Annotated in this window: 48 protein-coding genes and 1 tRNA gene (2 of these 49 running past the window's edge); 21 read left to right on the forward strand and 28 right to left on the reverse strand. The window is 72.7% G+C overall.

Annotation, left to right across the window (positions count from 1 at the left end; translation table 11 throughout):
* Together tig and AAC134_RS04170 are read right to left on the reverse strand one after the other, a co-directional pair.
* A protein-coding gene (gene tig, locus AAC134_RS04165; RefSeq protein ID WP_339947796.1) for a trigger factor crosses the window boundary here: on the reverse strand, positions 1-744 show its 5' portion. 606 nt of this gene lie to the left of the window's left edge; the window shows 744 of its 1,350 coding nt (coding positions 1-744); the start codon lies at positions 742-744; its stop codon lies beyond the left edge, outside the window.
* A gap of 43 nt (positions 745-787) precedes the next feature.
* A tRNA-Leu gene (locus tag AAC134_RS04170) sits at positions 788-872 on the reverse strand.
* A gap of 376 nt (positions 873-1,248) precedes the next feature.
* On the opposite strand from AAC134_RS04170, the gene AAC134_RS04175 reads away from it, so the two are divergent.
* Positions 1,249-1,407 (forward strand): YqaE/Pmp3 family membrane protein, encoded by a 159-nt coding sequence (locus AAC134_RS04175; protein WP_339947797.1) that lies wholly within the window; start codon positions 1,249-1,251, stop codon positions 1,405-1,407.
* A gap of 85 nt (positions 1,408-1,492) precedes the next feature.
* The gene (locus AAC134_RS04180) at positions 1,493-1,999 is read left to right on the forward strand and encodes a DUF4112 domain-containing protein (protein WP_339947798.1); all 507 of its coding nucleotides are present in this window, start codon (positions 1,493-1,495) and stop codon (positions 1,997-1,999) included.
* Between the two features lie 165 nt (positions 2,000-2,164).
* Here AAC134_RS04180 and AAC134_RS04185 read toward each other — a convergent pair whose 3' ends face one another.
* Positions 2,165-3,829 carry an NAD(P)H-hydrate dehydratase gene (locus tag AAC134_RS04185; RefSeq protein ID WP_339947799.1) on the reverse strand — a complete coding sequence of 555 codons (1,665 nt, stop codon included), beginning with the start codon at positions 3,827-3,829 and terminating at the stop codon, positions 2,165-2,167.
* Positions 3,830-4,043: 214 nt separating this feature from the next.
* Here AAC134_RS04185 and AAC134_RS04190 point away from each other — a divergent pair, with 214 nt between their 5' ends.
* Both AAC134_RS04190 and glnA read left to right on the forward strand, forming a co-directional pair.
* Positions 4,044-4,382, forward strand: coding sequence for a P-II family nitrogen regulator (locus AAC134_RS04190; protein WP_092859189.1), 339 nt, complete (start codon positions 4,044-4,046; stop codon positions 4,380-4,382).
* Between the two features lie 139 nt (positions 4,383-4,521).
* Positions 4,522-5,931 carry a type I glutamate--ammonia ligase gene (gene glnA, locus AAC134_RS04195; protein ID WP_339947800.1) on the forward strand — a complete coding sequence of 470 codons (1,410 nt, stop codon included), beginning with the start codon at positions 4,522-4,524 and terminating at the stop codon, positions 5,929-5,931.
* A gap of 491 nt (positions 5,932-6,422) precedes the next feature.
* Here glnA and AAC134_RS04200 read toward each other — a convergent pair whose 3' ends face one another.
* Together AAC134_RS04200 and AAC134_RS04205 are read right to left on the reverse strand one after the other, a co-directional pair.
* Complete coding sequence (locus AAC134_RS04200; protein WP_339947801.1) at positions 6,423-7,349, reverse strand: DUF3445 domain-containing protein; 927 nt, start codon at positions 7,347-7,349, stop codon at positions 6,423-6,425.
* Entirely contained in the window at positions 7,346-8,572 is a 1,227-nt protein-coding gene (locus AAC134_RS04205; protein WP_339947802.1) for a class I SAM-dependent methyltransferase, read from the reverse strand. The genes AAC134_RS04200 and AAC134_RS04205 overlap by 4 nt, the downstream gene beginning before the upstream one ends.
* A gap of 161 nt (positions 8,573-8,733) precedes the next feature.
* Here AAC134_RS04205 and AAC134_RS04210 point away from each other — a divergent pair, with 161 nt between their 5' ends.
* Complete coding sequence (locus AAC134_RS04210; RefSeq protein ID WP_339947803.1) at positions 8,734-9,630, forward strand: alpha/beta fold hydrolase; 897 nt, start codon at positions 8,734-8,736, stop codon at positions 9,628-9,630.
* Between the two features lie 48 nt (positions 9,631-9,678).
* Here the strand turns inward: AAC134_RS04210 and AAC134_RS04215 are convergent, their stop codons facing one another.
* From AAC134_RS04215 to chvE, 12 genes are all read right to left on the reverse strand, one after another.
* Positions 9,679-10,527, reverse strand: coding sequence for an SMP-30/gluconolactonase/LRE family protein (locus tag AAC134_RS04215; protein ID WP_339947804.1), 849 nt, complete (start codon positions 10,525-10,527; stop codon positions 9,679-9,681).
* The gene (yjfF, locus tag AAC134_RS04220; RefSeq protein WP_339947805.1) at positions 10,524-11,492 is read right to left on the reverse strand and encodes a galactofuranose ABC transporter, permease protein YjfF; all 969 of its coding nucleotides are present in this window, start codon (positions 11,490-11,492) and stop codon (positions 10,524-10,526) included. The genes AAC134_RS04215 and yjfF overlap by 4 nt, the downstream gene beginning before the upstream one ends.
* On the reverse strand, positions 11,489-12,559 hold the full coding sequence (locus AAC134_RS04225; RefSeq protein WP_339947806.1) for an ABC transporter permease: 1,071 nt from the start codon (positions 12,557-12,559) through the stop codon (positions 11,489-11,491). Before AAC134_RS04225 ends, yjfF begins: the two co-directional genes overlap by 4 nt.
* Positions 12,559-14,103, reverse strand: coding sequence for a sugar ABC transporter ATP-binding protein (locus AAC134_RS04230; protein WP_339947807.1), 1,545 nt, complete (start codon positions 14,101-14,103; stop codon positions 12,559-12,561). Before AAC134_RS04230 ends, AAC134_RS04225 begins: the two co-directional genes overlap by 1 nt.
* Before the next feature lie 113 nt (positions 14,104-14,216).
* Positions 14,217-15,164 (reverse strand): galactofuranose ABC transporter, galactofuranose-binding protein YtfQ, encoded by a 948-nt coding sequence (ytfQ, locus tag AAC134_RS04235; RefSeq protein WP_339947808.1) that lies wholly within the window; start codon positions 15,162-15,164, stop codon positions 14,217-14,219.
* Positions 15,165-15,264: 100 nt separating this feature from the next.
* Complete coding sequence (locus tag AAC134_RS04240; RefSeq protein ID WP_339947809.1) at positions 15,265-16,791, reverse strand: aldehyde dehydrogenase (NADP(+)); 1,527 nt, start codon at positions 16,789-16,791, stop codon at positions 15,265-15,267.
* A 21-nt stretch (positions 16,792-16,812) separates the two neighbouring features.
* On the reverse strand, positions 16,813-17,790 hold the full coding sequence (locus AAC134_RS04245; RefSeq protein ID WP_339947810.1) for a Gfo/Idh/MocA family oxidoreductase: 978 nt from the start codon (positions 17,788-17,790) through the stop codon (positions 16,813-16,815).
* Positions 17,777-19,519, reverse strand: coding sequence for an L-arabinonate dehydratase (araD, locus tag AAC134_RS04250; RefSeq protein WP_339947811.1), 1,743 nt, complete (start codon positions 19,517-19,519; stop codon positions 17,777-17,779). The genes AAC134_RS04245 and araD overlap by 14 nt, the downstream gene beginning before the upstream one ends.
* A gap of 9 nt (positions 19,520-19,528) precedes the next feature.
* Positions 19,529-20,524: an AraD1 family protein gene (gene araD1, locus AAC134_RS04255; RefSeq protein ID WP_339947812.1), complete on the reverse strand. Its 996-nt coding sequence runs from the start codon at positions 20,522-20,524 to the stop codon at positions 19,529-19,531.
* A gap of 2 nt (positions 20,525-20,526) precedes the next feature.
* The gene (gene mmsB / locus AAC134_RS04260) at positions 20,527-21,690 is read right to left on the reverse strand and encodes a multiple monosaccharide ABC transporter permease (protein WP_339947904.1); all 1,164 of its coding nucleotides are present in this window, start codon (positions 21,688-21,690) and stop codon (positions 20,527-20,529) included.
* A 59-nt stretch (positions 21,691-21,749) separates the two neighbouring features.
* Positions 21,750-23,282: a multiple monosaccharide ABC transporter ATP-binding protein gene (mmsA, locus tag AAC134_RS04265; protein ID WP_339947813.1), complete on the reverse strand. Its 1,533-nt coding sequence runs from the start codon at positions 23,280-23,282 to the stop codon at positions 21,750-21,752.
* Between the two features lie 154 nt (positions 23,283-23,436).
* Positions 23,437-24,525, reverse strand: a complete 1,089-nt coding sequence (chvE, locus tag AAC134_RS04270) for a multiple monosaccharide ABC transporter substrate-binding protein (protein WP_339947814.1) — start codon at positions 24,523-24,525, stop codon at positions 23,437-23,439.
* Between the two features lie 190 nt (positions 24,526-24,715).
* Here chvE and AAC134_RS04275 point away from each other — a divergent pair, with 190 nt between their 5' ends.
* Complete coding sequence (locus tag AAC134_RS04275; protein WP_339947815.1) at positions 24,716-25,711, forward strand: LysR substrate-binding domain-containing protein; 996 nt, start codon at positions 24,716-24,718, stop codon at positions 25,709-25,711.
* A gap of 27 nt (positions 25,712-25,738) precedes the next feature.
* Here AAC134_RS04275 and AAC134_RS04280 read toward each other — a convergent pair whose 3' ends face one another.
* From AAC134_RS04280 to AAC134_RS04295, 4 genes are all read right to left on the reverse strand, one after another.
* Positions 25,739-26,464, reverse strand: coding sequence for a GntR family transcriptional regulator (locus AAC134_RS04280; RefSeq protein WP_339947816.1), 726 nt, complete (start codon positions 26,462-26,464; stop codon positions 25,739-25,741).
* A 20-nt stretch (positions 26,465-26,484) separates the two neighbouring features.
* Positions 26,485-27,765, reverse strand: coding sequence for a TRAP transporter large permease (locus AAC134_RS04285; protein ID WP_339947817.1), 1,281 nt, complete (start codon positions 27,763-27,765; stop codon positions 26,485-26,487).
* Positions 27,765-28,280 carry a TRAP transporter small permease subunit gene (locus AAC134_RS04290; protein ID WP_339947818.1) on the reverse strand — a complete coding sequence of 172 codons (516 nt, stop codon included), beginning with the start codon at positions 28,278-28,280 and terminating at the stop codon, positions 27,765-27,767. Before AAC134_RS04290 ends, AAC134_RS04285 begins: the two co-directional genes overlap by 1 nt.
* Before the next feature lie 72 nt (positions 28,281-28,352).
* Complete coding sequence (locus AAC134_RS04295; RefSeq protein ID WP_339947819.1) at positions 28,353-29,348, reverse strand: C4-dicarboxylate TRAP transporter substrate-binding protein; 996 nt, start codon at positions 29,346-29,348, stop codon at positions 28,353-28,355.
* Positions 29,349-29,472: 124 nt separating this feature from the next.
* Here AAC134_RS04295 and AAC134_RS04300 point away from each other — a divergent pair, with 124 nt between their 5' ends.
* Positions 29,473-30,417 (forward strand): SMP-30/gluconolactonase/LRE family protein, encoded by a 945-nt coding sequence (locus AAC134_RS04300; RefSeq protein ID WP_339947820.1) that lies wholly within the window; start codon positions 29,473-29,475, stop codon positions 30,415-30,417.
* 80 nt (positions 30,418-30,497) lie between these two features.
* Here AAC134_RS04300 and AAC134_RS04305 read toward each other — a convergent pair whose 3' ends face one another.
* Together AAC134_RS04305 and AAC134_RS04310 are read right to left on the reverse strand one after the other, a co-directional pair.
* Complete coding sequence (locus tag AAC134_RS04305) at positions 30,498-31,829, reverse strand: aminotransferase class III-fold pyridoxal phosphate-dependent enzyme (RefSeq protein ID WP_339947821.1); 1,332 nt, start codon at positions 31,827-31,829, stop codon at positions 30,498-30,500.
* Between the two features lie 491 nt (positions 31,830-32,320).
* Positions 32,321-33,214: a hypothetical protein gene (locus tag AAC134_RS04310; RefSeq protein WP_339947822.1), complete on the reverse strand. Its 894-nt coding sequence runs from the start codon at positions 33,212-33,214 to the stop codon at positions 32,321-32,323.
* A 450-nt stretch (positions 33,215-33,664) separates the two neighbouring features.
* Here AAC134_RS04310 and AAC134_RS04315 point away from each other — a divergent pair, with 450 nt between their 5' ends.
* The 4 genes from AAC134_RS04315 (at position 33,665) to trpE (ending at position 40,162) form a co-directional block, all read left to right on the forward strand.
* The gene (locus AAC134_RS04315) at positions 33,665-34,933 is read left to right on the forward strand and encodes an aminotransferase (RefSeq protein WP_339947823.1); all 1,269 of its coding nucleotides are present in this window, start codon (positions 33,665-33,667) and stop codon (positions 34,931-34,933) included.
* Complete coding sequence (locus AAC134_RS04320; protein ID WP_339947824.1) at positions 34,930-36,111, forward strand: DNA cytosine methyltransferase; 1,182 nt, start codon at positions 34,930-34,932, stop codon at positions 36,109-36,111. The genes AAC134_RS04315 and AAC134_RS04320 overlap by 4 nt, the downstream gene beginning before the upstream one ends.
* A gap of 545 nt (positions 36,112-36,656) precedes the next feature.
* Positions 36,657-38,534, forward strand: a complete 1,878-nt coding sequence (locus AAC134_RS04325; protein WP_339947825.1) for a SurA N-terminal domain-containing protein — start codon at positions 36,657-36,659, stop codon at positions 38,532-38,534.
* A 119-nt stretch (positions 38,535-38,653) separates the two neighbouring features.
* Positions 38,654-40,162, forward strand: coding sequence for an anthranilate synthase component I (gene trpE / locus AAC134_RS04330; protein WP_339947826.1), 1,509 nt, complete (start codon positions 38,654-38,656; stop codon positions 40,160-40,162).
* A gap of 366 nt (positions 40,163-40,528) precedes the next feature.
* On the opposite strand, the gene AAC134_RS04335 is transcribed toward trpE, so the two are convergent.
* Positions 40,529-41,974 (reverse strand): hypothetical protein, encoded by a 1,446-nt coding sequence (locus tag AAC134_RS04335; RefSeq protein ID WP_339947827.1) that lies wholly within the window; start codon positions 41,972-41,974, stop codon positions 40,529-40,531.
* A gap of 170 nt (positions 41,975-42,144) precedes the next feature.
* Positions 42,145-42,489, reverse strand: coding sequence for a hypothetical protein (locus tag AAC134_RS04340; protein ID WP_339947828.1), 345 nt, complete (start codon positions 42,487-42,489; stop codon positions 42,145-42,147).
* Positions 42,490-42,666: 177 nt separating this feature from the next.
* Here AAC134_RS04340 and AAC134_RS04345 point away from each other — a divergent pair, with 177 nt between their 5' ends.
* The 3 genes from AAC134_RS04345 to AAC134_RS04355 all read left to right on the forward strand — a co-directional run bounded on the left by AAC134_RS04345 (position 42,667) and on the right by AAC134_RS04355 (position 45,074).
* Positions 42,667-43,263 (forward strand): aminodeoxychorismate/anthranilate synthase component II, encoded by a 597-nt coding sequence (locus AAC134_RS04345; RefSeq protein ID WP_339947829.1) that lies wholly within the window; start codon positions 42,667-42,669, stop codon positions 43,261-43,263.
* On the forward strand, positions 43,263-44,285 hold the full coding sequence (gene trpD, locus AAC134_RS04350) for an anthranilate phosphoribosyltransferase (protein WP_339947830.1): 1,023 nt from the start codon (positions 43,263-43,265) through the stop codon (positions 44,283-44,285). Before AAC134_RS04345 ends, trpD begins: the two co-directional genes overlap by 1 nt.
* A gap of 66 nt (positions 44,286-44,351) precedes the next feature.
* Positions 44,352-45,074, forward strand: a complete 723-nt coding sequence (locus AAC134_RS04355) for a dienelactone hydrolase family protein (protein ID WP_339947831.1) — start codon at positions 44,352-44,354, stop codon at positions 45,072-45,074.
* A gap of 88 nt (positions 45,075-45,162) precedes the next feature.
* Here AAC134_RS04355 and AAC134_RS04360 read toward each other — a convergent pair whose 3' ends face one another.
* Entirely contained in the window at positions 45,163-45,693 is a 531-nt protein-coding gene (locus AAC134_RS04360) for a hypothetical protein (protein WP_339947832.1), read from the reverse strand.
* Positions 45,694-45,837: 144 nt separating this feature from the next.
* Here AAC134_RS04360 and trpC point away from each other — a divergent pair, with 144 nt between their 5' ends.
* From trpC to AAC134_RS04395, 7 genes are all read left to right on the forward strand, one after another.
* Positions 45,838-46,650 carry an indole-3-glycerol phosphate synthase TrpC gene (gene trpC, locus AAC134_RS04365; RefSeq protein ID WP_339947833.1) on the forward strand — a complete coding sequence of 271 codons (813 nt, stop codon included), beginning with the start codon at positions 45,838-45,840 and terminating at the stop codon, positions 46,648-46,650.
* A gap of 3 nt (positions 46,651-46,653) precedes the next feature.
* Positions 46,654-47,127 carry a cyclic pyranopterin monophosphate synthase MoaC gene (gene moaC, locus AAC134_RS04370; RefSeq protein ID WP_339947834.1) on the forward strand — a complete coding sequence of 158 codons (474 nt, stop codon included), beginning with the start codon at positions 46,654-46,656 and terminating at the stop codon, positions 47,125-47,127.
* Positions 47,128-47,158: 31 nt separating this feature from the next.
* A complete protein-coding gene (glp, locus tag AAC134_RS04375; protein WP_339947835.1) occupies positions 47,159-48,358 on the forward strand; it encodes a gephyrin-like molybdotransferase Glp in 1,200 nt (399 codons plus the stop codon).
* Between the two features lie 174 nt (positions 48,359-48,532).
* Positions 48,533-49,225, forward strand: coding sequence for a transcriptional repressor LexA (gene lexA, locus AAC134_RS04380; protein WP_339947836.1), 693 nt, complete (start codon positions 48,533-48,535; stop codon positions 49,223-49,225).
* Between the two features lie 511 nt (positions 49,226-49,736).
* Complete coding sequence (locus AAC134_RS04385; protein WP_339947837.1) at positions 49,737-50,714, forward strand: TRAP transporter substrate-binding protein; 978 nt, start codon at positions 49,737-49,739, stop codon at positions 50,712-50,714.
* An 8-nt stretch (positions 50,715-50,722) separates the two neighbouring features.
* Positions 50,723-51,271 (forward strand): TRAP transporter small permease, encoded by a 549-nt coding sequence (locus AAC134_RS04390; protein ID WP_339947838.1) that lies wholly within the window; start codon positions 50,723-50,725, stop codon positions 51,269-51,271.
* On the forward strand, positions 51,268-52,575 hold the full coding sequence (locus AAC134_RS04395; RefSeq protein WP_339947839.1) for a TRAP transporter large permease subunit: 1,308 nt from the start codon (positions 51,268-51,270) through the stop codon (positions 52,573-52,575). The genes AAC134_RS04390 and AAC134_RS04395 overlap by 4 nt, the downstream gene beginning before the upstream one ends.
* 199 nt (positions 52,576-52,774) lie before the next feature.
* Here the strand turns inward: AAC134_RS04395 and AAC134_RS04400 are convergent, their stop codons facing one another.
* Both AAC134_RS04400 and AAC134_RS04405 read right to left on the reverse strand, forming a co-directional pair.
* Positions 52,775-54,394 carry a hydantoinase B/oxoprolinase family protein gene (locus tag AAC134_RS04400; RefSeq protein WP_339947840.1) on the reverse strand — a complete coding sequence of 540 codons (1,620 nt, stop codon included), beginning with the start codon at positions 54,392-54,394 and terminating at the stop codon, positions 52,775-52,777.
* Positions 54,391-56,335: the 3' portion of a hydantoinase/oxoprolinase family protein gene (locus AAC134_RS04405; RefSeq protein WP_339947841.1), read on the reverse strand. 188 nt of this gene lie beyond the right edge of the window; the window shows 1,945 of its 2,133 coding nt (coding positions 189-2,133); its start codon lies off the right edge, out of view; the stop codon is at positions 54,391-54,393. Before AAC134_RS04405 ends, AAC134_RS04400 begins: the two co-directional genes overlap by 4 nt.

Consider the following 56,335-nt stretch of genomic DNA (forward strand, 5'->3'; position numbering starts at 1 on the left):
GGCCGGGGCGGCGATGGTCTTGGCGGTGCAGGCGAAAACCGCTTCCTTGCCCGCCAGATGCTCGGCCTGATAGTCCTCGGGGAAGGTGACGGTGACGTCCTTGGTCTCGCCGACCTTGATGCCGGGGAGCTGCTCCTCGAAGCCGGGGATGAACTGGCCCGAGCCGATCACCAGCTGGAAGTCCTCGGCCGAACCGCCCTCGAAGGGCTCGCCGTCGACCTTGCCCACGAAGTCGAAGGTCAGCTGGTCGCCGGTCTCGAGGGCGGCGCCCTCCTCGCGGGGCTCGAAGGTCTGGGCGCCCTCGGCGAGCTTGCCCAGCGCCTCGTCCACCGCGGCGTCCTCGACCACGGCCACCGGCTTCTCGAGCTGGAGGGTGGAGAAGTCCGGCTCCTCGATGTCGGGGAGCTTGTCGTAGGCGAGCTCGAGGTGCAGGTCGTGGCCCTCGTCGAAGTCCTGGTTGGTGACCTTGACGTCGGGCTGCAGGGCCGGGCGGTCGCCGGTCTGCTCGAAGTGCTCGCGGATGGCGCCGTCGACCGACTCCTGCACGATCTCGCCCAGGAGCGACTTGCCGAACATCTTCTTGAGCAGCGGCAGCGGGGCCTTGCCCTTGCGGAAGCCCTTCATCTGGACGTCCTCGCGGGCGGCCACGAGCTTCTCGTTCATCTTCGCCTCGAGCGCGGACGCGGGCAGCGTCATCGCGTAGGCGCGGCTAAGACCCTCGGACTTGGTTTCGACGACCTGCATTTTCCGTCCTGTTCCAGCTTCGTTTCAGCCGCCCGGCGTCGCCTGGTGCGGGCGGAGGGACTTGAACCCCCACGCCTTGCGGCACGAGAACCTAAATCTCGCGTGTCTACCGGTTCCACCACGCCCGCAGCGGCCGCCGCCAGCCGTAGCCGGCGCGGATTCGGGGGGTGACTATCAGGCTTCCGCGCGGGGCGCGAGTCCTGATCGCCGGGGCGGAGGCGGGCGCGGGGCCGGGTCCGTGGCCCGCGTTCAGGGGCGCGGCCCCGGGGCCGGGGGGCGGCGGCCGGATCGCGAAACGGGCCCGCCCGAGGAGAGGGGCGCGGGGTCGGCGCTTCCCAGGGTCGGGGTCGGCGCGAAGGCGGCGGCGCGGCGGGCCTGCCCTCGCGTCGCCCCAAACAGGGCTTTTGCGCCGCATTGCTCGCCCCGGGGCGGTCGCGCGCCTAGCTCCATGCAATGGAACGCGCGCCCGAACCCGGGCGCCCCGCCGAAACGGAGACGCTACCGATGGATCTGATCCGCATCATCCTGTCGATCCTGCTGCCGCCCCTGGGGGTGTTCCTCCAGGTCGGCATCGGCATGCAGTTCTGGGTCAACATCCTGCTGACCCTGCTGGGCTATATCCCCGGCGTGGTGCATGCCGTGTGGATCATCGCCCGACGCTGAGGTCCGGCGAGGTCCGGCGCGCGCCCGGGCGCGCGGCCTCGGCGCCCTTTTCTCCCTGTCTCGATACACGAGGAACACAACCGCCATGCGCCATGAGCATCCCCTGACCGGAGAGGTCCTGGAGCCCGGAGCGCGCGCGTCCGACACCGGGCCCGCCGGCCCCGGCGCCTCCCGCGCCGCCCGCGGCCCCTCGCGCAGCGCCCCCGGCGCCGAGGGCCTGGCCGGGTCGAGCCTGACCCAGGACGAGGTGGAGCTTCTGCGCCGCGCCGACCTGGCCGCGAAGTGGATGGACAGCCGCTTCCGCCTGCCGCTGACCGAGTGGCGCTTCGGGCTCGACGGCCTTCTCGGGCTGCTGCCGGGCGTGGGCGACGGCGCGGGGATGCTGGTCTCGGGCTACGTGGCCTGGACCGCGTGGCAGGCCGGGATGCCGTTGTCGCTGGTGCTCCGGATGGCGGGCAACATCCTGCTCGACGCCGTGGTGGGCGCGATCCCGGTGCTGGGCGACCTGCTGGACTTCGGCTTCAAGGCCAACCGCCGCAACGCCGCCCTGCTCCGCGCGCACCTGGAGCGTCGGACCGCCGGCCTCGCGTGACCGCTGGGCGCGGCTGAGCCGCGCGCCGCGCCGGGCCGGGCGAGAGGCGGATCCCGGGCGCCGGTCGTCCCTGGCGCGTCCGCCGACCGCGGCGCCGGGCAGGACCTCGGGTCCGGGCGTCCGCGGGACGGCGCCGCTTCCCTCGCCCTTCACTCGGCCCTGCCCTCAGGGCGCTGGCCGCGACAGGGCCCGGAACACGGGTGGCAGCTCGTTGGCGAGGTCCTCGGCGATCAGGCCGGGGCCGAAATTGCGGGCGGCCTCGACATGCAGCCAGGCCGCAAAGGCCGCGAGCCGGGCCCGCGGCGCGCCTCGCTGGGCCGCCAGTCCCGCCAGGATCCCCGCCAGCACATCCCCCGCCCCCGCGGTGCCCAGCCAGGGCGTCGCGCGCTCGCGCACCGCGGCGTGGACCCAGGCCTCGCCGTCCGGGTCGGCGATCACCGTGTCGGCGCCTTTCAGCAGCACCGTGCAGCCGGCGCGGGCGGCGGCCTCGCGCACCGCTTCCAGCTTGCCGAAGGGGGTCCAGCGCTCGACCTCGTCCACGGGCGCCGAGAGGCGCCGGGCCAGGTCCGGGAACAGGCGCGCGAACTCCCCCGCATGCGGCGTCAGGATCGCAGCGCGGCCCCGGGTCCGGGCGAACAGCGCCTCGGGGTCCTGCGCGAAGACGGTCAGGGCGTCGGCGTCCAGCACCGCCGAGCGGACGGGGTCCCGCGCATCGGCGGGCGAGGCCGCGGCCAGCGTCGCCTCGACCAGCGCGCGGGTGCGCGGCGCGAACCGCTCCTCCGCCCCCAGTCCCATGCCCAGCGCCACGCAGCGTATGCGCCGATCCTCCAGCATCGCGGCGAGGGCCTGCGCGTCGGGGACGGCGCGCAGCATCACCGCGTCGAGGCGCGCGGCGTTCTCGATCAGGGCCGAGGGCGGCGGGCAGAGCGTGACCAGTCCCGCCCCCGTGCGCAGCGCGGCGCGCGCCGCCAGCCGCGCGGCGCCGCCGCGACCCACCCCGCCCGAGGGAACGAGAACGTGGCCATGGGCGAACTTGTGGCCGCTCCAGACGGGACGCAGACGGCGCATCTCCGCGCGGGCCTCGGCCGCCTCGAACAGCCATGTCCGCGGCCCGGGCGCCTCGCGCGGAACCTGCCCCGGCAGGCCGATGTCGACCACGCGGACCTCGCCCGGATCTCCGCCGACGCCGCGCCGGTCCAGCAGGACATGCCCCGGCTTCAGCGCGTGGATCGCCACCGTCAGCTGGGCGGAGAAAGCGTAGCGGAGCGCAGCCCCCGTCTCCGAACACTGACCGCTGGGCACGTCGATGGCGACGAAACGCCGACGCCAGAGATCCTCCTGGAACAGGTCGGCGTTTGCGATGTGCGGGATACAACAGTCGAAGGCATGGGACATGTCGTCGGGCATCGGGCGCGTCGTTCCCATGCCCAGCACGGCGTCGATCACCAGCGCGTCGTCGTTCGACTCGATCCGCTCCTCGATCGCCTCGTCGTCCCAGGACAGCGTCTTCCCGCCGGCGGCCGCCCAGCGGCGGGCGGCCTCGGCGGCCTCCTCGGGCTGGGGCTTGTCGGGGGCGTAGCGATAGACCGTCGGTCGGAAGCCGATGCCCTGCATCAGCCGCGCGATCACGTAGCCGTCGCCGCCGTTGTTGCCGGGCCCGCACAGTACCAGCGCAGGCGCCCCGCGCGGAACGCGAAGGTCGGGCCGCCAGTCGAGGATCGCGTCGAGCGCCGCGGCCCCCGCGCGCTCCATCAGCTCGATGCCGGTCACGCCTGCGGCCATGCCCGTGGACTCGATCGCGCGCATCTGCGCGGCGGAAACAAGCTGCATGGAAACCTCTTCGCTATTGCTCATCCGTTGGGCAAACTGCCCGGATATCGGGCGCCGTCGTCCGATTCCCGGTCGCGGCCGGGCGCAGGACCCCGACGCCCATTGCATCCCACCGGTCGATGCGCTTGGCATGCGGCCTGCATGAACACCACGCGCGACGAGCGGGGCGACCGGCCCTCCCGTCGCAGCGGACAACGAGGGAGCCCGGAGGTCCATGAAGAAGATCGAGGCCATCATCAAGCCGTTCAAGCTCGACGAAGTGAAGGAGGCGCTCCAGGAGATCGGGGTGCAAGGCCTGAGCGTCATCGAGGCGAAGGGCTTCGGCCGCCAGAAGGGCCATACGGAACTCTATCGCGGCGCCGAATACGTCGTGGACTTCCTGCCCAAGATGAAGCTCGAGGTCGTGGTCGACGAGGACATGGTCGAGCGCGCCGTCGAGGCGATCGTGGCCGCCGCGCGCACCGGCAAGATCGGCGACGGCAAGATCTTCGTCTCCAACGTCGAGCAGGCCATCCGCATCCGCACCGGGGAAGAGGGCGCCGACGCGCTCTGACCTCCCTCTGAACCCTCCGCGTCGGCCCGTCGCAGCGGCCGCGCGAACCCAACGCCCCCCGCCCGCGCTACAAGGGCCCGCGCTACACAGGGACCGGGCCGCACCGGGGCCCCATGCGACACCAAGGAGAGGATCCAGCATGACCGACGCCGCTTCCGTCGTGAAGAAAATGAAGGACGAGGAGGTTGAATACCTCGACCTGCGCTTCGTCGACCCCAAGGGCAAGCTCCAGCACGTCACCGTCATCGAATCCGAAATCGACGAGGACTTCCTCTCGGAAGGCTTCATGTTCGACGGGTCTTCGGTCGCCGGCTGGAAGTCCATCGACAAGTCGGACATGAAGCTGCTGCCCGATTGCACGTCGATCTACATGGATCCGTTCTTCGCCGAGAAGACGATGTGCATCCATTGCGATGTGCTCGAGCCCGACACCAACGAGTATTATGAGCGCGACCCCCGCGCCACCGCCAAGAAGGCCGAGGCTTATCTGAAGTCCTCGGGCATCGGCGACGACTCCTACTGGGGGCCCGAGGCCGAGTTCTTCCTGTTCGACGACGTCAAGTACGCTGTCGAGATGAACAAGGTCTCCTACGAGGTCGACGCCGTCGACGGCGCCTGGAACTCGGACGCCGAGTTCGAGATGGGCAACATGGGCATGCGCCCGCTGATCAAGGGCGGCTACTTCCCCCTGCCCCCCGTCGACCACATGCAGGACATCCGCGGCGAGATGCTCTCGACGATGATGCGCATGGGCATGAAGGTCGACAAGCACCACCACGAGGTCGCCTCGTGCCAGCATGAGCTGGGCCTGGTGTTCGGCTCGTTGACCGGGCAGGCCGACAACATCCTCAAGTACAAGTACGTGATCCAGCAGGTCGCGAACGCCTACGGCAAGTCGGCCACCTTCATGCCCAAGCCCATCGCGGGCGACAACGGCACCGGCATGCACGTCAACCAGTCGATCTGGAAGGACGGCAAGCCGCTGTTCGCGGGCGACAAGTACGCCGACCTCTCCGACGAGGCGCTGTGGTACATCGGCGGCGTGCTGAAGCATGCGAAGGCCCTGAACGCCTTCACCAACCCGTCGACCAACTCCTACAAGCGCCTGATCCCCGGCTTCGAGGCCCCCGTGCTGCTGGCCTACTCGGCCCGCAACCGCTCGGCCTCGGTCCGTATTCCGTGGACCGAGTCGCCCAAGGCCAAGCGCGTCGAGACCCGTTTCCCCGATCCGTCGGCGAACCCGTATCTCGCGTTCTCGGCGCTGCTGATGGCCGGCCTGGACGGCATCAAGAACAAGATCGATCCGGGCGAGGCCGCCGACAAGGATCTCTACGACCTGCCCCCCGAGGAGCTGGCCGGCATCCCCACCGTCTGCGGCTCGCTGCGCGAGGCGCTGAACGCGCTGGAGGACGACTACGAGTTCCTGACCGCGGGCGACGTGTTCACCCGCGACCAGATCGAGGGCTACAGCGAGCTGAAGTGGGAGGAGGTCTACGCCTTCGAGCACTGCCCGCACCCCATCGAGTACAAGATGTACTACAACCTCTGATCGCTGAAGATCGGACCGAGGGACACCCGGGGGCGGCGCCGCAAGGCGCCGCCCCCTTCCTTTCCGCCGCCCCTGTCGGCGCCGCCGGCCCCGAACAGCCCGCCCGGATCGACGCCCGACCCTTCATTGCCCGGCGCGAACCTCGCAGCCGCGACCAGGCGCACGCGGCGGCGCGCACCGGCGGCGGCTTGCATGGCCATGTCGCGGACGACGGGCCCGGCTGGCTGAGAAAGACGCGCAGCCGCTGCTGGCCGGCCCGGGGCTGATCTGCGCGGGCCCGAGCGAGGCGGAGCGGAGCAGGCGAACGTCGCCAACCACGGCGTCAGCGCCGTCCCCTGTCCGGCGCGCTGGGCCCGATCGCCACCGGCCTCGGCGACCGGTCGCGCTGCGCCGAGGCCTCCGCCCCGGCTCGCCCGCCGCGTCCGGACGCGAGTCCCGGCGCGGGGACAGCCATGTCCCCTGCGGCAAAGGCAGTCTCGGGCAGATCCGCCTTACCCGGCCGTCGCGGCCTCCCGCGCGGCGCGGGCGCGCAGGGCGGGGCCCAGCTTGCGGGCGCCCTGCTCGGCCGGCAGCGCGGCGATGACCGCGTCGAGGTCCCGCCATTGCGCAGGCGTGAGGCCGTCGGCCGGGGTCACGAGGGTGCGCACCCCGAACAGGACCGCGCGGGTGCGCGGCAGGCGCAGGACGCTCTGACGCTCGACCCGCAGCCAGGCGTCCTCGGTCAGGGCCAGGCGCTCGGCGTACATCCGCGTCTTGTCGACCTCGCGCATCGGGGTGACGATCTCGGGCCCGCCCGCGAAATGCCAGTTGGCCCGCCACAAGGGCCGCCCCGGCTGAACCCCGTCGAAGAAGCGCTGCACCCGGCGCGCGAGGTCGCCGGGGTATTCGGGCACCGGCAGGTGGATGCGCAGCAGCGGACGGCCGATCTTCTCGCTCAGCGTCCAGTGGGCGGGGAAGCAGAGGATGCCGGAGACGAGGACATGCTCGTCGGCCCCCTCGGGCCGGGCCATCAGCAGCAGGTCGTCCTGCACCAGCCGGCCGGCCGTCGCGATGGGGGGCAGGTCGTCCAGCGCCACACGCACGCCGTCGGGCCGGATCAGGGCGCGGGGGCCGTCGGGGCGGAAGCCGTGACGCTCGACCACATGAGCCGCGACCGTCTCGAGCAGTTCGGCGGCGGCGGCCTCGCCCTGCGGCGTCCGGGCGTAGGCCCAATCGGGATGCTCGGCCACCAGGCGGTCGCGCTCGGCCATCTGGCCGGCGTAGTCCTGCGCGATCAGGAACCACTCGGCCGGGTCCAGCGGCTGGATCCCCGGCGCCACCGCCAGCCGCGCGCTGGCGAAGGGGGCGACCGGCGCGCAGGGCAGCGCCCAGGGCGGCAGGGTTCCGGCGACGGCCGGGCGGGCGTGGCCGGGGGTCACCTCGGCAGCCCTTTCGAGCAGTGCAGCAGGTTCACCCCCGCCAGCGCCCGGAAGGCCGGCCCGAAGGTCGAGGCGAAGGCGAACCAGTCCATGCGGGCGGCCTTGGCGATCTCGCCGAAGCTGCGCTCGGAGGCGAGCGCGGGCAGGAACGGCGCGGCGGCCTTCGGGATCGGGACCCAGTGGCGCAGGCCCGCCATGGAGATGGCGAAACCGCCCTCGGCCTGCACCTTTCGCCCCAGCGCGCGGGGGTCGGGACCGTTCCAGCGGGGGACCGCCTCGGCTGAGAGGGTCGCCATCGCCTGCCCCTCGCGCCCCGCCTTGACCGCATAGACCACGTGCATGCGCATGTTGCCCGCCAGACGCTCGGCCAGCGCCCAACGCTCCGCCGTCGAGAGGCGTTTCAGCCGCTCGGCGAACTCCGGCGTCGCGGGCAGGTGCGGCGCGGGATCGTAGCGCAGCGGCTCGAGGAAGGAGACCGCGGCGAGGCCCGCGCCCTCCAGCTCCGCCAGCAGCTCGGGGACGGAGTAGGGGCGGTCGCGCGAGTGCAGGAGCAGGTCGTAGAGGCCCGCGTCCGAGACCTCGTGGTCGCTCACGAACGGGTTGCGGCGAAAGCCGTTGGTCTCCGGCAGGGCGGCCAGCGCCTGGCGGGCCAGCGCCACCTGCGCGCTCGGCTCGTCCTCGCCCAGAAGGGCGCGCAGGGCGTCCTGCATCGGATAGACGCCCTCGCGCCCGTAGGGGGCGTAGACCATCAGTCCCGCGCCCCCGCCCGGCGCCAGCGCGTCCGACAGCGCCCGGAAGCCGGCGGAGGGGTCGGGCAGATGATGCAGCACCCCGCAACAGTCGATGTAGTCGAAGGCCCCCCGCTCGGCCGCGATGGCGGGCGCGTCGAGCAGGCTGCGGATCTCGTAGGTCGCGCTCAGCCCCCGGGCCTCCATCCGGGCGCTCGCGATATCGCGCGAGGCTTCCGAGAGGTCGAGGTAGGTGATCTCGGCCGGGCAGCCGGCGTCGGCCAGCCGCTGGGCCATCATCACCAGCGCGTCGCCGGTGCCGCCGCCCGCCACCAGCGCCCGGAACGGCTTGCGCCAGTCCCGGCGGCCGCGGAACAGGAAGTGGTCGATCTCGATCGGGTCCGAGGGCGAGCCCTCGACCAGCCGGCGCGCCTCCTCGGCGGGGTCGCGCGCGGGGTAGGGGTAGCTCTCGTACTGGCGTTTCACCGGGTCCATGGGGCCTCCTCGTCCGGGATCCGTCTTCCGGCGCGGGGCCGTGCGGGTCAAGGGGCGCGGGGCCGCGGCGGGGGCGATCGTTGCTGGCGCGACGGCGCCAAAGCCGCTACCGTCCGACCTTAACCGCGCGATTAAACGCGCGGAGCGATTGGGAGGACGCGATGCGACGCGAGACGGTTCACGTTAGGGGCCTGGATTTCAGCTGCCTGGTCGACGGACCCGAGGACGGCCCCCTGGTTCTGATGCTGCACGGCTTCCCCGAGTATTCGGGCGCCTGGGCGGACATGATCGACCGCCTCTCGGATCGCTATTTCTGCGTGGCGCCCGATCAGCGCGGCTACAACCTCAGCGAAAAGCCCGCCGAGGTCTCGGCCTACGCCACCGGCAAGATCGGCGCCGACGCGCTGGCGATGATCGAGCACTGGCGGCCGGGCGGGCGCGCCCATGCGCTGGTCGGCCACGACTGGGGCGCAGGCGCGGCCTACAACGCCGCGATCCGCGGCGGGCCCGAGAAGATCGAGCGGCTGGTCATCGTCAACGGCGTCCACCCCCTGCCTTTCCAGCGCGAGCTTCTCAAGGACGGCGCCCAGCGCGCCGCCAGCCAGTACATCAACCGGCTGCGCCGCCCCGACAGCCACGAAGAACTGGCCGCCGACAACTTCGAGGGCGTGATCCGGATGCTCGAGCGCAACATCGCGATGACCTGGCTGACGCCCGAGAAGAAGGCCGCCTACAAGGAGGCCTGGGGCCGGCCCGGCGCGATCAAGGCGATGGTCGACTGGTATCGCGCCACGCCTCTGGTGGTGCCCGAGGTGGGCGAGGCGGCCGACGACTCGATCCTCAAGCATCTCGATCCGGCGGCGATGCGCATCCGCATGCCGCACCTGCTGATCTGGGGGCTTGAAGACGGCGCGCTGTTGCCCGAGTCCCGCGACGGCCTGCCCGATCTGTGCGACGACCTCGAGATGGTCGAGATCGAGGACGCCGACCACTGGGTCATCCACCAGAAGCCCGAGGAGGTCGCGAGCCACATGCGCCGGTTCCTCGACCGCGGCTAGGCCCCGCGCGCGCGGACGGACCGCCGCCTGCGCCGGGGCGATCCCGGCTCAGATGCGGATCGCAGGCTCGGGCAGGCCCGCCGCGCCGGGCTCGGCCCGGTAGGTCAGGCCCTGGGCGGGGTCGGGGTCGGTCAGACCCTCGCGCGCGGTGGTGACGAAGAGGGTGCGCAGCTCCGGCCCCCCGAAGGCCGGGCAGGAGGCGTGGCGCCCGCCGACCGCGATGGCCCGGTCGAAGCGCCCGTCGGGATGGTAGCGCGCCACCCGGCCCGCCCCCCACTGGGCGTTCCACAGGCCCCCCTCGGCGTCGACCACGGCGCCGTCGGGGTTCAGCCCCTCGGGCCGCAGGTCGACGAAGGTCTCGGGCGCGCCGACGGGCCAGCCCTCGGCATCGAGCGCCACGCGCCGGATCCGGCGCTCGGTCGTGTCGGCGAAATAGGCGGTGCGGCCGTCGGGGGCGAAGCAGATGGCGTTGGGGATGGTCAGGCCCGGGAACAGGGTCTCGACCGCGCCGCGGTGATAGCGGTGGATGCCCCCGGCGCCGGGCTCGGCCGCCTTGCCCATGGTCCCGATCCAGAAGCCGCCCGCCGGATCCGCCCGCCCGTCGTTGGAGCGGGTCGAGGGATCGCGCGCGTCGAGGTCGGCCACCCTCTCATGCTCGCCCGAGGGGATATGGAAGCGGCGCAGCGCGGTCTCGGTGGCGATCAGCAGGTGGTCGGCGTCGATCCAGCCGGCGGCCGAGGCGTGCTCGGGGAAGGCCCACTCGGCCGGCCCCTCCTCGGTGCGGGTCAGCAGCCGGCGGCCGAGGATGTCGAACCAGAACAGCTGGCCGCGCAGCGGGTGCCACAGCGCGCCCTCGCCCAGCTCGCACGGACGGTCGCAGAAGACGGTCGCGCTCATGCCGCCGCCGCCCGGCCGGTCGAGAGGCGCAGCAGCCCTTTCTGGAGCAGGATGAACAGCAGCAGCAGCGCGCCGATCACGATCTTGGTCCACCAGCTCGACAGGCTGCCGTCGAAGACGAGGTAGGTCTGGATCAGCCCCATGGTCAGCACGCCGACCAGGGTGCCGAAGACATAGCCCGCCCCCCCGGTCAGCAGGGTGCCGCCGATGACCACCGCGGCGATGGCGGTCAGCTCGGTCCCCACGGTGGCCAGCGGATAGCCCGAGCCGGTGTAGACCGAGAACACGATCCCCGCGAGGCCCGCCATGCAGCCCGAGAACGCGTAGATCCCCACGGTGGTGCGCGCCACCCGAACGCCCATCAGGCGGGCTGTCGCCTCGCCTCCGCCCAGCGCGTAGACCGAGGCGCCGAAGCGGGTCTTGTGGGCCAGGATCATGCCGCCCGCGACGCTCAGCAGCATCAGCACGCCGATCAGGGTCAGGCGGCCCTTGCCCGGCATCAGCCAGTAGGCGTCCTGCATCAGGTCGTAGAACGGGTGGACGATGGGCACCGAGTCGATGGTCAGCATGTAGCCCGCCCCCCGCGCCAGGAACATGCCCGCCAGCGTGACGATGAAGGGCGGCATGGCGAGGTAGTGGATCAGCCCGCCCATCGCCGCGCCGAAGGCGGTGGTCGCGGCCAGCAGCAGCGCGAAGACGATCAGCGGGTGCAGGCCGGTGTCGCGCAGCATCACCGCCACGAACACCCCCGAGAAGGCGATCACCGAGCCAACCGAGAGGTCGATCCCCCCCGACAGGATCACCACCGTCATCCCCACCGCGACGATGCCGAGATAGGCGTTGTCGGTCAGCAGGTTCCCCGCCACCCGGGTGGAGAGCATGTAGGGAAACTGCAGCCAGCACAGGAAACAGGCCACCAGGAAGATCGCGACGGTGGCCGCGAGCGGGTAGAGGCGTGCATTCATCGTCCGGCCTCCTCCGCCGGTCGGGCCGAGGGGCGGGGCGCGGGACGACCCGGAGCTCGGGGAGAGGGCGCGGGGGGCGGCCCCTCGCGCCGGCGCTGGCGGCGGGCCTGCCACTCGCGCGCCAGGCTGGGCGACTGCAGGACCAGGATGGTCACGACGAGCGCGGCCTTGATCACCAGGTTGTATTCCGAGGGGAAGCCCGCCAGCAGGATGCCGGTGTCGATGGTCTGGATGATCATCGCCCCCAGCAATGAGGCGGCGATCGAGAAGCGCCCCCCCATCAGCGAGTTGCCCCCGATCACCACCGCCAGGATCGCGTCGAGCTCGAGCCAGAGGCCCGCGTTGTTGGCGTCGGCCCCGCGGATGTCGGCGGCCGCGACCAGGCCCGCCAGCGCCGCGCAGACGCCCGAGGCCATGTAGACCGCGATCAGCAGCACCCGCGCGTTGACCCCCGCCAGCGCCGAGGCGCGGCGGTTCACGCCCACCGCCTCGATCAGCAGGCCCAGCGCCGTGCGCCGCATCAGCAGCGCCGCGGCCAGCCCGGTCGCCAGCCACAGCCAGGCCGGGACCGGCAGGCCCAGGATCTCGCCCGAGCCGAGGAAGGCGAAGCCGGGGGAGGAGAAGGTCAGGATCCGCCCCTCGGTGATCAGCTGGGCGACGCCGCGCCCGGCGGTCATCAGGATCAGCGTGGCGACGATCGGCTGGATGCCCACCACCGCGACCAGCGCGCCGTTCCACAGGCCCGAGATCAGCCCCGCCGCCAGCGCCATCGCGAAGGCCGCCGGCAGCCCGGCGCCGGAGGCCACGGCCGAGGCCGCGACCGCCCCGCAGATCGCCATCACCGCGCCGACGGACAGATCGATGCCGCGGGTGGCGATGACCAGGGTCATGCCCACCGCCAGCAGCGCCACCGGCGCGCCGCGCTTGAGGATGTCGATCACCGGGCCGACGAGCCGGCCGTCGACCAGCTCCACCGCCAGGAAGCCGGGGAAGGCCGCGCTCACCAGCGCCGCCAGCGCGACCAGCGTCGCGAGCTGCGGCAGAACGCGTTTCAGGGCGGCGGGCATCAGGCGGCCTCCCCGGTGCGGCCGCGGGCGCCGCCGCCGGGCTCGGCGGGGCCCGCCTCGGCGCCGGCGATGGCCGCGACGATGGTTTCGGTCGAGATCTCGACGCCGGTCAGCTCGGCCACGTGACGGCGGTCGCGCACCACGATCACCCGGTCGGCGACGGCGATCAGCTCGTCGAGCTCGGACGAGATCACCAGGATCGACATGCCCTGCCCCACCACGTCGTGCACCAGGCGCAGGATCTCGGCGTGGGCGCCGACGTCGATGCCGCGGGTGGGCTCGTCGAGGATCAGGAACCGCGGGTTCATCGCCAGCCAGCGGGCCAGCACCACCTTCTGCTGGTTGCCGCCCGAAAGCTGGCCCACCGGCTTCTCGGCGTCCGAGGTGCGGATGTCGAGCCGGGCGATATAGTCCTCGGCCAGGCGCTTCTGCTCCTCGCGCCGGATCGGGCGGGCCCAGCCGCGGCGGGCCTGGAGCGCCAGCGCGATGTTCTCGCGCACCGACAGGTCGGCGACGATGCCGTCGGTCTTGCGGTCCTCGGGCGCGAAGCCGAAGCCCGCGGCGATCGCCTCGCGCGGGGTGGCGAGCGCGATCTCGCCCTGCGCGTCAGCAGCCCGGCCGCTGTGGGCCGTGCGCACGCCGAACATCAGCTCGGCGCTCTCGGTGCGGCCCGACCCCAGCAGGCCGGCCAGACCCACCACCTCGCCCCGGCCGACGACCAGGTCGAAGGGCTCCACCGCGCCGCGCCGGCCCAGCCCCTCGAAGCGCAGGAGCTCGGGGCGGGCGGCGGCGTCGTGGTCGCGGGCCAGCGCCTCGACCTCGTCCTCGAGCGCCCGGCCGAGCATGTGCTCGATCAGGCGCACGCGGTCGAGGGCGGCGGTCCGCTCGGTGGCCACCTTGCGCCCGTTGCGCAGCACCGTGACGCGGTCGGTCAGGTCGAAGACCTGGTCGAGGAAGTGCGACACGAAGACGATGCCCAGGCCGCGGTCGCGCAGGCCGCGCACGATCTCGAACAGGGTCTGCGTCTCGCGCGCATCCAGCGAGGCGGTGGGCTCGTCGAGGATCAGCACCTTGCCCGACAGCGCCACCGCCCGGGCGATGGCGACGATCTGCTGGACGGCGACGGAATAGTCGCCGAGGTCCCGCCCCACGTCGATCTCGAGCCCGTAGCCCGCCAGCATCGCGCGCGCCTCGGCCTTCTGGGCGCGGGCGTCGACGAGGCCCCAGCGCGTCGGCTCGCGTCCGAAGGTCAGGTTCTGCGCCACGGTCAGGTTGGGCAGCAGGTTCACCTCCTGGTAGACGGTGCCGATGCCCAGATCCTGCGCCTGCGAGGTCGAGCGGGGGGAGATCGGCGCGCCGTCCAGCGCGATGTCGCCGGCGTCGCGGGCGTAGGCGCCGGTCAGGCACTTGATCAGGGTCGACTTGCCGGCGCCGTTCTCGCCCAGCAGGGCGTGGATCTCTCCGGCGGCCAGGTCGAAATCGACGGCGTCGAGCGCGCGGGCGCCCGGGAAGGTCTTGGTCAGCTTGCGGATGGTCAGCAGCACGGGCGCGGGCTCCGGGTTGGCGGGATCCGGCGGGGGAGGAACGGGGCGGCCGGGCGCGCCGCCGCGGGCGGGAGGCCAGGCCCCCGCCCGCAACGCGCGTCATCGTCCCGGGATCAGTAGCCGAGGTCCTTGCGCGCCTCATACTCCGCCATCGGGTCGTCGTCGGGCGTGTAGAGCCTGGACTCGGTCTGGATGAACTTCGCGGGCGTCGTGCCGTCCTTCCAGTAGGCCTCCAGCGCGTCGAAGGCGGGGCCGGCCATGTTGGGCGTCAGCTCGACGGTGGCGTTGGCGTCGCCCTCGGCCATCGCCTTGAAGATGTCGGGCACCGCGTCGATCGAGACCACCAGGATGTCCTCGCCCGGGTTCAGGCCGGCCTCCTTGATCGCCTGGATCGCGCCCACGGCCATGTCGTCGTTGTGGGCGTAGAGGGCGCAGATGTCGGCGCCGCCGTTCTCGGCCTGCAGGAAGCTCTCCATCACCTGCTTCCCGCGCGAGCGGGTGAAGTCGCCGGTCTGCGAGCGCACGATCTCGATGTTGTCGTGGCCGGCGATGCCCGCCTCGAAGCCCTGCTTGCGCAGGATCGCGGGGGAGGAGCCGGTGGTGCCCTGAAGCTCGACCACGCGGCAATCCTCGCCGGCGACCTTCTCGGCCAGCCACTGGCCGGCGACCTCGCCCTCATGCTCGAGATCGGAGCCCACGGCGGTCAGGTAGAGGTCGTCGGAGCTGTCGACCCGGCGGTCGAGCAGCACCACGGGGATCTCGGCCTCCTTGGCCTCCTCGAGCACGCTGTCCCAGCCGGTGGCGACCACCGGGGCCAGCAGGATCGCGTCGACGCCCTGGGCGATGAAGCTGCGGATCGCGGCGATCTGGTTCTCCTGGCGCTGCTGGGCGTCGGAGAAGCGCAGGTCGATGCCCCGCTCCTCGGCCTGCTGCTTGGTGAGCGTGGTCTCGGCGGCGCGCCAGCCGGATTCCGAGCCGATCTGGGCGAAGCCGACTGTCTGGGCGGCGGCGAGGCCGGGGATTGCGAGCATGGCCGTCGCGGCCAGGAGCGTCTTCATCATGTCTTGTCCTCCCTGGACGTGCTCCGGGCCGGTTGAGGGCCTCGGAGGGGGGCGTCGGGCGCGGCTCCCATTCCGCGCCCGCCGGTCGGAACGCGGCCGGTCAGCCGCGCAGATCCCCGGGCAGCAGCGCCGCGGGGATGTTCTGGAAACACACCGGGCGCAGGAAGCGGCGGATCGCCAGCGTCCCGACCGAGGTATGCCCGAAATTGGTGGAGGCGGGAAACGGTCCGCCGTGAACCATGGCCGAGGCGACCTCGACCCCGGTGGGGAACCCGTTGGCCAGGATCCGCCCGGCCTTGCGCTCGAGGATCGGCATCAGCGCCCGGGCGGCCGGCGCGTCCGCGTCGTCCATCTGCAGGGTGACGGTCAGCTGGCCGGCCAGGGCGCGGGCCACGGCGCGGGTCTGCTCGGCGTCCGTGACGCGCACCAGCAGGCCGGCGGGGCCGAACACCTCCTCGGCGAGGTCGGGGGCGGCGAGCCAGTCCTCGGCCGCGACCTGGAAAACCGCGGGCAGGCCGGCGCGGCCCTCGGCCGCCTCGCCGCCGGCGACGGGCGCAAGGCCGGGGTGGTTGGCCAAGTCCTCGACCCCCTTGCGGTAGGCCGCGGCGATCCCGTCCGAGAGCATCGTTCCGGGGGCCGCGCCCGACAGCGCCTGCGCCGCGGCGGCGGCGAAGGCGTCGCCCTCGGGCCCCGCGGGCAGCACCACCACGCCGGGATTGGTGCAGAACTGGCCGACGCCCATGGTCAGCGAGCCGGCCCAGCCCTCGGCGATGGCCGCGCCCCGGGCGCCGAGCGCGGCGGGCAGCACGAAGACCGGGTTGATCGCGCCGAGCTCTCCAAAGAACGGGATCGGCTCGGGGCGCGCGCAGGCGAGGTCGAACAGCGCCTTGCCCCCGCGATACGATCCGGTGAAGCCGATGGCGCGGATCAGCGGATGCTGGACCAGCGCCGCGCCGGCCTCGTTGGTGTTCGATTGGATCAGCGAGAACACGCCCGCCGGCATCCCGCAGGCGGCGACGGCGGCGGCCACGGCCTGGGCCACGATCTCGGCGCAGCCCGGGTGGCCGGGGTGGCCCTTGACCACCACCGGACAGCCCGCCGCCAGGGCCGAGGCGGTGTCGCCGCCGGCGGTCGAGAACGCCAGCGGGAAGTTGGAGGCGCCAAACACCCCCACCGGCCCGATCGGGCGCTGGATCATCGCCAGCTCGGGGCGCGGGGCGGGGGCGCGATCAGGCAGCGCCGGGTCGCGGCGGATGTCGAGGTGGTCGGTCTCGCGGATCAGGGCGGCGAACATCCGCAGCTGGCCGGTGGTGCGGCCGCGCTCGCCCTCGAGGCGGGCCGTGGGCAGGCCGGATTCGGCGGCGCCGATCTCGGTCAGGGCGGGGCCGCGGGCCTCGATCTCGTCGGCGATGGTCTCGAGGAAGCGGGCGCGGTCCTCCCGCGCGGTCCAGCCGTAGGTCTCGAAGGCGGCTTCCGCGGCGCGGACGGCGCGGTCCACCTCCGCGGCGCCGCCGGCGGCGACGTCGAAGCCCTCGCCCGCGGCGGGGGCGGAGCGGAAGGTCGAGGCCCCCTCGACCCAGTCTCCGGCGATCAGGTGGCGGCCCGTGAGGGGCGTGGCGTCAAGCATGGCTGACTCCTGGCGTGGCGGTCATTCGTGGAACGGCTCGACCGTCAGGCGACGGCCCAGCAGGAAGGCGTCGGCGACATGGACCAGCGGCGTCACGTCGACGTCCGAGGCGCCGGCCGCGATCAGGTCGCCGAAGCGGCGGTAGAGGTCGGGGTATTCGCCGGGGCCCGAGAGCGGGCGCGCCGCCTCGTCCGCGGCCAGCGCGGCGCCCCCGTCGGAGAGGCGCAGGCGGCCGTCGTCGGCCTCGATCTCGATGTCCCAGGCGGGCGTCCCCTGCCAGCGGAAGTCGAAGCGCGCCTCGACCGCCAGCCCCTGCGCCCCGGCGAAGACGAGATCGCAGGCGATGGGGGTCTCGCAGTTGGACGGGAACGCGAGGTCGGCCGAGGTCAGCCGCACCGGCGCGGGCAGGATCGCGGTCAGGATCGAGAGGGCGTTGATCCCCGGGTCGAAGACGCCCAGCCCCCCGGCCTGCCAGATCCAGGTCTGGCCGGGGTGCCACTCGCGCACGTCCTCCTTCCAGGTGATCCGCACGCGGCGGGGGGGATGCGCCGCGCACCAGTCCCGCGCCGGCGCGACGCCGGCGGCGTGGCGCGAATGCCAGGTGGCGAAGAGGCTCACGCCCTGCGCCCGGGCGAGCTCGGCCAGCGCCTGAACCTCGGCCACGGTCTGACCGGGGGGTTTCTCCAGCATCACGTGGCGCCCGGCGAGGATCGCGCTGCGGGCGGCCTCGTGGCGGACCTGCGGCGGCTGGCACAGCGAGACGGCCCCGATGTCGGGCCGCGCGTCCAGCAGCGCCTCGAGCGTGGGGTGGTTCTCGACCCCCGCGACCCCGCCCGAGCGGCTGACCGTCGCCGCCAGCCTGAAGCGGGGGTCGGCGGCGATGGCCGGCAGGTGCTGGTCGCGGGCGATCTTGCCCACGCCGACGATGGCGACGTCGATCGCGCGGTGCGGCGCGCCGGCGCCGGCGGGATCGGGGGTCCGGGTCTCAGTGGCTGTCACGCGGCACCGCCTTTCCTCTCTGCCCGACCAGGAAGTCGAAGTCCGCGCCGGTGTCGGCCCCCTGGACGTGGGTGTGGAACAGCCGGGCGTAGCCGCCGCCCGGCGGCAGCACGATGGGCGTCCAGCCGGCCAGGCGCGCCTCCAGCTCGGCCTCGGGGATGTCGAGGTGCAGTCGGCGGGCCTCGACGTCGACCTCGATCATGTCGCCCTCCCGGACCACCGACAGGGGCCCGCCGACGGCGGCCTCGGGCGTGACGTGCAGGATCACGGTGCCGTAGGCCGTGCCCGACATGCGCGCGTCGGAGATCCGGATCATGTCCTTGATCCCCTTGCGCAACACCTTCGGCGGCAGGCCCATGTTGCCGACCTCGGCCATGCCGGGATAGCCCTTCGGCCCGCAGTTCTTGAGCACCATCACGCAGGTCTCGTCGATGTCCAGCGCCTCGTCCGCGATGCGGGCCTTGTAGTGGTCGATGTCCTCGAACACGACCGCGCGGCCGCGGTGCTTCATCAGGTGCGGGCTGGCGGCCGAGGGCTTGAGGACCGCTCCCTTCGGCGCGAGGTTGCCCTTGAGCACCGCGATCCCGCCCGAGGCGGTCAGCGCCCGCTCGACCGGCACGATCACGTCCTCGTTCCAGTTGGTCACGTCCTTCACCTGCTCCCACGCCGTCTCGCCCGAGACGGTGAGCGCGTCGCGGTGCAGCAGGCCCGCCTCGCCCAGGCGCTTGAGCACCACGGGCAGGCCGCCGGCGTAGAAGAACTCCTCCATCAGGTATTTGCCCGAGGGCATCAGGTTGACGATGGTGGGGATGTCGCGCCCCAGCCGGTCCCAGTCGTCGAGCGTCAGGTCCACGCCTGCGCGACCTGCCAGCGCCAGCAGGTGGATGACCGCGTTGGTCGAGCCGCCGATGGCGCCGTTGGCGCGGATCGCGTTCTCGAACGCCTGGCGCGTCAGCACGTCGGAGGGTTTCAGGTCGTCCTTGACCATCTGCACGATGCGCCGGCCGGTCATCTGGGCCATCACCCGCCGGCGGCTGTCCACCGCCGGGATCGCGGCGTTGCCCGACAGCGCCATGCCCAGCGCCTCGGCCATGCTCGCCATCGTGGACGCCGTGCCCATGGTGTTGCACGAGCCAGGCGAGCGGGACATCGCCTGCTCGGCCTCGAGGAATTCCTCGCGGGTCATCTCGCCGGCCTTGATCGCCTCGGACATCTGCCACAGGGCGGTGCCCGAGCCGACGCGCTCGCCCCGGAACCAGCCGTTGAGCATCGGCCCCCCGGTGACCGCGATGGCGGGGATGTCGACCGAGGCCGCGCCCATCAGCAGCGCGGGCGTGGTCTTGTCGCAACCCACCATCAGCACCACCCCGTCGAGCGGGTTCGCGCGCAGCGCCTCCTCGACGTCCATGGCCGCGAGGTTGCGGTACATCATCGCCGAGGGACGCAGGCTGCTTTCGCCGGGCGAGAACACCGGGAACTCCAGCGGCAGGCCGCCGGCCTCGTAGACGCCGTTCTTCACCCGCTGCGCCAGGTCGCGCAGGTGGGCGTTGCAGGGCGTCAGCTCGGACCAGGTGTTGCAGATGCCGATCACCGGGCGGCCGTCGAACAGGTCGGCGGGCAGGCCCTGGTTCTTCATCCAGCTGCGGTGGTAGATGTGATCCCGGCTGTCGCCCCCATACCATTCCTGGCTGCGGAGCTTGCGGGGCCACGGGGCGGGCGTGAAGCTCATCTCAGGTCCTTACAGCGCGCGGACGTCGGCGCGCGTCTCCGGCGAGGCCGGGGGCGCGACATGCAGCGGATTGCGGAGCGGCAGGCCGAAGGGCGCGGCCTCGATCTCGAAGACGTCGCCGTCGCGGGTCGCGACGCCGGCCGCGTAGCTGAGCGTGGCGGTGCCGAACATGTGCACGTGCACGTCGCCGGGCTGGCGGAACACCTCGTACTTGAAGTGGTGATGCTCGAGGTTGGCGATCGAGTGGGACATGTTCGCCTCGCCCGACAGGAACGGCTGCTCGAACACCACCTCGTTGCCGCGGCGGACGCGAGAGGTCCCCTCGACCGAAGCGGGCAGCTCGCCCACCAGCAGCTCGGGCCCCACGGCGGCGGGGCGCAGCTTGGAATGGGCGAGGTAGAGGTAGTTGCGCTTCTCCATCACATGGTCGGAGAACTCGTTGGCCAGCGCGAAGCCCAGGCGGAAGGGCGTACCGTCGGGGCCGATGACGTAGATGCCGGCGATCTCGGGCTCCTCGCCGCCGTCCTCGGCGAAGGCGGGCGAGATCAGGGGCGCGCCGGGGGCGACCAGCGCCGTGCCCTGGCCCTTGTAGAACCATTCGGGCTGCACGCCGGCGTGGCCGTTGTCGGGCTTGCCGCCCTCGATGCCCATGCGGAACATCTTCATGCTGTCGGTCTCGTCCTGGGTCTTGGCGCCGGCGTGCATCGTGGCCCGGGTCGAGGCGCTGCCCAGATGCGTCAGCCCGGTGCCGGTCAGGTGCAGGTGGGCGGGATCGGGATGCAGGATCGGGGGCAGCAGCCGCCCCTCGGCATAGAGGCGCGCGAGGTCGACGGGGCCGTTGAGGCCGGTCGCCGCGACCAGCTCGGTCAGCGTCAGGCCGCGGTCGATGGCCCGCAGGGCGAGGTCGCGCAGCGCCAGGCCGGACTTCAGCTCGAACGCCTCGGCGCCGTCGCGGGCGACGACCTGCACGCCGCCGTCATCCTTGCGATACTGGGACAGAAGCATGCTCAGGCCCCCTTCTTCTTGTTCATCACGTCGAAGATCACCGCGGCCAGCAGAACCAGCCCCTTGATGACCTGCTGCCAGTCGATGCCGATGCCCAGGATGGACATGCCGTTGTTCATGACGCCCATGATGAAGGCGCCCACCACCGCCCCGATCACCGTGCCCACGCCGCCCGACATCGAGGCGCCGCCGATGAACACCGCCGCGATCACGTCGAGCTCGAAGCCCAGCCCCGCCTTGGGGGTGGCGGTGTTCAGCCGGGCCGCGAAGACCACGCCCGCAAGCGCGGCCAGCATCCCCATGTTGGCGAAGGTCAGGAAGGTCAGCCGCTTGGCGTTGATGCCCGAGAGGGTCGCGGCCTTGGCGTTGCCGCCGATGGCGTAGATCCGCCGCCCCACCGTGGTGCGCGAGGTCAGGAAGGAATAGATCGCGATCAGCAGCGCCATCACGATGAAGACGTTGGGCAGGCCCCGGAAGTCGGCCATCAGCCAGCCCATCCACACCAGCGCCGCGAAGATCAGCAGGTTCTTGGCCGCAAAGAAGGCGATCGGCTCGTCGACCGCTCCCGAGGCGGCATGGCGGCGGCGGGTGCGCACCGCCAGCCCCAGCACCAGCGCCGCGGCGCCCACCATCAACAGCAGCGAGAACAGGTTCAGCCCCTCGCCCCCGAAGAGGTCCGGCACGAAGCCCGAGGAGATCAGCCGGAACTCGTTGGGGAACGGGCCGACAGACTGGCCCGCGAGCAGCCACAGCGTCAGGCCCTTGAAGACCAGCATCCCCGCCAGCGTCACGATGAACGAGGGGATCCCGAAATAGGCGACCCAGTAGCCCTGCGCCGCCCCGATGATCGCCCCCGCGATCAGGCAAAGAAGACCCGCGAGCAGGAACGGGATTTCCCACTGCACGATCATCACCGCGGCCAGCGCGCCCACGAAGCCCAGCACCGAGCCGACCGAGAGGTCGATGTGGCCGCACACGATCACCAGCAGCATGCCGATGGCCATGATCACGATATAGCTGTTCTGCAGGAACAGGTTGGTCAGGTTCACCGGCTTGAGCAGGATGCCGTCGGTGGCCACCTGGAAGAAGGCCATGATCACGATCAGGGCGAACAGGATCCCGAATTCGCGCAGGTGGCGGCGCAGATAGCGCATCGAGGCCTTCATCTGGGTCTCGGGCGCCTGGCGCTCGGGCGCGGCCTCGGCCGCGGAAGCGGTGGAGTCGGTCATGCGGCCTCTCGCGTGGACTTGATGATGGCGGACATGATCCGCTCCTGGCTCGCCTGCGCGGTGGGCATCTCGCCCACGAAGCGGCCCTCGTTCATGACGTAGAGACGGTCGGTGACGCCCAGCAGCTCGGGCATCTCGGAGGAGATCACCACGATCGCCTTGCCCGCCGCCGCCAGGTCGCGGATCACGCAGTAGATCTCGAACTTCGCGCCGACGTCGATGCCCCGGGTCGGCTCGTCCAGGATCAGGATCTCGGGGTCGGCGTGCAGCCACTTGGCCAGCACCACCTTCTGCTGGTTGCCGCCCGAGAGGTTGATGCACTCCTGCTCGATGGAGGACGACTTGATGTTCAGCCGCTTGCGGTAGCGCTCGGCGAGCGCGGCCTCCTTCTCGCGGTCCACGATCCAGCCGTCGGCGATGCTGTCGAGCTTTGCCAGCGGCACGTTGCGGCGGATCGTGTCCTCGAGCACCAGGCCGTAGCCCTTGCGGTCCTCGGTGGCGTAGGCGAGGCCCGCCTTGATCGCGCGGCCGACGCTGGACAGGTCCGCGGGCCGGCCGTCGATCCAGACCTCGCCCTCGATGTCCTGGCCCCAGGAGCGGCCAAAGAGGCTCATCGCGAGTTCGGTGCGCCCGGCGCCCATCAGGCCTGCGATGCCCAGCACCTCGCCCCGGCGGACGTGAAAGCTGACGTCGTTGACCACCCGGCGCTCGGGGTGCTGGGGGTGGCGCACCGTCCAGTTGCGGACCTCCATCGCCACCTCGCCGATCTTCGGCTCGCGGGCGGGATAGCGGTCCTCGAGGCTGCGGCCCACCATGTCGCGGATGATCGCGTCCTCGGAGATGCCGCCCTTGCAGTCGAGCCGCGCCACCGCCGCGCCGTCGCGCAGCACGGTGATGGTGTCGGCCACCCGGCTGATCTCGTTGAGCTTGTGGGAGATCAGGATCGAGGTGACGCCCTGGCGGCGGAACTCGGTCAGCAGCTCCAGCAGCTTGTCGCTGTCCTGCTCGTTGAGCGAGGAGGTCGGCTCGTCCAGGATCAGCAGGCGCACGTTCTTGGACAGCGCCTTGGCGATCTCCACCAGCTGCTGCTTGCCCAGGCCGAGGTCGTCGACCCGGGTCCGCGGCGGATCCTTGAGGCCGACGCGGGCCAGAAGCTCGGCGGCGCGGGTCTCGGTCTCGCGCCAGTCGATGACGCCGCGCGTGGCGCGCTCGTTGCCCAGGAAGATGTTCTCGGCGACCGACAGGAGCGGGACCAGCGCCAGCTCCTGGTGGATGATGACGATGCCCTCGCGCTCGGAGTCGGGGATGCCGTGGAAGCGCTTGACCTCGCCGTCATAGACGATGTCGCCGTCGTAGGAGCCGTGCGGGTAGACGCCCGAGAGCACCTTCATCAGCGTCGACTTGCCGGCGCCGTTCTCGCCGACGAGGGCGTGGATCTCGCCTTCCTCGACCGAGAGGGTGACGTCGTCCAGCGCCTTGACGCCTGGGAACTCCTTGGTGATCCCGCGCATTTCGAGGATCGCGGACATGGCGGCCGCCTTCGCAAGAGAAGTGGATCGGGAAGGTCGGCCCCGCCGGGGAGGAGATCCGGCGGGGCCGGGGCCGTCAGGAACCCGGCGGTAGCGGCGCCGTCGCGGCGCGGCCGGCCCGGGCGGCCCGTGGGCTGGGCGGCGCGGGCGCCGCTCAGTTCACCTGGTCGGCGGTGTAGTAGCCGCTGTCGATCAGCACCTTTTCCCAGTTGGCCTCGGTCACGGGGACCGGCTCCAGCAGGTAGGAGGGGACCACCTTGACGCCGTTGTCGTAGGTCTTGGTGTCGTTGATCTCCGGCTCGCCGCCCTCGATCAGGGCGTTGACCATGCCCACGGTGACCTCGGCCAGCGCGCGGGTGTCCTTGAAGATCGTCGAGTACTGATCGCCGCGCAGGATCGCCTTGATCGAGGGGATCTCGGCGTCCTGGCCGGTGACGATGGGCATCGGCATGTCGTCGCCCATGCCGTAGCCGATGCCCGACAGCGAGCTGATGATGCCGATCGAGAGCCCGTCGTAGGGGCTGAGCACGCCGTGCACGCTCTTGTCGGTGTAGTTGGCCGACAGCAGGTTATCCATCCGCGACTGCGCCACCGCGCCGTCCCAGCGCAGGGTGCCGACGGTGTCCATGCCCCTCTGGCCGGAGGGGATGGCGATGTCGCCGGCGTCGATCAGCGGCTGCAGCACCGACATCGCGCCGTCGTAGAAGAAGTAGGCGTTGTTGTCGTCGGGCGAGCCGCCGAACAGCTCGACGTTCCAGGGGCGGACGTCGGGGAACCGCTCTTTGAGGCCGGCGACCAGCGTCTCGGCCTGCTGCACGCCCACCTTGAAGTTGTCGAAGGTGGCGTAATAGTCGACGTCGCCGCTGTCGCGGATCAGCCGGTCATAGGCGACCACCTCGATGTCGGCGGCCGCGGCGTTGGCCAGCGCGCTGGTCAGCGTGGTGCCGTCGATGGCCGCGATCACCAGCACGTCGACGCCCTTGGTGATCATGTTCTCGATCTGGGCGAGCTGGTTGGGAATGTCGTCCTCGGCATACTGGAGATCGGTCTCGTAGCCCGCCTCCTGCAGCTTCTTGACCATGTTGTCGCCGTCGGCGATCCAGCGCGCCGAGGACTTGGTGGGCATGGCGATGCCGACGTAACCCTTGTCCTGGGCGAAAGCCTCCGGGACGTGCAGCGGGGCGACCGACAGGGCGGCGGCGGCGAGCGCGCTCGTCGCGAGCAGGCGCGTGACGGATCTCATCGATGTCCTCCCTCACGGCGCCGGCGGATCCCCAGCCTCCCAGCCGATCCTGCTCCGACGCCTTGGTTGCGCCGACCGGGCCGGCGGGCTCTTCCCGCCCGGCCGCCGTCGACCGGCTCTTCTTCCCTTGCGGAGACATACGATTCAAATCAGTAATGAGATGCGCGATATACCGGGAGGGATATATCTCTTGCCCCATAGAGCTTTCGAGGAGGTCTCGGCCCCCCGCCGGGACGAGCTGCTGCGCCGCGGCCTGCGCTTCTCGCAGCTGCGCCTGCTGGCGGCGCTGGCCGAGACGGGGCGGATCTCCTCGGCCGCAGCGCAGCTGGCGATGACCCAGCCCGCCGCCTCGCGCCTGCTGGCCGAGCTGGAGAAGACCGCCGAGGCGCAGCTCTACACCCGCCACGCCCGCGGGGTGACGCTGACCGAGACGGGGCGGCTGCTCGCCCGCCGCGCTCACGTGATCCTGCGCCAGCTCGACCAGGGCCACGCCGAGATCCAGGAGGCGACGCGCGGCGCGCGGGGTCTGGTTCGGGTCGGCGCGGTCACCGGCCCGGCGATGGAGATCGTGCTGCCGGTGATCCGCGAGCTGCGGGTGACCTATCCCGAGATCGAGATCGCGGTGCAGGTCGACACCTCCGACAAGCTGGCCGAGCAGTTGCTGAAGCTGGAGCTCGACTTCTACATCGGCCGCCTGCCCGACGAGGTGGACGCGCGCGCCGTGACGCTGCGCCCGATCGGGCCCGAACCGGTCAGCCTGATCGTGCGCCCCGAGCATCCGCTGACCCGGCTCGAGCAGGTGCGGATCGAGGACTGCCTGATCTACGACTGGGTGATGCAGCCCCCCGGCGGTCTGCAGCGGCGCACGGTCGAGAGCTGGCTGCTGGAGAACGGCCTGCCCCTGCCGCGGCGCGTTCTGGGGACGTCCTCGGTGCTGCTGACGCTGGCGCTGATCGCCGACACCAACGCCGTGGCGCCGCTGTCGCGGGCGGTGGCGCGCTTCTTCGCCGCCCGCGGCGGTCCGGGCGGCAGCATCCGGCTGCTGGACGTGGCCGAGGGGGTGGCGGTGACGCCGTTCTCGCTGATCCGGCGCGCCGCCGACGCGCCCTCCCCCGCCGCGGCGCGGGTGCTGAAGCTGATCGAGGCGCAGATCGAGCCGCGCGCCGCCCCCGCCGACCCCGACTGACCGGGGCCGCGGGCCGGCGACGCCGCCTCAGCGCGGTCCGAAATAGTCGGGGCGCTGGGCGATGATCTCTGGCAGACGCTCGATCGAGCCCGAGAGGTGGCGGCGCATGGCGTCGGTGGCGCCGTGGCGGTCGCCCGCGTCCACCGCCGCCAGCACCGCCGCGTGCCCCTCGATCACCGAGCGCATCTTGCTGACCCGCGGCAGGTCCAGCGCCCGCACCCGCGCCATCTGGCTGGAGCGGTCGGCGACCAGATCGTGCAGCGCCTCCTGCCCCGCGGCCGCGAACAGCTCGCGGTGGAAGTCGGCGTCCAGCTGGCGGAACAGCTCGATCTGGCGCAGGTCGTCGGCCAGCGCCTCCTGCATCTTCAGGATCCCGCGGGCCTTGATCAGGACCGACTTGTCCTCCAGCCCCGCCAGCGCGTTGGCGACCTCGCACTCGATGCCCGCGCGCAGGAAGTTCTCCTGGCGCAGCTTGGCGGGGTCGATCAGCGTCACCTCGGTGCGCGACTGGCGGAAGCTGGCCACCAGGCCCACCGACTCGAGTTGCAGAAGCGCCTCGCGCACCGGCGACTGGCTGACCCCGAAGGCGGCCGCCAGTTCGGGGCGCGACAGACGCGCGCCCGGGGGGAGCTGCAGCGAGACGATGCGCGCGCGCAGCGTCTCGTAGACCAGGGCCGAGGCCGGCACGTGCGCGCTCGGCATCGGCGCCTCGCCGCCCGGCTCCCCGGCGATGGCCGTCTCGCGCCTGTTCATCGCCGCCTTCGCCTCCGTCCTCACATCAACAGTCTCGGCAGCGCCGTCGACAGCCCGGGCGCAGCCGCCAGCACCATGAAGAAGATCGCGAGCGCCAGGAAAAAGGGCGCCGATGCGCGCACGTAGGCGCCCGTCTTCACGTTGAGAATGCCGCAGACGGTGAACATGATCACCCCCACCGGCGGCGTCAGCCCGCCGAGGTTGATCAGCAGCACCAGCAGGATGCCCATGTGGATCGGGTCCCAGCCCGCCTCGACCAGCACCGGCATCACGATGGGCGTCACCAGCAGGATGTTGGCCGCCCCCTCGAGGAACATGCCCGAGACGATCAGCAGCGCCGTCACCAGCGCCAGCACCATCACCGGGTCCGCGGTCAGATAGGCCACCGCCTCGGCGATCTGCTGGGGCGCGCGCTCGAGCGTGATGGCGTAACCCAGGACGCCCGCCATCATGATCAGCAGCATGATCATGCCCAGATCGTGGACCGTGGATTCCAGCGCCTCGCGCATCCGGGCCAGCGTCAGCTCGCGGTAGACGAAGACGCCGACGGCCAGGGCGTAGACCACGAGGAAGGCGCCGGCCTCGGTGGCGGTGAAGATGCCGAAGCGGAAGCCCACGATCAGGATCACCGGGAACATCAGCGCCCAGACGCTGTCGAGGAAGCTGGCCCACAGGTCGCGAAAGCGCGGCGGCTCGGTCAGGTCGGGGACGTAGCCGCGCCGCTTGGCCACCAGCCAGGCGGCCAGCATCAGGGTCAGCGTCAGCAGCATCCCCGGCACGATGCCGGCCAGGAACAGGCGGCCGATCGAGACCTCGTTGATGAAGCCGAACAGGATCAGCCCGATCGAGGGCGGGATCGTCGCGGTGATGATCGAGCCGAAGGCCAGGATCACCGCCGTCACCGGCGCCGCATAGCCCTGGCGCGCCATCGCGGGGCCGAGCAGGCGGCTCTCCATCGCCGCGTCGGCGACGGCCGAGCCGGAGATGCCGCCCATCATGAAGCTGAGCACGATCGAGACCTGCGCCAGCCCTCCCGCCATCCAGCCGGTCAGCAGGCGGGCGAAGCCGATCAGCCGGTCGGTGATGCCGGTCACGTTCATCAGGTTGCCCGCGAGGATGAAGAACGGCACCGCCAGCAACGGAAAGCTCTGGGTCGTGGCCACCATCTTCTGGATGGCGACGGCCGGCGGCATGGTCCCGGTGAAGATGAACACCGGGATCGCGGCGAGGCCGAGCGCGAAGGCGACCGGCTGGCCGAGGAACAGGAACAGGGCGAACAGCCCCGCGATCAGCAGCAGCATCACGACGCGTCCCGTGCAGGAAGTCCGGAGGGGGCGGGCGCCTCGGCCGGCGCGGCCGCCAGGCGCCACAGGTTGGTCAGCATCGTGCGCAGCATCAGCGCGAAGCCCGCGACCATCGAGCCGTGCAGCCAGGAGCCGTGCATCTGCGTCGCCCCGATCAGGCGGGGATGCATAAGGATCATGTTCCGCCAGGCGTGAAACAGCAGGAAGGCCAGCAGGATCGCCAGCACCGCATGGTTGAGGATCGCCAGCCGCCGCGCCGCCCGGGGGCTGAGCGCGTCGACCAGGAAGCTGAGGCCGAAATGCCGGTCGCGCTGCATGGCGAGATCGGCGGCGAAGATGCACAGCCACACGAACAGAAGCTGCGCCACCTCCACCGACCAGATGATCGGCGCGCCGAGCGCCCGGGCCAGCGAGGCCGCGGCCACCAGCGCCACGATCGCGACCAGCAGCGCCAGCGCGCCCCAGCCCTCGGCCCTGCGCAGCGCCCGGTCGATGCGGGCGAGCGCGCTCATCGCGCGCCCGCCGGACGGGCGGCGGGGCGCAGGGCCCCCGCCGCGGCGAAGCCGGTGGTCAGGCGCATCGGCTCACTCGCCCAGCACGCGCTTGACGATGGCGGCTTCCTCCTCGAGGTCGAGCGTGGCGTAGACGCCCGAGACCGCCTCCTTGAAGGGCGCGAGGTCGACCTCGGAGACGGTCACCCCCGTCGCCGCCACGTCGGCCAGCGCCTTCTCGCCCAGCTCGATGGTCAGGCCCGAGGCGTAGCGGCCGTCCTGCACCGCCAGGTCGCGCACGATCGCCTGGTTCTCGGCCGAGATCTCGTCCCAGGTGTCCGCCCCGATCACCAGCGCGGTGACCAGCTGGATATGCCCGGTCTTGGTGACGGTCTTGACCACTTCATAGAGCTTTGCGCCCCAGATCGCGGTGGGCTGCGCCTCGGCGGCGTCGAGCGCGCCGAGCTGCAGGGCCGAGTAGACCTCGCCCCAGGCCATCGGGGTGGGCTCGGCCCCCATCGCCCGGATCGTCTCGATCCAGATCGGGGCGCCGATGGTGCGCATCCGCAGGCCCTTGAGGTCGGCGGGCCCCGCGACCGGCCCCTGGGTCAGCGCATGGCGCGGCCCCTGGTACCAGTTGGAGGCGAGCATCACGAGGCCGGCCTTCTCCGAAAGCTCCTCGCCCCAGCCGAGGTATTCGGGCGACAGGGCGAACTTGTCCGCGTCCTCGTAGGTGTCGAACAGGAACGGCGCCGACATGATCGCCAGCGACGGCACGAACGCCGACAGCCGCGCCACGTCGGTCACCGTGCCGACGTTGGCCCCGGCGCGGGCCTGGTCGAGCATCTCGGTCGTGTCGCCGAGCTGGGAGTTGTGGAAGACCTCGACCACCACCTCGCCGCCGGTGGCCTCCTCGACGTCGCGGGCGAATTTCTCCAGCCCCTGTCCCATCGGGTCGTTGGGCGACAGCACCGTGCCCAGGCGCAGCACGGTCTCGGCCCCGGCCGGCGCCGCAAGGGCGAAGCCGGTCAGCGCCGCCAGCGACGCCGCGGTCGCGGCGCGGCGCAGGCGGGAAAGCGTTCGGGTCATCACATCCTCCCTGTCGGCTCGATCGGCCAACTAATATTTCAGTTGTGGTGAAACATTAGAAACGCGATAGTTTGGCTGTCAACGAGATTCTGACGTTGCGGAATTCGCCGGCGGGGAGGCGCGGATGACCGAGCGGGACGAGCGGGACGAGCGGGGCGAGCGGGCCGACAGCCCCGCGGCATCGGGTTTCTGGCCAGCCGCCGAGGTCTGCGCCGAGCTGGGCGAGAGTCCGGTCTGGCGGGCCGAGGACGCCACCGTCTGGTGGGTCGACGTCGAGGGTCTGCAGCTGTTGCGCACCGAGTTCCGCCCCGGCTTCCGCGCGCTTGGCCCCACCCGCGCCTGGCCAACGCCCGAGGCCCCGGGCTTCGTGCAGCTCGACGCTTCGGGAGCGCCGCTGGTGGGCATGGGAACCGGGCTGTTCCGTTTCGAGGAGGCCGCAGGCCGCTTCGCGCGCATCGCGGCGGTCGAGGCCCCCGGGCGCCGCTGCAACGACGCCTGCGTGGATGCGGCCGGGCGGCTGTGGTTCGGGACCATGGATGTCGAGAACCTGCGCCCGAACGGCGCGCTCTACGTGATGGGGCCCGACGCGGCGCCGCGGCAGGTTCTCGACGGCTTCCGCACCATCAACGGCCTGGCCTGGGACGCGGCGCGCGAGCGTCTGTTCGTCTCGGATTCCCACGTCAGCGTGCAGACCCTGTGGACGCTGCGGTTCCGCGACGGGGCGCTGGTCGAGCGCCAGGTCTTCGCTCGATTCGAGGGACTGGCGGGCCGTCCCGACGGCGCGGCGATGGACGCGCAGGGCCACCTGTGGATCGCTGGCGTCGGCGGGGCCGAGCTGTGCCGCTTCGCCCCCGACGGCCGGCTGGCCGCGCGGATCCCCACGCCCATGCCGCAACCCACCAAGCCCGCCTTCGCGGGCCCGCGGCTCGATCGCCTCGCGCTCGCCTCGCGCCGGGGACCGGGCGGCGGCGGGGTGCTCGCGGGGTGGGAGGCGGCCGCCGAGACCGGCGTGACGGGCGCGCCCGCGGCGCGCTGGCGGGGCGGGGACGCGACGGGCGCCCACGGCTGATCCCCCGGGCCCCCAGGCGCACGCGGCGCGAGGGGCGGCAAGTCGAAGGCTCCCGGCACGCGAGGCGAGCCGTGGACGCCTCAGCCGGCCTCGGCCGCCACCGCCTCGACCAGCGCGAGGGCGAGGGCGTCGACCTCGGCCTGCGTCGTGGGGGTCGAGATCGCGCCCGAGATGTTCGGGGTGACCAGGAAACCGGCGGCGAGCAGGCGCCGGTGCACGGCGGCGAGACGCGCGGCCTCCTCAGGGGGGAGCCAGGCGGCGCGGTAGCCGTCGATCCTCCGGTCGGTCAGGTGCACCCGGAACAACGAGCCCATGCCCGCGACCTGGATCGCGAGCCCGGCCGCCCGCGCCCCGGCATGGACCCTGGCGCGCAGCCGCTCGCCCAGCGCGTTGATCCGCTCGATCGCCGGGGCGTCGGCCAGGCGCAGGGCGGCGAGGCCCGCGGCCATGGTCAACGGGTTGGCCGTGAAGGTGCCGCCGTGGGGCAGCGGCGCCTTGCCCGAGCGGCCGTCGAAGACCTTCATCACCTCGGCCCTGCCCGCCACGGCGCCGACCGGCAGCCCGCCGCCGATCATCTTGCCCAGCGCCGTCAGGTCCGGATCGATCCCCCACAGCGGATGCGCGCCGCCATGCGAGAGGCGGAAGCTGACCACCTCGTCCATCACCACCAGCACGCCGTGGGCGCGGGCGGTCTCGACCAGGGCCGCGACGAACTCGACCGAGGCGGGGACCATCCCGGCGCGGGGCGGCAGCGGGTCGAACAGCACCGCAGCCAGCCGATGGGCGTTGGCCGCAAGGATCCGGCGCGCCGCCTCGGCGTCGTTGAACGGGATCACCACGGTGTCGTCCAGCACCGCCTGCGGGGCGCCCGCGACATAGCTGATCCGGGCGGGGTCCGAAGCCTCGCCCCAGCTCTCGGGCTTCGGGTCCAGGCTGACCTCGGCATGGTCGTAGGAGCCGTGGTAGGCGCCCTCGATCTTGGCGAGCCCCGGGCGGCCGCTGTAGGCGCGCGCGGCCTTCAGCGCGGTCATCACCGCCTCGGAGCCGGAGTTGGCGAAGCGCACCTGTTCGAAAGCGGGGACGCGGGCGACCAGCAGTTCGGCCAGCTCCACCTCCCACCGCGTGGGCAGGCCGAAGCTGACGCCCGAGGCCGCGGCCCCGGCGATGGCCGCCACGATCTCGGGGTGGGCGTTGCCATGGATCTGGGAGAAGAAGTTGTTGGCGAAGTCGACATAGGCGAGCCCGTCCTCGTCCACGACCCCGGTTCCCGCGCCCGAGCGCGCATAGGGCGGGTGGGGCGCGAAGAACAGCGTGCTCCGCGTGCTGCCCCCGGGCATCACCTTCAGCGCGCGCTCGAACAGCGCGGCGGAGGCGGCCGAGGAATTCCGCGGGGGCAGAGAGGGCTTGGACACAGGGCGACCGTCCGGGCTGGATTCGGGATTTCCGAGGTCCGATATGGCGCCGCGGCGCGATCGGGGGTCAACCGGTTTGACGCCCCTTGGGCGGCAGAGGTCGAGGGCCGCGGCGCGCGGCCTCCCAGAGAGGCGCGTGCGCGAGAGGCGTGCGCGAGGGGCCTTTGGGTGGCGCATGCGACGTGCCGGTCGCCGCGCCACCCCGAGGCGACCGATCCGAAGGGGCGCTCCCCGACATCCCCCCCGGGGTCGGGCCGCCTCGCGTCGGGTGCTGGACGCGGCATCGGGTGACATGCCGGGTCCCGGTCGCCCCGATCCGAAACCGGGGCGCCTCCGTCTGGGCGGAGGCCTGTGACAGGGAAGATGCCGCGGATGGCGCGCCCGGCTCAACGCGCATGTTTGTCTTTGCGCGCCCGATATTTGGAAGCGGTTGGAATTCGACTGGAAGACCGCGGCGGGCGGCGGCGCGCCGCGCGCCAGATCCTCGGGGATCAGAGCGTCGCCAGCCAGATCCGGTCGGCCGCGCTGACCAGCGCCGTCACCTCCGAGGGCGCCATCGGCCGGTCCGAGGCGACCGGCTGGCGCAGCCAGCGCGCGAGATCCGCGGCGAAACCGGGCGACTGCTCGACCGGCAGTCCGAGGTCGCGCAGGTCCTGCTCGACCTCGGGCTCGGCCTCGAGATAGCGGTTGCCCTCGGCCAGCGCCTCGCCCGCAGCGGCCGGCGCGCGCACCGCCGCGATCCGCGCCGCGTAGGGCCGCTGGGCGCCGGGCTGCAGCGACACGAAGCCGACCGCGACCCCGGCCAGCAGGCTTCCCGGCAGGGTCGGGGTGATCAGCGCCAGATAGCAGGGCCCGAAGGCGCCGCTCTCGCTGCGCAGCTCGCCCGACAGGCCCTGGGGATGGGCCTCGATCACGCCCGACCAGGCGGCCTGCATGCCCGCGAACCGCTCGCGCATGCGGGTGGGATGACCGGTGTCGCCCTCGCCGCCCGAAGCGACATGCAGGTCGCCGCGGATCAGCCGGGCCTCGTAATAGGGCGACTGCGCCATGCCATAGAGCACGAAGCGGCCGGGCAGGAAGGTGCGCGGCTCGCGCAGGGCCGGGGTGTCGGGCAGCAGGCCCGCGGCCGAGCGCAGGCCCGAGGCCGCCTCGCCGTGCCGCGCCTCGAGCGTGGCGACGAAGGTGGCGAGGTCGCAGGCCGCCAGCCACCCTCCCGGCCGGCCGACGTCGAGCAGCCCGGCCCATTCCTCGTAGAGCTTGGCCGAGCGCGGCGTCGCGCGCCCCTGCATCCACTTGTAGGATCGCGCGATGTCGAAATCGGTGTCGGGGTCCGCCTCGCGGAACAGGGCGGCGAGGGCCTTCTGGCTGTCGCAGCCCAGCAACATCGCCGTCAGCCGCAGCTTCGCGCCGAAATCCCGAGGGCGTGCGGGTCTGCTGGAGAGGCTGTTGCGGGTCAGGGCGGGCGTCCGGCGATCGTTCGGCGGCCGGGGGCCCGCGCGACGCGCCCTGCTCGGGGGGGAGTAGGCGTCCTCACGGATCCGTCGCCAGCCTCGCCGAAGCGAGGCCATTGCAGAAGCTGGATTTTTACCGCGTTGCGGCGGCAGCATCAAGTTGCCGCGCAAGGCGGGGGGGACGCGCGCGACCCCAGCCCGGCGCGCATCCCGAAAGCGTCCCGAAACGCTGCGCCGACCGGGCGCCGGGGACCGTGTTCCCGGCGCAGCGCACCCGGGATGTCTCCGGGCTCCCGCGCGGACGTCGCCCCGGCCCCCCATGGGCGCCTGCGCCGCGCCCGCCCCCCCTTCCGCAGCCTCCGCCGCGCGGCTATCGTCGCGCTCATGACCAGCTCTGCCACGCGCCCCGCCTCCGCCCCCTTTCCCGGCCCGCTTTCGGCGGGCGTCGCGGCCGCCTGCGATCCGCCGGTGATGGAGGCGCGGCGCTGGATCGCCGGGCGCGCCTTCCCCGCGGACCGCCCGCTGCTGAACCTCAGCCAGGCCGCCCCCGTGGATCCCCCGCCCGAGGATCTTCGCCGCGCCATCGCCGAGGCCGCGCTGCATGAGCCGCAGGCCCATCTCTACGGCCCCGTCCTGGGCCTGCCCGCCCTGCGCGAGGAGATCGCCGCGCAATGGTCCGCGGCCTACGGCGGGGCCATCGCGCCCGAGGACGTGGCCGTGACGCCCGGCTGCAACCAGGCCTTCTGCGCCGTGATGTCGACCATCGCCGGCCCCGGCGACGCGGTGCTGTTGCCGACGCCGTGGTACTTCAACCACAAGATGTGGCTCGACATCACCGGGGTCGAGGCCCGCCCCCTGCCCTGCGACGGCGCCCTGGTTCCGATCCTCGCGGAGGCCGAGGCCCGCATGCAGGGCGTCAAGGCCATCGTCCTGATCACCCCCAACAACCCCACCGGCGCCGAATACCCCGCCGGCGTGGTCGAGGCCTTCGCCGAACTCGCCGCCCGCCACGGCGCGATGCTGGTGATCGACGAGACCTACCGCGACTTCGACAGCCGCGAGGGCGCCCCCCATTCGCTGTTCCAGAACCCGGACTGGCGCGATCACCTCGTGCATCTCTACAGTTTCTCCAAGGCCTACCGGCTGACCGGCCACCGCGTCGGCGCCGCCATCGCCTCGCCCGCCCGCCTGGCGCAGGTCGAGAAATTCCTCGACACGGTGACGATCTGCCCCTCGCAGCTGGGCCAGTTCGCGGCCCTGCACGGCCTGCGCCGCCTCTCGGACTTCGTCGCCGGCCAGCGGACCGAGATCCTCGCCCGCCGCGCCATCCTCGAGCGCGAGTTCCGCCAGGCCCTCCCCGACTGGGAGCTGATGGGCTGCGGCGCCTATTTCGCCTGGCTGCGCCATCCCTTCGCCGAAAGTTCGGCGGATCTGGCCAAGGCGCTGGTCGAGGCGCAGAGCCTGCTGATGCTCCCCGGCACGATGTTCACCCCCCAGGGCGACCCGCTGGGCCCGCAGAGCTTCCGCATGGCCTTCGCCAACGCCGACGCCGAGGGGCTGCGCGCGGCGCTCGCCCGGCTGGCCGCCTTCACCGCCGAACACCGGGTCTCGCACGGGGCCTCGCACGGGGCCGCACGGGGGGCGCCGGCGTGACCTCCCGCCCCCGGCGCCGGTTCGTGGAGTTCTTCGCCGGCGGCGGCATGGCCCGCGTCGGCCTGGGCGAGGGCTGGCAGTGCCTGTGGGCCAACGATTTCGACGCCGCCAAATGCGCCGCCTACCGCGATAATTTCGGCGACGCCCATCTGGTCGAGCGCGACGTCGCCAAGGTCGCCACCGCCGACATCCCGGGCCGGGCGGATCTCGCCTGGGCCTCGTTCCCCTGCCAGGACCTCAGCCTCGCCGGCGCCCGCCGGGGCATGCGGGTCGGCGGCTCGACCCGCAGCTCGGTGTTCTGGGCCTTCTGGTTCCTGGTCGAGCGTCTGGGCGCCGAGGGCCGCGCCCCCCGCGTGCTGGTGATCGAGAACGTGGTGGGCCTCGCCTCGGCCTCCGGCCACAAGGATTTCGCGGCCCTCTGCGCGGCGCTGGCCGCGGGGGGCTACCGCTACGACGCCCATGTGGTCGACGCCGCCGGCTTCCTGCCCCAGAGCCGCCCGCGCCTCTTCGTCATCGCCTGGAAGGGCGAGCCCCCCGCCGCCCTGGCCGAGACCCCGAACGACGGAACCCCGGCCCGCCCCAAGGCGCTCGCCACCGCCCTGCAGCGCCTGGGCGAGGCCGCGCCGGCGCGCCGCCCCCTGCGCCTGCCGCCGCCGCCCCCGCGCAACCTGCAGCTCTCCGATGTGGTCGAGGCGCGTCCCGCCGGCGTGCGCTGGCGCACCGCGGCCGAGACCAGGGCCCTGCTGGCGATGATGACCCCCCGCCACCTGGAGCGGATCGAGACGGCGAAGGCCCAGGCGAAGCGCGACGGCCGTCCGGTCGCCGGCACGCTCTACCGCCGCATGCGCCCCGACGGCGAGGGCGGCACGGTGCAGCGCGCCGAGGTCCGCTTCGACCTCGCCGGCTGCCTGCGCACCCCTGCCGGCGGCTCCTCGCGCCAGACGCTGGTGATGGTCGACCCCTCGGGACGCGTCCGCACCCGTCTCCTCTCGGCGCGCGAGGCCGCCCGCCTGATGGGTCTGCCCGACGACTACCGCCTGCCCGCGCGCTACACCGACGCCTACAAGCTCGCCGGCGACGGCGTCGCCGCCCCGGTGGCCCGCTGGCTCGCCTCGCAATTGATCGAGCCCCTGCTCGACCGCCTCGACGCCCAGGAAACCGCCGCCGCCGCCGAGTAACCCTGCCCAGGCGCGACCCGAAGCACCTGCGCCCTGGCGCGACCCCCGACAAAGCGCGCCATGGCGCGACCCCAACCGAGCGCGCCACGGCGCGACGCCCCCCACACCCGCAAAGCGCCTGTTCTCCGGAGCCGTCTCTCGCGGATGCCGATCAGAGCGACTCGCCTCCCCCGGTCAAGGATCGCGCAGCGACCCCCGCAGGGGGCTTGTCCTTGACCGGGGGAGGCGAGTCGCTCAGGCATCAGACGCGAGAGACGGATCCGGGGAACAGGCGCGGGCCTGTTCTCTGGTGAGTCAGGAGCCCGCCGGAGGCTCCCCCGCTCGGCAATCCGGGCCCTCCCCTGCCCACACGCGCCCCGCAGCCAAGCCCGCCCGCAGGGCGCCTGCAGTCCGATCCGAGCCAGGGCGGATCCTCCTCGCCCCGGGCACGCCCCCTTCCCTTCCCATTGCCCTCACGACATCGCGCCCCCGCCGCCCCGTTGCCCCCGCCCTCGCGAGTCTCTAAGACCCATTTCGACCCACGCCTGCGATCCGAAGGCCGAACCATGCTGCATTTCCTCCGCCGCGCCTCGAAGACCTGGGCGTTCCGCATCCTCTTCGGCCTCCTGGTGGTCTCCTTCGCCGTCTGGGGGGTGGGCGACCTGGACCTGGGCGGGGCCGGCACGCCGGTCGCCTCGGTGGGCGAGGAGAAGGTCACCGTCGAGGACTTCGCCAACGGCCTGATGCGCGAGATGCAGTCCGTCTCCCGTCGCACCGGCCAGCCCGTCGACCGCGCCCGGGCCGAGGCCATGGGCCTGCCCCAGCAGCTGCTCGGCCGAATGGTGCGCGACGCCGCCCTGAACGAGGAGGCGCGCCGCCTCGGCCTCTCGGCCGACGACCACGCGCTGCGCGAGGCGATCCTCGAGAGCCCCTCGTTCCAGGGGCTCGACGGGAGCTTCGACGAGGACCAGTACCGCTTCGTGCTCGACCAGCTCGGCTTCCGGGTCGACCGCTTCGAGACGGACCTGCGCAAGTCGCTGGCCCGCGACGCGATCGCCCGCGGCGTGCGCGAGGGCGCGACCGCCGCCCCTGGCATGGCCTCGAGCCTCGCCGCCTACGGGCTTGAGCGCCGGGTCTACGCGGTGATCGACCTGCCGCTGTCCGAAGCCCCCGATCCCGGCGCGCCTAGCGAGGCCGACCTCTCCGCCTGGCACGAGTCCCACGCCGACGCCTACGGCTGGCCCGAGCGTCGCGACGCCGTCTGGCTCGAGATCTCGCCCGAAGCCCTGGCCGAGACCCTCGAGATCCCCGAGGACCGCCTGCGCGCCGCCTACGAGGCCGCCGGCGAGCGTTTCGCCGTGCCCGAGCGCCGCGCCGTCGACCGCCTGGTGTTCCCCGACGACGAGACCGCGCAGGCGGCGCTCGAGGCGATCGAGTCGGGGCAGAGCGATTTCGACGCCGAGGCCGAGAAGCGCGGCCTCGCCCCCGGCGACGTGGACGAGGGCGAGGTGACCCGAGCCGACTACGACGCCGAGACCGCCGAGGCGCTGTTCTCCGCCGATCTGGGCGTGGTCGGTCCGCTGCCCACCCCGCTGGGCCCGGCGCTGTTCAACATCCGCGCCACGATCCCCGCGCGCACCACCCCCTTCGAGCAGGCCCGCGAGACCCTGCGCCGGGAGCAGGCCCGGGCCGAGGCCCGCGACCTTGGCCACCAGCGCGCCGAGGAGGCCGCCGACCTGCTCGCCTCGGGCGAGACGCTCGAGCGCATCGCCGAGGAGACCGGCCTGCCGCTCCGCCGCGAGACCGGCCTGACCCGCGAAGCCATGGCCGAGGCCACCGGCCTGATGGCCGCCCCCGCGCTGATCGAGGAGGTCTTCGCGGCCGAACCGAGCGAGGAGCGCGACCTCGTCGAGGTCGCCGGCGGCGCCTACGTGCTGGTCCGCGTCGACGAGGTCACCGCGGCCGCGCCCATGACGCTGGACGAGGCCCGCGACCGGGTCGCCGCCGACTGGGCCGACGGCCAGCGTCGCGAGGCGCTGACCGGGATGGCCGAGGACGCGCTCGCCCGGCTCGAGGCCGGCGAGCCGCTGGACGCGGTCGCCGACACCCTGCCCGCCGGCGTCGTCCGCACCCAGCCCAGCCGCCGCGACGAGCAGCCCGCTGGCCTTCCCGTCCCCGCGCGCGACGCGCTGGCCGACGCCGAGGCCGGGGCCGCGACCGTGACGCCCTCGCCCGACGGCGTGGCGCTGGTGAAGCTGGTCGAGGTGATGCCCGCGGACCTCGACCAGGGCCAGGGGGCCGAGCTTGTCGAGCGATGGCGCGAGGCCCTCGACGACGCGGTCGCCAACGACCTTTATGTCTATTACGCCGCCGCCGTGCAGGAGCGGCTGGCGCCCCAGTACAACCCGCAGGCGATGGACCGCGCGATCAACTCGATCCGCTGACGGCGCCTCCGGCCCTCGGCCGCCGCCCCTCTCCGCCCAGGAGGGGGGCGCGCGCGGGACGGGCCGGCCGCCGCCCGCCCGTCCACCGCTCCGCCGGCTTCGCGAGGCCCGTTTCCCAGATGCATATCCAGCCCGATTTCACCGCCTTCGAGGCGGCCTATGCGCAAGGCCGCAACGTCGCGGTTTACTGCACCATCCCCGCCGACCTCGAGACCCCGGTCTCGCTGATGCTGAAGCTGACCCAGGCCCGCCGGGACGCCTTCATGCTCGAAAGCGTCACCGGGGGCGACACGCGGGGCCGCTACAGTTTCATCGGCTTCAAGCCCGACCTCGTGTGGCGCTGCCGGGGCGACAGGGCCGAGATCAACCGCTCGGCCCGCTGGGACGCCGAGGCGTTCGAGCCCGACCCCCGCAAGCCGCTCGAGTCCCTGCGCGCCGTGCTCGACGAGAGCCGGGTGGAGCTGCCGCGCGGCCTGCCGCCGGGGATGGCGGGCCTGTTCGGCTATCTCGGCTACGAGATGATCGGCCAGGTGGAGAAGATCCCCCAGACCAACCCCGACCCGCTGGGCCTGCCCGACGCGGTGATGATGCGCCCGACCATCGTGGCCGCGGTCGACGCGGTGAAGGACGAGGTGACCTTCGTCACGCCGGTGCGCCCCGGCGACGCCGCCAACGCGCGGGCGGCCTATTCGCGCGCGGCCGAGCGGCTGTCGGACGCGGTCATGGACCTCGACCGCGCCGTGGGCGACGGGCGGGCCGACGGCGACCTGCGCGAGATCGGGGAGCCGGTCTCGAACACCTCGCCCGAGCGCTATGCGCAGATGGTCGAGACGGCCAAGGAGTACATCCGCGCCGGCGACATCTTCCAGGTGGTGCCCTCGCAGCGCTGGACGCTGGACTTCCCGCTGCCGCCGTTCGCGCTCTACCGGGCGCTGCGGCGCACCAACCCCAGCCCCTACATGTTCTATTTCAACTTCGGCGACTTCCAGGTGGTGGGCGCGAGCCCCGAGATCCTGGTGCGGGTGCGCGACGGCACGGTCACCATCCGCCCCATCGCCGGCACCCGCAGGCGCGGCGCTACGCCTGAGGAGGACGACGCGCTCGAGGCCGAGCTGCTGGCCGACGCCAAGGAGCGGGCCGAGCACCTGATGCTGCTCGACCTCGGCCGCAACGACGTGGGCCGGGTGGCGAAGATCGGCACCGTCCACCCCACCGCCCAGTTCACCGTCGAGCGCTATTCCCACGTCATGCACATCGTCTCCAACGTCGAGGGGGCGCTGCGCGAGGACGTGGACGCGCTGGGCGCGCTGCTGGCGGGTCTGCCGGCGGGCACCGTGTCCGGCGCGCCAAAGGTTCGGGCGATGGAGATCATCGACGAGCTGGAGAGCGAGAAGCGCGGGGTCTATGCGGGCGGGGTCGGGTATATCTCGGGCGCCGACGAGATGGACATGTGCATCGCGCTGCGCACCTCGGTGGTCAAGGACGGCAAGATGTACATCCAGGCGGGCGGGGGCGTGGTCTACGACAGCGATCCGCAGGCCGAGATCGAGGAGACGGTGAACAAGGCCCGCGCCCTGTTCACCGCCGCCGCCGAGGCCGGCCGCTTCGCCCCCCGCGGCAACCGCTGAACGGACGAGTAGGGGCGCTCAGGTGAGCGCCCCCAGGCCGGGGTGGTCGCCCGGACCGGGTCCGCGCCCCGGCGCACGCCCCACCCGCCCACCCGCGCGCGCCGGGGCGCGGCCCCTCGGGCCAACGCGGCGCGCCTGGCAGAGGGGAGGCGGGCCGCCCTTCCCCCCGGGCGCAAGGCGCCCCGGGCTTGACCCGGGGCCTCCTGCGGGCGGCCGGCCCCGGGGAGGGCGCGCGCGGACGCGAGCAACGTCAGAACCAGACGCGACGGGCCTTCGGCGCTCCGGCTCTGCCGAGGCCGCTTCGGCGGGACGCCGGGGGGAGCGTGACGCCGAGAGACGGCGCCGGGCGCGTCAGGGCGGGGCGCGTCAGGCCGGGGGGCGCGCTGCGCGGCGGCGACGGCGCAGCGCGTCCGCGCCCAGCGCCGCCACCATCAGCCATTCCGGCGCGATCGCGTGGCGCATGCGGTTCTGCTCCTCGCCGTTGGCGATGTGGGAGGCGGCGGTGAAGGCCGCGATCTGCATCAGCAGCGCCAGGGCGAGGCCTCGCCGCCGCCCCATCAGCCCGCAGGCCACCAGCCCCAGCATCCCCCCCGCCGTCAGTGCGAACAGCGCCAGGAGCCCCCAGCCCTCGGCCCCCTCGGCCCAGGGCGGGTCGCTGCGGGACGTGTCCGGGATCGGCAGCTCGGCCCAGCCGAGAGGCGCGTAGTTGGGGTATTCCCAGCTCCACAGGCGGTGCGAGGCCACCAGCGCCCCGGCCCGCCCAGCCAGCCAGTCGCCGGGATGGGCGCGGATCTCGGCCGTCGCCACGCCCAGGCACTCGCGCGAGCGGGGGATGATCGCGGGGTCGTGCACCGACTTGTCGCGCACCGCCGGCGGCCCGGGCAGCCGGCCGGCGGCATGGGCCTGCTCGATATCCTCGATCACGCCGGCGAAAAGGCAGCGGTCGGCCTGCTCGGGGCTCAGCCAGGACACGGTCTGGGAGAGGTTGACGCCCATCCACGAGCCGTTTGAAAACAGCCCGTGCCGGTGGAAGTTCCAGGCCGAGGGCGCCAGCGCCAGCGCCGTGGCGAGCGCGAAGACCGCAAGCGGACGCGGGCGCAGCACGCGGCGCGCATCGACCAGCAGCAGCGCAGCCAGCGTCACCAGCATCCAGGCCGGGTGAAACAGCGGCCAGGTCAGGCACAGCACCGCCGAGAGCATGAGCGCCGCCTCGGCCCCGCCCCGCGCGCCGCGGGCGAAGGCGGCGAGCGCGAAGGCGCCGCCCGCGGCCAGCGCGCAGCAAAGCTGGGCATAGAGGGCGAAGGTCTCGTAGAACAGCGGCCCGGGCGAGAGCGCGAACAGCGCCGCCGCCCCCCAGGCCAGCGGCCGCGACGCCCCCGCCAGCCGCAGCGTCGCCCAGATCAGCAGCGCGATCGCCGGGGTCAGCGCCATGTGCAGCGCCAGCAGCCCCTCGCTGACGCAGAGGGGGTCGGGCCCGCAGGCCTTCACGAACAGCCCCAGCACCAGGTTCCACAGCGGCGGCTGGGCGTGCAGGTCCAGCAGCGCCCCGACCAGATCGGCGTCGAGCTCGGCCAGCGTCAGGTTCTGCCACAGCCCCTGGACCACGGCGGGGTCGACGCGAAGGCCCGAGCCGTAGGCCGCCACCCGGATCAGCGCGAAAGCGGCCAGGATCAGGCCCGCAGCCAGCGCATCCGCCCGCCCCGGGCGCAGCGCGGCGAAGGGCGAGGCGGCGCGGCGGCGGTCAGCCGCGGGCGCGGGGGCCTCTGCGGCGGGCGCGGGGGCCGGAGCGGTGTCGGGCGAGGCGTCGGTCAAGCGGCGGCGTCTCCGGGCCAGAGTGGGGGGCGGCTCGGGGTCCGCGCCCCTCGACGGGACCGCGGCCGGCGAGACCGGAGCCTTTGTCTCGGCGCCGAAACGGGCGGGAGAAGGGCGTGAACGAGGCGCGAGGGCGCAAGGACATTGCCGAGGCGCCGCCCGCGCCGCGATCACTCGGTCGGAGCGGGGTCTTCGCCGGTTCCCGCGGAGGGGGCCGGCGCGGCGGCGGGGGCCGAGCCGCTCTCGGGCGCCGCGGAGGGGCTGGCCGCGGGGCTCCGGGTCGGAGTCTCGGCCGGGCTCTCGACCGGGCCGGCGGCCGGGCTCTCGGTCGGACTGGCGGCCGGGCTTTCGGCCGGGCTTTCGGTCGGACTCTGGGTCGCGCTCGGGGCCGGGCTGGCGGCGGGCGCCGGCGCGGCCGCGGGGGCGGGCTCGGGCCGGGTCATCGGGAAGGCCAGCGCCGCCGCCACGGCGGCCACGGCGCACAGGAAGAAGCCCATGATCAGTCCGCGAAGCATTCCGGGTCGCTCCCTCTGTCCGGTCGTCGGTGTCTTGCGCCCCGCGCGCGTCGTCGGACCTCGCCTTGACGGGCGCCGGGGCATCCGCGACATGTATAGCCGCCGCGCGGGCGGCATGGCCAGTTCGGCGCGAAGACGGCGCCGCAGGGTCATCGCGAATCGAGAGGAGGACCGGGCATGCTGCTGCTGATCGACAACTACGACAGCTTCACCTGGAACCTGGTCCACTATGTGGGCGAGCTGGGCGTCGAGACGAAGGTGGTGCGAAACGACGAGCTCTCGGCCGCCGAGGCGCTGGCGCTGAAGCCCGCCGCGGTGATGCTCAGCCCCGGCCCCTGCGACCCCGACCGCGCCGGGATCTGCCTCGACATGGTCGCGGCCTGCGCCGAGGCCGGCCTGCCGCTGTTCGGCGTCTGCCTCGGCCACCAGACCCTCGGTCAGGCCTTCGGCGGACGGGTGCTGCGCTGCCACGAGATCCTGCATGGCAAGACCTCGGCCGTCTCGCACAGCGGCGCGGGGATCTTCGCCGACGTGCCGCAGGGCTTCACCGCCACCCGCTACCACTCGCTGGTGGTCGAGCGCGAGAGCCTGCCCGAGGCGCTGGAGGCGACCGCCTGGACCGAGGACGGCACGATCATGGGCCTGTCGCACCGCTCGCTGCCGATGCACGGGGTGCAGTTCCACCCCGAGTCCATCGCCTCGGAGCATGGACGGACCATCCTGGGCAACTTCCTGACGCTGGCGGGGATGTCGCCGCTGAAGGCGGCCGCCTGATGTCGGACAAGCTGCGCGCGCTGATCGGCAAGGCCGCCGACGGCCCCCTGACCCGCACCGAGGCCGAGGGCGCCTTCGACGCGATCATGTCGGGCGACGCGACGCCCGCCCAGATCGGCGGCTTCCTGATGGCCCTGCGCGCCCGCGGCGAAACGGTCGAGGAGATGACCGCCGCCGTCGCCGTGATGCGCTCGAAGATGACGCGGGTCCGGGCGCCGGAGGGGGCGATCGACATCGTCGGCACCGGCGGCGACGGCAAGGGCACGCTGAACATCTCGACCGCCGCGGCGCTGGTGGTGGCCGGCGCCGGGGTGCCGGTGGCCAAGCACGGCAACCGCAACCTCAGCTCGAAATCCGGCGCGGCGGACGCGCTTGCCCATATCGGGGTCAACGTGATGGCGCCGGCCGAGATCGCCCAGCAGGCGCTGGACGAGGTCGGGATCGCGTTCATGATGGCCCCCATGCATCACCCCGCGATGCGCTTCGTGGGCCCCGCGCGGACCGAGCTCGGCACCCGCACGCTGTTCAACCTGCTCGGCCCGATGACCAACCCCGCCGGGGTGAAGCGGCAGCTGACCGGCGCCTTCGCGGCCCGCTGGCTGCGCCCGATGGCTCAGACGCTGGCCTCGCTGGGGACCGAGCGGGCCTGGCTGGTGCATGGCGGCGACGGCACCGACGAGCTGTCGATCGCCGCCCCCTCGACGGTGGTCGAGGTCGCGGGCGGCGAGCTGCGCGAGTTCGAGCTGCGCCCCGCCGACGCCGGCCTGCCCGAGCATCCGTTCGAGGCGATCGTGGGCGGCGCGCCCGAAGAGAACGCCCGCGCCCTCACCGCCCTGCTGGGCGGCGAGGCGGGCGCCTACCGCGACGCGGTGCTGCTGAACGCGGCCGCGGCGCTGGTGGTGGCGGGCCGCGTGGACGACCTGAAGGCGGGCGTGGCGCTCGCGGCCGAGAGCCTCGATTCCGGCGCAGCCCGCGGCAAGGCCCAGGCGCTGGCCCGGATCACCGCGGCCGCCAGGACCTGACGGGGCCGCGCGGGGGGCCGAGGGGCCCCGCGACCGCCCCGCGACACGGACGGGAGGAGACCCCAGATGCAGCTGACCACCGCGCCCCTGCGCTACACCGACGGCGAGACCGAGTTCGAGGGATGGTGGGCCGCGCCCGAGGGCCTCTCGGGCCCGGTTCCGGGCGTGCTGATGGCCCCGGCCTACGGCGGCGTCGGCGACCAGATGAAGCTGAACGCCGAACGGGTGGCCAGCACCGGCCGGCCGGTGCTGCTGCTCGATCCCTACGGGGTCGAGTCGATGGCCGACGCCTCGATCGATCCGATGGAGCGGATGCAGGCGCTGACCGCGACCCGCGACGTGCTGCAGCGCCGCCTGCTGGCCGCGCTCGACACGCTGAAGGCGCGCCCGGAGGTCGATGCGGCGAAGACCGCGGTCTGCGGCTACTGCTTCGGCGGGCTCTGCGCGCTGGATCTTGCGCGCGCGGCGCCCGAGGGGCTGCTGGGCGCCGCCGCCCTGCACGGCGTGCTCTCGCCCAGCGGGCTCGAGGCGAGGAAGATCACCGCCTCGGTGCTGGTGCTGCACGGCTGGGACGATCCGCTGGCGACGCCCGAGGCGGTGCTGGCGCTGGCCAGGGAGATGGATGCGGCCGAAGCCGACTGGCAGATCCACGCCTATGGCAGGGTCGTGCACGCCTTCACCACCCCTCAGGCGGCGACGCCGGGGCGGGCGATGTACGATGCCAAGGCGGACCGGCGGTCCTTCGCCGCGATGACCGATCTGTTTGCGGAGGTGTTCGGGGAGGTCTGAGGGGCCGACAGAGACAGGCCGCTCCGGACTCACCGGAGACCAGGCGCCTTGCGAGGCGTGTTCGGGGCTCGCGCCGGGGCGCGGCGCCTCAGCGGCGGAGCGACTTGATCTGGGCGATGCGGCGGGCGTCCTTCTCGGGCATCAGCCAGCGGCCGCGCTCCATGATCTCGAGCGTGTATTCGCGCAGCGTCAGGCCGCATTCGGCGGCGAGCTTCAGACGGCGGCGCAGGACCTCGGGGCGCGGCGGCCTCCAGGCCTCGGCCTGGGCGCGGCGCCAGGCGTAGACCAGGAAGCCGCCGTGCAGCGGCGGGCCCTGGTTGTGGCTGCGAACGGGCAGCGAGTCGCCGGGCGCGGGCGGGTCGAAGGCCGCGGCCGAGGCCCGGCTGCGCGGACGCGCGGGCTGCAGGCCGGGGCCAGGCTGGGGATCCGGTTGCGGACCAGACTGCGAACCGGCGCCCAGCGGCCGGGGCGAGAGCGTCCGGCGCGCGGGGCGGGGGGGCTTGGCCTCGGCAGCCGGCTCGGCGACCGGCTCGGCCGACGGCGAGCCGCGCTCCCGCAGGGTCTGCGGGCGGGTGGGGCCGGTGTCCGGGACGAGAGGTCTTGAAACGAGTCGCGCCATGCCTCCCAGATACCGCGTCGGCGCGCGGCTTTCACGTGTCGCCTGGGGTCGCAGGGGCGGCGTCACGGCCGCGCCCCCGCCCGATCGCCGCGATCGGGAACCGCGGCGCTTTCCATCTGCGGCCCCGCGCGTTAACACCCAGACATGAGCGACATCCTCGACCGCATCCGGGCCTACAAGCTCGAAGAGATCGCCGCCGGCAAGGACCGGCTGCCGCTGTCCGCCGCCGAGGAGGCCGCCCGCCGCGCCGAGGCGCCGCGCGGCTTCGCCGACGCGCTGCGCGCCAAGCAGAACGGCGGCGGCTACGGCCTGATCGCCGAGATCAAGAAGGCCAGCCCCTCCAAGGGCCTGATCCGGGAGGATTTCGATCCCCCCGCGCTCGCCCGCGCCTATGCCGCCGGCGGCGCCGCCTGCCTGTCGGTTCTGACCGACGGCCCCTCGTTCCAGGGCGCGGCCGACTACCTGCAGGCCGCGCGCCGCGCCGTCACCCTGCCGGCCCTGCGCAAGGACTTCCTGTTCGACCCCTGGCAGGTGATCGAATCCCGCGCGCTGGGCGCCGACTGCATCCTGATCATCCTCGCCGCCGTCTCCGACGACCTGGCGCTCGAGCTCGAGGACGTGGCGCTGGCCTGGTCCATGGACGTGCTGATCGAGGTCCACGACGAGTCGGAGATGGAGCGCGCGCTGAAGCTCTCCTCGCCGCTGGTGGGGGTGAACAACCGCAACCTACGCACCTTCGAGACCGACCTCGCCACCACCGAGCGGCTGGCGCCGATGCTGCCCGCCGACCGCATGCTGGTGGCCGAATCGGGCCTGTTCGCGCCGGCCGACCTCGCGCGCATGGCCAGGGTCGGGGCGCGCAGCTTCCTGATCGGCGAGAGCCTGATGCGCCAGCCCGACGTCGCCGCGGCCACCCACGCGCTGCTGGCCGATCCGCTGCCCCTGGGCGAGTCCTGAGCCATGGCGCTGACCCATTTCGACGCCAAGGGCGACGCGCAGATGGTCGACGTCTCGGACAAGGCCGAGACCACCCGCGTCGCCGTCGCCCGCGGCGCCGTCGAGATGGCGCCCGACACGCTGGCCCTGATCGCCGAGGGGCGCGCCAGGAAGGGCGACGTGCTGGCCGTGGCGCGGCTGGCCGGCATCATGGCCGCCAAGCGCACCGCCGAGCTGATCCCGCTGTGCCACCCCCTGCCCCTGTCCTCGGTGAGCCTCGAGCTGAGCTGCGACGCCCGGACCTCCCGCGTCGAGATCGAGGCCCGCGTGAAGACCACCGGCCGCACCGGCGTGGAGATGGAGGCGCTGACCGCGCTCACCGTCGCGCAGCTGACCGTCTATGACATGGTCAAGGCCGTCGACCGCGGCATGAAGCTGATCGACGCCCGCGTCGTCCTCAAGGAGGGCGGCAAGTCCGGGCGCTGGGAGGCGGAGTGACGCCGCGCGCGCCCTCCCCGCGGAGGTCCCGATGATCCCCACCGCCGAGGCGCTCTCGCGCATCCTGTCGCTGGTCTCGCCCGTGACGGGGACGCAGACCGTGCCCCTGCTCGAGGCCGCCGGCCGGGTGCTGGCCGCCCCCGCGCGGGCCCGGCGCACGCAGCCGCCGTTCTCGGCCTCGGCGATGGACGGCTACGCGATCCGCAACGCCGACCTGCGCCCGGGGGCCGAGTTCTCGGTGATCGGCGAGTCGCAGGCCGGCCTGCGGTTCGCCGGCCGCGTCGGCCCCGGCGAGGCGGTGCGCATCTTCACCGGCGCCCCCGTCCCCGAAGGCGCCGACCGGGTGCTGATCCAGGAGGACGCCGAGCGCCGGGGGAACCGCATCCGCGCGCGCGACAACCTCGACGCCGGGACCCACATCCGGCCCGCAGGCGGCGATTTTAGCGAGGGCGACGCGCTTTCCGCGCCCCGTCGACTGAGCCCGCGCGACGTCTCGCTGCTGGCGGCGATGAACCTCGCCGAGGTCGAGGTCCTGCGCCGGCCCGTGGTCGCCATCGTCGCCACCGGCGACGAACTGGTCGAGCCCGGAGAGACGCCGGGTCCCGACCAGATCGTCAGCTCCAACAGCTACGGGCTGCACGCGCTTCTGGCCGCCCGCGGGGCGGCGCCGCGGCTGGCGCCGATCGCGCGCGACACGCTCGAAAGCCTCGCCGCGGCCTTCGCGGCGGTCGCCGAGGCCGACCTTGTGGTGACGCTGGGCGGCGCCTCGGTCGGGGACCACGATCTCGTCAGCCAGGCCGCGGGCGAGGCGGGGCTGGAGCTCGACTTCTGGAAGGTGAACATGCGGCCGGGCAAGCCGCTGATGGCCGGCCGCCTGCCGGGCGCCGCCGGCCCGCGACCGCTGCTGGGGCTGCCGGGCAACCCGGTCTCGGCGATGGTCTGCGCCGAGCTGTTCCTGCTGCCGGCGGTCGACGCGCTCTCGGGCCTGCCTGCCGCGCCGCGCGCCCGCCTGCCCGCCCGCCTTCTGGAGGGCGTCGGGGCCAATGGCCCGCGCGAGCACTTCGCCCGCGGACGGCTGACGCCCGGCCCGCAGGGGCTGGGCGTGCGGGTGCTGGGGCGTCAGGACAGCTCCCTCCTGTCGGTCCTGGCGGAGGCCGACGCGCTCGTGGTTCTGCCGCCGAACGCGCCGGCGATGGAGGCGGGCGAGACGGTCGAGGTCATCCCTCTGTGATCGTTTTGGAAACGGTCCGCTCGCGGTTTCGCGTTGGGACTGGAGCCGAACGGCTTGACACAAAACGGGAACGTATGTAGAACTTGAGGCCGTGGCGGCGCCTTCACGGCGCGGAATCCACGCCACGATGCGGAACGGACCGTGATCGTGGCGACACCGGGAGGACCGTGACGGATGCTGACCCGCAAGCAGCTCGATCTTCTGCGTTTCATCCATGAGCGTGTGCAGCGCGACGGCGTCTCGCCCTCGTTCGACGAGATGAAGGAAGCGCTGGATCTGCGCTCCAAGTCCGGCATCCACCGCCTGATCACCGCGCTCGAGGAACGGGGATTCATCCGCCGCCTCGCTCATCGCGCCCGCGCGATCGAGATCGTGAAGCTGCCCGAGAGCCTGGGCGACGTCGCCCCCGGTTTCGCGCCCAAGGTCATCGAAGGCGGCGCCGGCAAGCCCGCCCCCTCGGTCCCCGCCTATCCGGAGGCCGAGTTCGGCTCGGTCCCGCTGATGGGCCGCATTGCGGCCGGCACCCCGATCTCGGCGATCCAGCATCAGGAGCGGGAGGTCGGCGTTCCCGTCAACATGCTGCGCCGGGGCCAGGATCATTACGCGCTGCATGTGAAGGGCGATTCGATGGTCGACGCCGGGATCCACGACGGCGACCTGGTGGTGATCCAGCGTCAGGACACGGCCGAGAACGGCGACATCGTCGTGGCGCTCGTCGAGGATGAGGAGGCGACCCTCAAGCGCCTCCGCCGCCAGAACGGCATGATCGCGCTCGAGGCCGCCAACCCCGCCTACGAGACCCGCCTGTTCCGCGCCGACCAGGTTTCGATCCAGGGCCGGCTGGTGGGCCTGATCCGCAGCTACTGATCCGGTCCGGGCCGGCCCGACGGTTCCCGCGCCCGCTGGCCCTCCGGCGTTGAGCGACCCTATCCAACCGCCGCCCCAACAGCCCGCCGGCGCGTGCCCGCCCGGCGCGCCGCCCGCGGCCCCGCGGAAGCGCCTGTTCTCCGGAGCCGTCTCTCGCTGATGCCGTAAAGAGCGACTCGCCGTCGCCGGTCAAGGATCGCCGCAGGCGACCGGCGAAGCCGGCTCGTCCTTGACCGGCGACGGCGAGTCGCTCAGGCATCAAGCAGCGAGAGACGGATCCGGGGAACAGGCGCGGGCCCTGTTCTCTGGTGAGTCAGGAGCCCGCCGGAGGCTCCCCCCTCCAGTTTCCGGCCCCACCCCAGCAAGGCGCACGCCGCAGCCAGGCCCGCCCGCAGGGCGCCTCCTCCCCGCCCCCCCACGATCCACCGCAGCGCGCCTCCTTGGCATGTCGTTTGCTTGCAAAGCTTCGGGCGGCCAGCAAGCGCCGCGGGCTCACGACAGGGAGCGCACCATGTTCGCCAACCGGACTCTCATCGCCGCGGGGGCCGCGGCCCTTGCGCTCGGTCTTTCGGCCGCCGCCGCGCAGGCGCAGACCTGGATCATGGTCTCGGGCTATCCGGAGGACAACTTCCTCACCCAGAACATCCGCCTGTTCATCGAGGAGGTGCAGGAGACCACCGACCTCGAGATCGACCTGCAGTCCAACGACACGCTGATCAAGCTCGACGCGATCAAGACCGCGGTGCAGCGGGGCCAGGCGCCGATGGGCGAGATCCGGCTGGGCGTCTACGGCAACGAGGATCCGATGTATATCCTCGCCGGCGTGCCGTTCATCGCCCCCACCTACGACGACGCCTGGAAGCTCAAGGAAGCGCAGAAGCCCTATTTCGCCGAAAAGCTCGAGGCCGCCGGCCTGATGGTGCTGTTCTACCAGCCCTGGCCCGGTCAGGGCTTCTACACCAAGACCCCGGTCGAGAGCCTCGCGGACTTCGAGGGCAAGAAGCTGCGCATCTACTCGACCGCCACCCAGCAGATGGGAGAGATGCTGGGCTTCCAGGCCACCATCCTGCCCTTCGCCGAGATCCCGCAGGCCTTCTCGACCGGCCTGATCGAGGCGCTGTTCACCTCGCCCCAGACCGGCATCGACATCCAGGCCTGGGACAACACCGACTACTTCACCTATGCCGGCGCGATCTATTCCAAGAACGCGGTGATCGTGAACAAGGCGATGTTCGAGGGCCTGCCCGAGGACACGCGGACCGCGATCCTCAACGCCGCCTCGCTGGCCGAGGAGCGGGCCTGGAAGATGTCGGCCGAGACCACCGAGGCCCAGATCGGCGTCCTCGCGCAGAACGGCATGACCACCACCGACGCGCCAGAGGCGATCATGACCCGCATGCGCGAGATCGGGAAGATCATGGTCGAGGAGTGGCGCGCCACCGCCAGCCCCGAGGCCAACGCCGTGCTCGACGCCTATCTGGCCGAGTGACGCGGCCCATGGGCGGTCCCGCAGCCAGCCGTCGGGGCGCGCTTCGGCGCGGTCTCGACGGGCTCTACCTCGCCGCCGGAGCGCTTGCGGGCCTGTTCCTGGCCGGCATCGCCGTGACCATCGTGGCGCAGATCGTCGCCCGGCAGCTGGGCGGGACCATCGATTCGACCGAGACGGCGGGGTTCTGCCTCGCCGCCTCGACCTTCCTGGGCCTCGCCTACGCCTTCCGGCGCGGGGCGCATATCCGCGTCACCCTGCTGATCGGCCGCGCCCCCGCCGGGCCGCGCCGCTGGCTGGAGCTTTGGTGCGTGGCCTTCTCGATCGCCGCGGTCGCCTATTTCCTGTGGTGGTCGGTCGACTTCGTCTGGTTCTCCTGGAAGTTCGACGAGATCAGCCCCGGCCTGATGGCGATCCCGCTGTGGATCCCGCGCAGCGCCATGGCGGTGGGGGCGGCGGTGTTCCTGGTGGCCCTCGTGGACGAGTTCGTCTCGATCCTGCGCGGCGAGGTCCCCTCCTACGAGGCCAATGCCGAGCACATCCTGGAGAGCGGGGAATGAGCGATCCGGGAACCGTCGCCATCGTTCTGTTCGCGGTGATGGGGCTGCTGCTGGCCTCTGGCGTGTGGGTGGCCGTCGCGCTGACCGCCGTCGGGTTCGTGGCGATGCACTTCTTTTCGCCGGCGCCGGCGGGGTCGCTGCTGGCCTCGACCGTGTGGGACGCGAGCTGGAACTGGGCGCTGACCGCCCTGCCCCTGTTTATCTGGATGGGCGAGATCCTGTTCCGCACCCGTCTGTCGGAGGACATGTTCCGCGGCCTTTCCCCCGTCGTCGGGCGCCTCCCCGGGGGCCTGCTGCATGTGAACATCCTGGGCTGCGGGGTGATGGCGGCGGTTGCGGGATCCTCGGCCGTGACCTGCGCCACCATCGGGCGCATGTCGGTGCCCGAGCTGACCCGGCGCGGCTACGATGAGCGTCTGATCATCGGCACGCTGACCGGATCGGGCACGCTGGGGCTGCTGATCCCGCCCTCGATCATGCTGATCGTCTACGGGGTGGTGGCGCAGGTCTCGATCAGCCGGCTGTTCATCGCGGGCGTGGTTCCCGGCGTGATGCTGATCGCGCTGTTCATGGGCTATGTGGCGATCCGCGCGAAGCTGGACCCGAGCCTCGCGCCCCCCTTCGAAGAGCGGCTGACCTGGCGCGAGACGCTGGCCCGCTCGCGCCTGCTGATCCCGGTGACGCTGCTGATCTTCCTGGTGATCGGCTCGATCTACGGCGGCTATGCGACGCCGACCGAGGCGGCGACGATGGGCGTGATCGGGGCGCTGATCCTGGCCGCCTGGTCGCGGACGCTGAACCTGGCGAGCTTCATGGACGCGCTGATGGCGGCGGTGCGGACCTCGACGATGATCGCGCTGATCCTGGCGGGAGCGGCGTTCCTGTCGATCTCGATGGGCTTCACCGGGGTGCCGCGGGTGATCGCGGCCGAGGTGAAGACCTGGAACCTGAGCGCGTGGGAGCTGCTGGCGGTGCTGACGCTGCTGTATATCGTGCTGGGGTGCTTTCTGGACGGGGTGTCGATGATGGTGCTGACCGCCTCGGTGGTGCTGCCGATGGTCAAGGATGCCGGGATCGACCTGCTGTGGTTTGGAATCTTCACGGTGATCGTGGTCGAGATGGCCCAGATCACGCCGCCGGTGGGGTTCAACCTGTTCGTGCTGCAGGGGCTGACCGGGCGCGACATCCTGAAGGTGACGCGGGCGTCCATGCCGTTCTTCGGACTGATGGTGCTGGGGATCGTGATCATCACGGTGTTCCCGGGGATCGTCACGGCGCCGGTGGGCTGGATGATCTCCCGCTGAGCCCGCCGCGGGCGGGGGCGCCGCGACGGGCCGGGCGCCTGTCGCAGGCGTCGGGCCCGCGGCGCTGCCAGGCGGCGCCGCCCGTGGCCCGGGGGCCCCGCCGCCTGCGACAGGCGACGGTCGCCACCGGCGCAAGGCCAGCCGCGCGCCGCGAGCGAGCCCTCGCCACCGGCGCGCGCGTGACGCGGCGCCTGCGCGATCAGGGTTTCGCGGTGACGTAGCCCTCGGCGAGATCCCGCGCCAGCGCCTCGGGCTCGCGTTCCCCGGCCGGGCCGATGCCGCCGCCGCCGGGGGTCAAGACCACCAGCCGGTCGCCGGGCGGGATGGTCTGGAAGCCCTTGCCCTTCAGCACCGCGCCCGAGGCGAGCGCGACCGAGCCTGCGGCCCCGTTCCCGCCCCCCTCCACCCCGCGCGCGGGGTGGTCGATGCGGTCGAAGGCGGCCAGCAGTTCGAACGGCTTGCCGATGCGGCTCTCGATTTCGATCACCTGGCCGAGGCCCCCGCGGCGCCGGCCCTCGCCCCCCGAGTCCGGGCGCAGCTCCTTGCGGCGGAAGACCAGCGGGGTGATCGCCTCGGCGATCTCGACCGGCGTGCCCTTCACGCCCGAGGGATAGGCCGTCGCCGAGAGCCCGTCGCGCAGCGGCCGCGCCCCGGTGCCCCCGTTCGAGGTCACCGCCATCGAGAACCCGTAGGTCCCGTCCTGCTCGGCCGCCACGCCGCGGACATTGAGATTCCACAGGCACGAGGTCCCCTCGGCCGGCACCCGCGAGGGCGCCGCCTGCCGCAACGCGCCGAACACCACATCGGGCAGCATCTGCCCGATCACATGGCGCGAGGCGACCGGCGCCGGCTTCGCCGCGTTCAGGATGCAGCCCTCGGGCGCGGACACCGTCAGCGGCGCCAGGCTGCCGGCATTGTTCGGCACGCGCGAGGCGACCACGCAGCCCAGCCCGAACGCCGTGTAGGCGGTGGTGTAGCTGAGCGGCACGTTGATCCCGCGCGGCGACTGCGGCCCCGTGCCCTCGAAATCGACGTGGATCCCTTCGTCATGGACCCGCACCGTGCAGGCCAGCGTCACCGGCGCCTCGTAGCCGTCCACCGTCATCGAGGACGCCCAGGTCCCCTGCGGCAGCGCCCGCACCTCCGCCAGCACCGCCTCGCGGGAGCGCTCGAGGATATGGGTCGCCAGCGCATCGAGGCTCTGCAGCCCGAACTCGCGCATCATCGATTGCAGGCGCTTGCAGCCGACGTCGTTGCAGGCGGCCAGCGAGTAGACGTCGCCCTCGGTGTCCACCGGCAGGCGGGTGTTGGCGCGGATCATCGCCAGCAGGGTCTCGTTCAGCTCGCCCCTGGAGGCGAGCTTCAGGAACGGGATCGACAGGCCCTCCATGAACACGTCGGTCGCGTCGGGGCCAAAGCCGATGCCGCCGATGTCCATCAGGTGACTGGTGCAGGAGAAAAGCGCCACCAGGCGCCCATTCAGAAAGCAGGGCGTGGTCAGAACGAAGTCATTCAGGTGGCCCGTGCCCATCCAGGGATCGTTGGTGATGTAGGTGTCGCCCTCCTCCATCGTCTCCGCGGGGAAGCGGTCGAGGAAGTGGCGCACGCTTTCGGCCATCGAGTTCACGTGGCCGGGCGTGCCAGTCACCGCCTGGGCCAGCATCCGGCCCCGGGTGTCGAACACCCCCGCCGAGAGATCCCCGCACTCGCGCACGATGGGGCTGAAGGCGGTGCGCAGCAGGGTCTGGGCCTGCTCCTCGACCACCGCGATCAGGCGGGACCACATGATCTGCAGCTCGATGGGGGAGAGGTCGCTCATGCCGCGCTCCTTGAAGTCGGGTCCGGGGCCGTCGTGTCAGGCGCAGTCGCGCCGGGGGCGCTCGGGGCCCGGGCGGTCAGGATCAGGGCGCCGCCGCCGTCCACCTGTGCGTCGAACCGGGCCGAGACCCAGGTGGTGGTGGTCGGCTCGACGATCATCGCGGGGCCCGGGATGACGGCGCCGGGGGCGAGGGTCAGACGGTCGTACTCGGGCACGCTCCGGGTCTGGCGGGAGTCGGTGTCGAAGACCAGCCGCTCGCGCACCGGAACGGGGGTCGAGGCGGCGGGCGTCGCGGGCGGCGACTGGGCGGCGAGGGCCTGGGCGCCGACGGTCACCGACCAGGACAGGATCTCGATGGTCGCGCCCGGGATGTGGCGGCCGAACAGGCGCACGTATTCCGCCTCGAAGGCCGTGCGCATCGATCCCGCGTCCGTCTCGCCAAGCGGGGCCAGCGGCAGGTCCACCGGGATCTCGTGCCCCTGCCCGCGGTAGCGCATGAAGGCGGCGCGCCGCTCCTGCGTCGCCTCGGCGCCCTCGGCGAGCGCCGCGGCCTCGGCCGACATCGCCTCGAGCAGGGCGTTGGCGCCGGCCGGGTCGAAGGCGTCGAGGCGCATGTAGCGCGACTGCAGAAGCTCATAGGCGACCGGCGCCCGCAGGAAGCCGATGGCCGAGCCGACGCCCGCGTCGGCGGGGATCAGCACCCGGCGCAGCCCCAGTTTCTCGGCCACGCGGGCGGCGTGCAGGGGCGCCGCGCCGCCAAAGGCGATCAGCGTGTGATCGGCGAGCGTCGCGCCCCGCTCGACCGCGTGGACGCGGGCGGCGTTGGACATGTTCTCGTCCACGATCTCGGCGATGCCCCACGCGCCCATCTCGGCCGTGAGGTCCAGCGGCCCGGCGATGGACCGGGCGACGGCGGCCGAGGCCCGCCCCACGTCGAGATCGAAGGCGAACCGGTCGGGCGCGATCCGGCCCAGCGCCACGTCCGCGTCGGTCACCGTGGCCCCGGTCCCGCCGCGGCCGTAGCAGGCGGGCCCCGGCTCGGACCCCGCGCTCTCGGGCCCCACGGCGATGGATTTCGTCGCGTCCAGCCGGGCGATCGAGCCGCCGCCAGCCCCGATCTCGATCATCTCGATCACCGGGATCCGCAGCGGGAAGCCCGAGCCCTTCATGAAGCGCGCCGAGCGATCGACCTCGAAGCTGCGGGCCGAGAGGGGCTCGCCCTTCTCGATCAGGCAGATCTTGGCGGTGGTGCCGCCCATGTCGAAGCTGAGCACCTTGTCCTCCCGGCGGGAGGCCGCGACATGCGCCGCCAGGATCGCCCCCCCCGCGGGGCCCGATTCCACAAGCCGCACCGGGAAGCGGCAGGCGGTGTCGACCCCCGCGAGTCGCCCGCCCGAGGTCATCAGACGCATCGGCGCGCGACAGCCGAGTCCGATCGCCGCCGCCTCCAGCCGGCGCAGGTAGCCCGCCATCAGCGGCTGCACATAGGCGTTGGCGACGGTGGTCGAGGTGCGCTCGTACTCGCGGATCTCGGGGCAGACCTCGCACGACAGCGAGACGGCGAGCTCGGGCGCCGCCTCGGCGAGGATCTCGCGCACGCGGCGTTCGTGGGCGGGATTGGCGTAGCTGTGCAGGAAGGCGACCGCGACGGCCGTGGCGCCCGAGGCGCGGATCGCGGGGACCAGGGCGCGCAGCCCCGCCTCGTCCAGCGGCGTCAGCACGCCCCCCTCGACGTCCATCCGCTCGGCCACCGTGAAGCGGCGCGAGCGGGGGACCAGCGGCGCCGGCTTCTCGATGTCGAGGTCGTACTGGTCGAAGCGGCTCTCGTCCGCGATCTCGAGCACGTCGCGGAAGCCCTCGGTGGCGATCAGGGCGGTGCGGGCGCCCTTGCGCTCGATGATCGCGTTGGTGGCCAGCGTGGCGCCGTGGACGAAGGAGGTC

Origin of the sequence: uncultured Albimonas sp., assembly GCF_963977235.1 — a bacterium.
Taxonomy (GTDB): Bacteria; Pseudomonadota; Alphaproteobacteria; order Rhodobacterales; family Rhodobacteraceae; genus Albimonas.

Bases quoted from the DNA above. Each gene is read 5' to 3' on its own strand.
- AAC134_RS04175 (WP_339947797.1), top strand. From the start codon at position 1,249: ATGGATCTGATCCGCATCATCCTGTCGATCCTGCTGCCGCCCCTGGGG.
- AAC134_RS04180 (WP_339947798.1), top strand. From the start codon at position 1,493: ATGCGCCATGAGCATCCCCTGACCGGAGAGGTCCTGGAGCCCGGAGCG.
- AAC134_RS04185 (WP_339947799.1), bottom strand. From the start codon at position 3,829: ATGCAGCTTGTTTCCGCCGCGCAGATGCGCGCGATCGAGTCCACGGGC.
- AAC134_RS04190 (WP_092859189.1), top strand. From the start codon at position 4,044: ATGAAGAAGATCGAGGCCATCATCAAGCCGTTCAAGCTCGACGAAGTG.
- glnA (WP_339947800.1), top strand. From the start codon at position 4,522: ATGACCGACGCCGCTTCCGTCGTGAAGAAAATGAAGGACGAGGAGGTT.
- AAC134_RS04205 (WP_339947802.1), bottom strand. From the start codon at position 8,572: ATGGACCCGGTGAAACGCCAGTACGAGAGCTACCCCTACCCCGCGCGC.
- AAC134_RS04210 (WP_339947803.1), top strand. From the start codon at position 8,734: ATGCGACGCGAGACGGTTCACGTTAGGGGCCTGGATTTCAGCTGCCTG.
- AAC134_RS04215 (WP_339947804.1), bottom strand. From the start codon at position 10,527: ATGAGCGCGACCGTCTTCTGCGACCGTCCGTGCGAGCTGGGCGAGGGC.
- yjfF (WP_339947805.1), bottom strand. From the start codon at position 11,492: ATGAATGCACGCCTCTACCCGCTCGCGGCCACCGTCGCGATCTTCCTG.
- AAC134_RS04225 (WP_339947806.1), bottom strand. From the start codon at position 12,559: ATGCCCGCCGCCCTGAAACGCGTTCTGCCGCAGCTCGCGACGCTGGTC.
- ytfQ (WP_339947808.1), bottom strand. From the start codon at position 15,164: ATGATGAAGACGCTCCTGGCCGCGACGGCCATGCTCGCAATCCCCGGC.
- AAC134_RS04240 (WP_339947809.1), bottom strand. From the start codon at position 16,791: ATGCTTGACGCCACGCCCCTCACGGGCCGCCACCTGATCGCCGGAGAC.
- araD (WP_339947811.1), bottom strand. From the start codon at position 19,519: ATGAGCTTCACGCCCGCCCCGTGGCCCCGCAAGCTCCGCAGCCAGGAA.
- araD1 (WP_339947812.1), bottom strand. From the start codon at position 20,524: ATGCTTCTGTCCCAGTATCGCAAGGATGACGGCGGCGTGCAGGTCGTC.
- mmsB (WP_339947904.1), bottom strand. From the start codon at position 21,690: ATGAAGGCCTCGATGCGCTATCTGCGCCGCCACCTGCGCGAATTCGGG.
- mmsA (WP_339947813.1), bottom strand. From the start codon at position 23,282: ATGTCCGCGATCCTCGAAATGCGCGGGATCACCAAGGAGTTCCCAGGC.
- chvE (WP_339947814.1), bottom strand. From the start codon at position 24,525: ATGAGATCCGTCACGCGCCTGCTCGCGACGAGCGCGCTCGCCGCCGCC.
- AAC134_RS04280 (WP_339947816.1), bottom strand. From the start codon at position 26,464: ATGAACAGGCGCGAGACGGCCATCGCCGGGGAGCCGGGCGGCGAGGCG.
- AAC134_RS04285 (WP_339947817.1), bottom strand. From the start codon at position 27,765: ATGCTGCTGCTGATCGCGGGGCTGTTCGCCCTGTTCCTGTTCCTCGGC.
- AAC134_RS04290 (WP_339947818.1), bottom strand. From the start codon at position 28,280: ATGAGCGCGCTCGCCCGCATCGACCGGGCGCTGCGCAGGGCCGAGGGC.
- AAC134_RS04295 (WP_339947819.1), bottom strand. From the start codon at position 29,348: ATGACCCGAACGCTTTCCCGCCTGCGCCGCGCCGCGACCGCGGCGTCG.
- AAC134_RS04300 (WP_339947820.1), top strand. From the start codon at position 29,473: ATGACCGAGCGGGACGAGCGGGACGAGCGGGGCGAGCGGGCCGACAGC.
- AAC134_RS04310 (WP_339947822.1), bottom strand. From the start codon at position 33,214: ATGTTGCTGGGCTGCGACAGCCAGAAGGCCCTCGCCGCCCTGTTCCGC.
- AAC134_RS04315 (WP_339947823.1), top strand. From the start codon at position 33,665: ATGACCAGCTCTGCCACGCGCCCCGCCTCCGCCCCCTTTCCCGGCCCG.
- AAC134_RS04325 (WP_339947825.1), top strand. From the start codon at position 36,657: ATGCTGCATTTCCTCCGCCGCGCCTCGAAGACCTGGGCGTTCCGCATC.
- trpE (WP_339947826.1), top strand. From the start codon at position 38,654: ATGCATATCCAGCCCGATTTCACCGCCTTCGAGGCGGCCTATGCGCAA.
- AAC134_RS04340 (WP_339947828.1), bottom strand. From the start codon at position 42,489: ATGCTTCGCGGACTGATCATGGGCTTCTTCCTGTGCGCCGTGGCCGCC.
- AAC134_RS04345 (WP_339947829.1), top strand. From the start codon at position 42,667: ATGCTGCTGCTGATCGACAACTACGACAGCTTCACCTGGAACCTGGTC.
- trpD (WP_339947830.1), top strand. From the start codon at position 43,263: ATGTCGGACAAGCTGCGCGCGCTGATCGGCAAGGCCGCCGACGGCCCC.
- AAC134_RS04355 (WP_339947831.1), top strand. From the start codon at position 44,352: ATGCAGCTGACCACCGCGCCCCTGCGCTACACCGACGGCGAGACCGAG.
- AAC134_RS04360 (WP_339947832.1), bottom strand. From the start codon at position 45,693: ATGGCGCGACTCGTTTCAAGACCTCTCGTCCCGGACACCGGCCCCACC.
- trpC (WP_339947833.1), top strand. From the start codon at position 45,838: ATGAGCGACATCCTCGACCGCATCCGGGCCTACAAGCTCGAAGAGATC.
- moaC (WP_339947834.1), top strand. From the start codon at position 46,654: ATGGCGCTGACCCATTTCGACGCCAAGGGCGACGCGCAGATGGTCGAC.
- glp (WP_339947835.1), top strand. From the start codon at position 47,159: ATGATCCCCACCGCCGAGGCGCTCTCGCGCATCCTGTCGCTGGTCTCG.
- lexA (WP_339947836.1), top strand. From the start codon at position 48,533: ATGCTGACCCGCAAGCAGCTCGATCTTCTGCGTTTCATCCATGAGCGT.
- AAC134_RS04385 (WP_339947837.1), top strand. From the start codon at position 49,737: ATGTTCGCCAACCGGACTCTCATCGCCGCGGGGGCCGCGGCCCTTGCG.
- AAC134_RS04390 (WP_339947838.1), top strand. From the start codon at position 50,723: ATGGGCGGTCCCGCAGCCAGCCGTCGGGGCGCGCTTCGGCGCGGTCTC.
- AAC134_RS04395 (WP_339947839.1), top strand. From the start codon at position 51,268: ATGAGCGATCCGGGAACCGTCGCCATCGTTCTGTTCGCGGTGATGGGG.
- AAC134_RS04400 (WP_339947840.1), bottom strand. From the start codon at position 54,394: ATGAGCGACCTCTCCCCCATCGAGCTGCAGATCATGTGGTCCCGCCTG.